Annotated in this window: 53 protein-coding genes and 1 tRNA gene (1 of these 54 running past the window's edge); 18 read left to right on the top strand and 36 right to left on the bottom strand. The window is 62.7% G+C overall.

The window, feature by feature from the left end:
* From dapF to HF854_RS03265, 5 genes are all read right to left on the bottom strand, one after another.
* Positions 1–256: the 5' end (the start) of a diaminopimelate epimerase gene (gene dapF, locus HF854_RS03285; protein ID WP_168934991.1), read on the bottom strand. 644 nt of this gene lie to the left of the window's left edge; the window shows 256 of its 900 coding nt (coding positions 1–256); its start codon is at positions 254–256; its stop codon lies off the left edge, out of view.
* Positions 249–4,829 (bottom strand): glutamate synthase large subunit, encoded by a 4,581-nt coding sequence (gltB, locus tag HF854_RS03280; protein WP_168934990.1) that lies wholly within the window; start codon positions 4,827–4,829, stop codon positions 249–251. Before gltB ends, dapF begins: the two co-directional genes overlap by 8 nt.
* Before the next feature lie 97 nt (positions 4,830–4,926).
* The gene (locus HF854_RS03275; RefSeq protein WP_205906016.1) at positions 4,927–7,083 is read right to left on the bottom strand and encodes a glutamine synthetase III family protein; all 2,157 of its coding nucleotides are present in this window, start codon (positions 7,081–7,083) and stop codon (positions 4,927–4,929) included.
* Positions 7,084–7,192: 109 nt separating this feature from the next.
* Positions 7,193–7,528 carry a P-II family nitrogen regulator gene (locus tag HF854_RS03270; protein ID WP_168934989.1) on the bottom strand — a complete coding sequence of 112 codons (336 nt, stop codon included), beginning with the start codon at positions 7,526–7,528 and terminating at the stop codon, positions 7,193–7,195.
* A gap of 46 nt (positions 7,529–7,574) precedes the next feature.
* Entirely contained in the window at positions 7,575–8,783 is a 1,209-nt protein-coding gene (locus HF854_RS03265) for an ammonium transporter (RefSeq protein ID WP_168934988.1), read from the bottom strand.
* A gap of 755 nt (positions 8,784–9,538) precedes the next feature.
* On the opposite strand from HF854_RS03265, the gene HF854_RS03260 reads away from it, so the two are divergent.
* The 3 genes from HF854_RS03260 to HF854_RS03250 all read left to right on the top strand — a co-directional run bounded on the left by HF854_RS03260 (position 9,539) and on the right by HF854_RS03250 (position 11,348).
* A complete protein-coding gene (locus HF854_RS03260; protein ID WP_168934987.1) occupies positions 9,539–10,102 on the top strand; it encodes an HPP family protein in 564 nt (187 codons plus the stop codon).
* Positions 10,103–10,267: 165 nt separating this feature from the next.
* A complete protein-coding gene (locus tag HF854_RS03255) occupies positions 10,268–10,963 on the top strand; it encodes a hypothetical protein (RefSeq protein ID WP_168934986.1) in 696 nt (231 codons plus the stop codon).
* 308 nt (positions 10,964–11,271) lie between these two features.
* Positions 11,272–11,348, top strand: a tRNA-Arg gene (locus HF854_RS03250).
* A 468-nt stretch (positions 11,349–11,816) separates the two neighbouring features.
* On the opposite strand, the gene groL is transcribed toward HF854_RS03250, so the two are convergent.
* From groL to greA, 7 genes are all read right to left on the bottom strand, one after another.
* A complete protein-coding gene (gene groL / locus HF854_RS03245) occupies positions 11,817–13,463 on the bottom strand; it encodes a chaperonin GroEL (RefSeq protein WP_006004682.1) in 1,647 nt (548 codons plus the stop codon).
* Positions 13,464–13,523: 60 nt separating this feature from the next.
* Positions 13,524–13,814: a co-chaperone GroES gene (groES, locus tag HF854_RS03240; RefSeq protein ID WP_006004684.1), complete on the bottom strand. Its 291-nt coding sequence runs from the start codon at positions 13,812–13,814 to the stop codon at positions 13,524–13,526.
* Positions 13,815–14,288: 474 nt separating this feature from the next.
* On the bottom strand, positions 14,289–14,726 hold the full coding sequence (locus HF854_RS03235) for an ACT domain-containing protein (RefSeq protein ID WP_168934985.1): 438 nt from the start codon (positions 14,724–14,726) through the stop codon (positions 14,289–14,291).
* Positions 14,727–14,737: 11 nt separating this feature from the next.
* Complete coding sequence (locus HF854_RS03230) at positions 14,738–14,944, bottom strand: twin-arginine translocase TatA/TatE family subunit (RefSeq protein ID WP_006004692.1); 207 nt, start codon at positions 14,942–14,944, stop codon at positions 14,738–14,740.
* Positions 14,945–15,030: 86 nt separating this feature from the next.
* The gene (locus tag HF854_RS03225) at positions 15,031–15,888 is read right to left on the bottom strand and encodes a D-alanyl-D-alanine carboxypeptidase family protein (protein ID WP_168934984.1); all 858 of its coding nucleotides are present in this window, start codon (positions 15,886–15,888) and stop codon (positions 15,031–15,033) included.
* A gap of 5 nt (positions 15,889–15,893) precedes the next feature.
* Positions 15,894–16,997, bottom strand: coding sequence for an AI-2E family transporter (locus HF854_RS03220; protein WP_168934983.1), 1,104 nt, complete (start codon positions 16,995–16,997; stop codon positions 15,894–15,896).
* Between the two features lie 161 nt (positions 16,998–17,158).
* On the bottom strand, positions 17,159–17,647 hold the full coding sequence (gene greA / locus HF854_RS03215; RefSeq protein WP_168935013.1) for a transcription elongation factor GreA: 489 nt from the start codon (positions 17,645–17,647) through the stop codon (positions 17,159–17,161).
* Positions 17,648–17,889: 242 nt separating this feature from the next.
* On the opposite strand from greA, the gene HF854_RS03210 reads away from it, so the two are divergent.
* The 3 genes from HF854_RS03210 to HF854_RS03200 all read left to right on the top strand — a co-directional run bounded on the left by HF854_RS03210 (position 17,890) and on the right by HF854_RS03200 (position 20,929).
* Complete coding sequence (locus HF854_RS03210; protein WP_168934982.1) at positions 17,890–19,470, top strand: putative bifunctional lysylphosphatidylglycerol flippase/synthetase; 1,581 nt, start codon at positions 17,890–17,892, stop codon at positions 19,468–19,470.
* A gap of 332 nt (positions 19,471–19,802) precedes the next feature.
* Positions 19,803–20,549: a Rossmann-like domain-containing protein gene (locus tag HF854_RS03205; RefSeq protein ID WP_240937644.1), complete on the top strand. Its 747-nt coding sequence runs from the start codon at positions 19,803–19,805 to the stop codon at positions 20,547–20,549.
* A 122-nt stretch (positions 20,550–20,671) separates the two neighbouring features.
* The gene (locus tag HF854_RS03200; RefSeq protein ID WP_168934981.1) at positions 20,672–20,929 is read left to right on the top strand and encodes a hypothetical protein; all 258 of its coding nucleotides are present in this window, start codon (positions 20,672–20,674) and stop codon (positions 20,927–20,929) included.
* A 39-nt stretch (positions 20,930–20,968) separates the two neighbouring features.
* On the opposite strand, the gene HF854_RS03195 is transcribed toward HF854_RS03200, so the two are convergent.
* The 24 genes from HF854_RS03195 to sctW all read right to left on the bottom strand — a co-directional run bounded on the left by HF854_RS03195 (position 20,969) and on the right by sctW (position 48,355).
* Positions 20,969–22,513: an outer membrane homotrimeric porin gene (locus tag HF854_RS03195; protein WP_168934980.1), complete on the bottom strand. Its 1,545-nt coding sequence runs from the start codon at positions 22,511–22,513 to the stop codon at positions 20,969–20,971.
* 25 nt (positions 22,514–22,538) lie between these two features.
* Positions 22,539–23,474, bottom strand: coding sequence for a LysR family transcriptional regulator (locus tag HF854_RS03190; protein ID WP_168934979.1), 936 nt, complete (start codon positions 23,472–23,474; stop codon positions 22,539–22,541).
* Positions 23,475–23,657: 183 nt separating this feature from the next.
* Entirely contained in the window at positions 23,658–24,593 is a 936-nt protein-coding gene (locus HF854_RS03185) for a M14 family metallopeptidase (protein WP_168934978.1), read from the bottom strand.
* Positions 24,594–24,616: 23 nt separating this feature from the next.
* Positions 24,617–25,975 (bottom strand): MATE family efflux transporter, encoded by a 1,359-nt coding sequence (locus HF854_RS03180; RefSeq protein WP_168934977.1) that lies wholly within the window; start codon positions 25,973–25,975, stop codon positions 24,617–24,619.
* Positions 25,976–25,988: 13 nt separating this feature from the next.
* The gene (locus HF854_RS03175; protein WP_168934976.1) at positions 25,989–26,843 is read right to left on the bottom strand and encodes an ABC transporter ATP-binding protein; all 855 of its coding nucleotides are present in this window, start codon (positions 26,841–26,843) and stop codon (positions 25,989–25,991) included.
* Complete coding sequence (locus HF854_RS03170) at positions 26,840–27,676, bottom strand: ABC transporter ATP-binding protein (protein ID WP_168934975.1); 837 nt, start codon at positions 27,674–27,676, stop codon at positions 26,840–26,842. The genes HF854_RS03175 and HF854_RS03170 overlap by 4 nt, the downstream gene beginning before the upstream one ends.
* The gene (gene opp1C, locus HF854_RS03165) at positions 27,673–28,497 is read right to left on the bottom strand and encodes a nickel/cobalt ABC transporter permease (RefSeq protein ID WP_006004722.1); all 825 of its coding nucleotides are present in this window, start codon (positions 28,495–28,497) and stop codon (positions 27,673–27,675) included. Before opp1C ends, HF854_RS03170 begins: the two co-directional genes overlap by 4 nt.
* Entirely contained in the window at positions 28,498–29,439 is a 942-nt protein-coding gene (gene opp1B, locus HF854_RS03160) for a nickel/cobalt ABC transporter permease (protein WP_168934974.1), read from the bottom strand. It abuts the gene before it with no gap.
* A gap of 78 nt (positions 29,440–29,517) precedes the next feature.
* A complete protein-coding gene (gene nikA, locus HF854_RS03155; protein ID WP_168934973.1) occupies positions 29,518–31,107 on the bottom strand; it encodes a nickel ABC transporter substrate-binding protein in 1,590 nt (529 codons plus the stop codon).
* 282 nt (positions 31,108–31,389) lie between these two features.
* On the bottom strand, positions 31,390–31,731 hold the full coding sequence (locus HF854_RS03150) for a WYL domain-containing protein (protein WP_168934972.1): 342 nt from the start codon (positions 31,729–31,731) through the stop codon (positions 31,390–31,392).
* Positions 31,732–32,227: 496 nt separating this feature from the next.
* The gene (locus tag HF854_RS03145) at positions 32,228–33,379 is read right to left on the bottom strand and encodes an ABC transporter substrate binding protein (RefSeq protein WP_205906014.1); all 1,152 of its coding nucleotides are present in this window, start codon (positions 33,377–33,379) and stop codon (positions 32,228–32,230) included.
* Positions 33,376–34,569: an alanine racemase gene (locus tag HF854_RS03140; protein WP_168934971.1), complete on the bottom strand. Its 1,194-nt coding sequence runs from the start codon at positions 34,567–34,569 to the stop codon at positions 33,376–33,378. Before HF854_RS03140 ends, HF854_RS03145 begins: the two co-directional genes overlap by 4 nt.
* On the bottom strand, positions 34,562–36,052 hold the full coding sequence (locus HF854_RS03135) for a hypothetical protein (RefSeq protein WP_168934970.1): 1,491 nt from the start codon (positions 36,050–36,052) through the stop codon (positions 34,562–34,564). Before HF854_RS03135 ends, HF854_RS03140 begins: the two co-directional genes overlap by 8 nt.
* A complete protein-coding gene (locus HF854_RS03130) occupies positions 36,049–38,385 on the bottom strand; it encodes an MFS transporter (protein WP_168934969.1) in 2,337 nt (778 codons plus the stop codon). The genes HF854_RS03135 and HF854_RS03130 overlap by 4 nt, the downstream gene beginning before the upstream one ends.
* Positions 38,382–40,451, bottom strand: a complete 2,070-nt coding sequence (locus HF854_RS03125) for a SpoIIE family protein phosphatase (RefSeq protein ID WP_168934968.1) — start codon at positions 40,449–40,451, stop codon at positions 38,382–38,384. The genes HF854_RS03130 and HF854_RS03125 overlap by 4 nt, the downstream gene beginning before the upstream one ends.
* Positions 40,448–41,743, bottom strand: coding sequence for a sigma-54 interaction domain-containing protein (locus HF854_RS03120; RefSeq protein WP_168934967.1), 1,296 nt, complete (start codon positions 41,741–41,743; stop codon positions 40,448–40,450). The genes HF854_RS03125 and HF854_RS03120 overlap by 4 nt, the downstream gene beginning before the upstream one ends.
* Positions 41,744–41,746: 3 nt before the next feature.
* A complete protein-coding gene (sctU, locus tag HF854_RS03115) occupies positions 41,747–42,790 on the bottom strand; it encodes a type III secretion system export apparatus subunit SctU (RefSeq protein ID WP_168934966.1) in 1,044 nt (347 codons plus the stop codon).
* 57 nt (positions 42,791–42,847) lie between these two features.
* Complete coding sequence (sctT, locus tag HF854_RS03110; RefSeq protein WP_168934965.1) at positions 42,848–43,684, bottom strand: type III secretion system export apparatus subunit SctT; 837 nt, start codon at positions 43,682–43,684, stop codon at positions 42,848–42,850.
* Positions 43,685–43,748: 64 nt separating this feature from the next.
* On the bottom strand, positions 43,749–44,006 hold the full coding sequence (gene sctS / locus HF854_RS03105; RefSeq protein ID WP_006004747.1) for a type III secretion system export apparatus subunit SctS: 258 nt from the start codon (positions 44,004–44,006) through the stop codon (positions 43,749–43,751).
* A gap of 9 nt (positions 44,007–44,015) precedes the next feature.
* Complete coding sequence (sctV, locus tag HF854_RS03100; RefSeq protein ID WP_168934964.1) at positions 44,016–46,109, bottom strand: type III secretion system export apparatus subunit SctV; 2,094 nt, start codon at positions 46,107–46,109, stop codon at positions 44,016–44,018.
* A complete protein-coding gene (gene sctY / locus HF854_RS03095) occupies positions 46,106–46,462 on the bottom strand; it encodes a type III secretion apparatus assembly chaperone SctY (RefSeq protein WP_168934963.1) in 357 nt (118 codons plus the stop codon). Before sctY ends, sctV begins: the two co-directional genes overlap by 4 nt.
* Before the next feature lies 1 nt (position 46,463).
* Entirely contained in the window at positions 46,464–46,832 is a 369-nt protein-coding gene (gene sctX / locus HF854_RS03090) for a type III secretion apparatus assembly protein SctX (RefSeq protein ID WP_168934962.1), read from the bottom strand.
* A 2-nt stretch (positions 46,833–46,834) separates the two neighbouring features.
* Positions 46,835–47,209 (bottom strand): type III secretion chaperone SycN, encoded by a 375-nt coding sequence (sycN, locus tag HF854_RS03085; protein WP_168934961.1) that lies wholly within the window; start codon positions 47,207–47,209, stop codon positions 46,835–46,837.
* A 30-nt stretch (positions 47,210–47,239) separates the two neighbouring features.
* Entirely contained in the window at positions 47,240–48,355 is a 1,116-nt protein-coding gene (gene sctW / locus HF854_RS03080) for a type III secretion system gatekeeper subunit SctW (RefSeq protein WP_168934960.1), read from the bottom strand.
* Positions 48,356–48,550: 195 nt separating this feature from the next.
* Between sctW and HF854_RS03075 the strand changes: the two genes are divergently transcribed.
* From HF854_RS03075 to HF854_RS03020, 12 genes are all read left to right on the top strand, one after another.
* Entirely contained in the window at positions 48,551–48,973 is a 423-nt protein-coding gene (locus HF854_RS03075; RefSeq protein WP_240937643.1) for a hypothetical protein, read from the top strand.
* Positions 48,974–49,058: 85 nt separating this feature from the next.
* Positions 49,059–49,625, top strand: coding sequence for a USH1C-binding protein 1 (locus HF854_RS03070; protein ID WP_168934959.1), 567 nt, complete (start codon positions 49,059–49,061; stop codon positions 49,623–49,625).
* A 25-nt stretch (positions 49,626–49,650) separates the two neighbouring features.
* On the top strand, positions 49,651–50,202 hold the full coding sequence (locus HF854_RS03065) for a USH1C-binding protein 1 (protein WP_168934958.1): 552 nt from the start codon (positions 49,651–49,653) through the stop codon (positions 50,200–50,202).
* A 40-nt stretch (positions 50,203–50,242) separates the two neighbouring features.
* Positions 50,243–50,779, top strand: coding sequence for a SycD/LcrH family type III secretion system chaperone (locus HF854_RS03060; RefSeq protein ID WP_168934957.1), 537 nt, complete (start codon positions 50,243–50,245; stop codon positions 50,777–50,779).
* Between the two features lie 4 nt (positions 50,780–50,783).
* Positions 50,784–51,890, top strand: coding sequence for a hypothetical protein (locus HF854_RS03055; RefSeq protein ID WP_168934956.1), 1,107 nt, complete (start codon positions 50,784–50,786; stop codon positions 51,888–51,890).
* Between the two features lie 20 nt (positions 51,891–51,910).
* A complete protein-coding gene (locus tag HF854_RS03050; RefSeq protein ID WP_168934955.1) occupies positions 51,911–52,690 on the top strand; it encodes a hypothetical protein in 780 nt (259 codons plus the stop codon).
* Between the two features lie 114 nt (positions 52,691–52,804).
* Positions 52,805–53,287, top strand: coding sequence for a type III secretion system chaperone (locus HF854_RS03045; protein ID WP_168934954.1), 483 nt, complete (start codon positions 52,805–52,807; stop codon positions 53,285–53,287).
* On the top strand, positions 53,284–55,239 hold the full coding sequence (sctC, locus tag HF854_RS03040; RefSeq protein ID WP_168934953.1) for a type III secretion system outer membrane ring subunit SctC: 1,956 nt from the start codon (positions 53,284–53,286) through the stop codon (positions 55,237–55,239). Before HF854_RS03045 ends, sctC begins: the two co-directional genes overlap by 4 nt.
* Complete coding sequence (sctD, locus tag HF854_RS03035) at positions 55,236–56,723, top strand: type III secretion system inner membrane ring subunit SctD (RefSeq protein ID WP_168934952.1); 1,488 nt, start codon at positions 55,236–55,238, stop codon at positions 56,721–56,723. Before sctC ends, sctD begins: the two co-directional genes overlap by 4 nt.
* Positions 56,720–56,941, top strand: a complete 222-nt coding sequence (locus HF854_RS03030) for a hypothetical protein (protein ID WP_168934951.1) — start codon at positions 56,720–56,722, stop codon at positions 56,939–56,941. The genes sctD and HF854_RS03030 overlap by 4 nt, the downstream gene beginning before the upstream one ends.
* A 141-nt stretch (positions 56,942–57,082) precedes the next feature.
* Positions 57,083–57,334, top strand: coding sequence for an EscF/YscF/HrpA family type III secretion system needle major subunit (locus HF854_RS03025; RefSeq protein WP_040369130.1), 252 nt, complete (start codon positions 57,083–57,085; stop codon positions 57,332–57,334).
* A gap of 122 nt (positions 57,335–57,456) precedes the next feature.
* On the top strand, positions 57,457–57,671 hold a 215-nt coding region (locus HF854_RS03020), incomplete at its 3' end, for a transposase (RefSeq protein ID WP_168934950.1).

The raw sequence follows: 57,671 nt of genomic DNA, 5'->3' as shown, positions 1-57,671 counted from the left end.
GGGAAGCGTTGCCGCACATCTCGGCTTCACTGCCGTCGGCATTGAACATGCGCATGCGCAGGTCGGCACTGTCCGGTGAGGTGGGCGGCAGGATGAGCACCAGCCCGTCGGAGCCCACACCGTAATGCCTGTCGCTGACGGCACGGGCCAGCGAGGGGATGTCCCCTTCCGCGAGCCGCAGATCTTCCGAAAATCCGTCAAGATAGACGTAATCGTTGCCGCAGCCTTCCATCTTGGTGAAGGCGATCTTACGCATGGTCGTTCTCTCCTCGTGCATGGAACACTTCTTCGGTGGCGGAGGCGGTCTCCGCGTCGTGGGCGGCTTCCGCCTGACGGCGGAGCACGTTCTTGTAATCCAGCGGCATGACCTTGACGAAGAGCGGCAGGGCGGCATCCCAGTTGGCCAGCAGGGACGCTGCCTTGGCGCTGCCGGTGCAGGCCACGTGCCGTTCCACCAGGCGGCGCAGCAGGTCCTGATCCTCTTCCTGCCAGACGGATTCCAGATCCACGCTTTCGATGTTGCAGCGGTTCTGGAAATGCTCGTCCAGATCGTAGACGAAGGCCGTGCCGCCGCTCATGCCTGCGGCGAAGTTGTAGCCGGTGCGTCCCAGGACGACGACGGTACCGCCGGTCATGTATTCGCAGCCGTGGTCGCCCACACCTTCCACCACGGCGCAGGCACCGGAGTTGCGCACGGCAAAACGTTCCCCGGCCTGGCCGCAGAAGTAGGCCTCCCCGGCGGTGGCGCCGTACAGGGCCACGTTGCCGGCCACGGCCTGTTCCGCCGCCACGAAGCGGGCCCCGGTATCGGGGTGGACCACGATGGTGCCGCCGGCAAGGCCCTTGCCCGCGTAGTCATTGACGCTGCCTTCCACCTCAAGGGTCACGCCGGGGGCCAGGAAGGCCCCGAGGCTTTGCCCGGCCTGACCGTGGAAGTGGAGGTGCAGGCTGTCCTGGGGCAGACCGGCGGCCCCTTGACGCAGGACGATGCTGCCGGAAAGGCGCGCGCCCACGGCACGGTCCACATTGCGGATGGTCCGCTCGATGCGCAGATGGTCGCACTGGCCCGCCAGTACGGGTTCGGCGGCCTGATCGAGGTCCTGTTCCAGGGCCGTGGGTTCACAGACACGGGGGAAGCCCCCGGCATGGTGTTCGCAGGCCGCGTCAGGCGTCCAGAGCAGGCGCGAGAGGTCGAGGGAGGCCGCCCGGCCCGTGATATCCGTACGCTGTGCCAGCAGATCGGCATGGCCGACGGCTTCGTTCAGGGAGCGGAAGCCCAGGGCGGCCAGTTCACGGCGCACGTCCCCGGCCAGCAGGCGCAGGAAACGTTCCACATGTTCGGGGCGGCCCTTGAAGCGGGCACGCAGCTTTTCGTCCTGGGTGGCGATGCCCGCCGGGCAGCGGCCCTTCATGCAGTTGCGGCACATGACGCAGCCCATGCTGACCATCAGCGCCGTCCCGAAGGCGAATTCCTCGGCGCCCAGCAGGGCAGCCACGAGCACGTCGCGCCCGGTGCGCAGCAGACCGTCGGTCTGGAGGGACACCCGCCGGCGCATGCCGCAGGTCACCAGCGCCTGATGCGCCTCGGCCAGACCGGATTCCCACGGCAGGCCCACATAGTGGATGGCGGAATGGGGGCTGGCACCGGTGCCGCCGTCATGGCCGGAGATGACCACGCAGTCCGCACCGGCCTTGGCCACACCCACCGCGATGGTCCCGACACCGCTTTCGGCCACCAGCTTGACGGAGATGCGGGCCGAAGGATTGAGGTGACGGAGGTCGTAGATGAGCTGCGCCAGATCCTCGATGGAGTAGATGTCGTGATGCGGCGGCGGGGAGACCAGGGAGACCCCGGGCATGGTGGCACGGACACGGGCGATGTCCACCGTGACCTTGTAGGCGGGCAACTGGCCGCCTTCACCGGGCTTGGCACCCTGGGCCGCCTTGATCTGGATCTCTTCCGCATGGGCAAGATATTCCGCCGTGACGCCAAAGCGGCCCGAAGCGATCTGGCGGATGCGGGAGCGCGCGTCATGACGACGGCCGTCCGCGTCCGTCCGGGGCGTGTTGCGGGCCGGATCCTCGCCGCCTTCACCGCAGTTGGAGGGCACGCCGCAGGCATTGCAGCCTTCGGCCAGGGTGCGGTGGGCTTCGTCACTGATGGCGCCATAGGAGATGGCCGCACCGACGAAGTGCCGCAGGATGGCCTCTTCCGGCTCAACATCGTCCAGAGGGACGGGGGCGCGGGCCGGGTCGGGCGCGATCTCCAGCAGGGAGCGCAGCGTGAAGCCCTGGGCTTCCTGTTCGTTGCAAAGGCTGGAGAAGGTCTGCCAGGCCGGGGAGGGAGCCTGTCCGTCCGTGTCTTCATTGACGGCCGTATGCAGGGCGCTCACGGTACGGGGGCTCCAGAGACGCGCCGCAGGGGCGGCAGCGGTGGTATCGGCATCGTCCCAGGCCTGCGCGTGACGCAGGGCGGCATCGCGGGCCAGGGTCTCCAGACCGATGCCGCTGATGGAGCAGGGCGTGCCCGTGAAATAACGGTCGATGACATCCTGTGACAGTCCTAGGGCCTCAAAGGGCTGCGAGCCGCGGAAAGATCGCAGGGTGGAGATGCCCAGACGGGCAAAGGCCTTGAGCAGGCCCTTCTTCAGGGCGTTGATATAGCGTTCCTGCGCGTCTTCTTCGTCAAGAGGCCCGGCGTCCGTGCTCAGGTGGCCTTCCCGGGCCATGCGGCGGACGGCATCCAGGGCCGCGTGCGGGCAGACGGCATTGACGCCGTAGCCGATGAGCTGCGCCATGTGGATGACCTCGCAGGCTTCGCCGCTTTCCGCGATGATGCCGCAGGCATGGCGAAGCCCGGCACGGATGAGATGATGGTGCAGGCCCGCGCAGGCCAGCAGGGCGGGGATGGGCGCCTTGTCCGCCGTCATGGCCGTATCGCTCACCACCAGGATGGTGGCCCCTTGGGCGATGGCAGCCTCGGCGTCAGCGAACAGGCGATCGAGGGCCGCGCGTAGAGCTTCTCCGTCGCCGTGGGCCGGGAAGGTGGCGTCAAGGGTGGCGGCCCGGACGGCGAGACGCCGCGAGGCCCGGATCCGGCGCATGTCGTCCGTGGTGAGGAAAGGATGGGGCAGGCGCAGGACAGCGCAGCTTTCGGGGCCCGGTTCCAGGATGTTGCCCGCACGTCCGGCATGGCCCATGAGCGACATGGACAACTGTTCCCGGTAGGGGTCGATGGGCGGGTTGGTCACCTGGGCGAAACGCTGCTTGAACCAGCGGAACAGGGATTGCGGCTCGTCGCTGAGGCAGGGCAGGGGCTTGTCCGTCCCCATGGAGCAGACGGGCTCCTGGGCGTTCTCGGCCATGGGCACGAGGACCTGACGCTGCCATGTGCTGTCGCAACCGGCCTGACGCAGACGGCGGTCCAGCGGCGGCAGGGCGTGCGCGGCATCGCATTCTTCGCCCATGCCGTTCAGGGTCTCAAGGCGCACGGCGTGCTTCTGGAGCCAGCGGCGCCAGGGCTGGGAGCGTATGACCTGCCCCTTGATCTCCGCATCAGGCGCGATGCGGTGGTGTTCCACGTCCGCCAGGATCATGCGCCGGGGCTGGAGCTGACCGCGCTGGATGATGTCCTCTTCAGGCACGTCCACAAGGCCGCTTTCCGAGCCGAGCACCATCAGGCCGTCCCGGGAGACGCTCCAGCGGCAGGGGCGCAGGCCGTTGCGGTCGAGCATGGCGCCCACGCGCCGCCAGCCGTCGGTGAAGACGAGGCAGGTGGGGCCGTCCCAAGGTTCCATGAGGGACGAGTGATATTCGTAGAAGGCTCGCTTGTTGTCGCCCATGACGAAGGTGGGCCCGAAGGGTTCGGGGACCATCATCATCAGGGCGTGGGGCAGGGTGTAGCCTGCGCGGACCAGCAGCTCCAGCACGTTGTCCAGGGTCCCGGAATCCGAGGTATCGGGATTGATGACCGGCAGGGCGTCCTTCAGATGTGCTCCCAGCAGGGGCGAGGCGAGCACGGCCTCGCGCACGCCCATGTGGGCCGCGTTGCCGCGCAGGGTGTTGATCTCGCCGTTATGGGCGGCCAGGCGGAAGGGCTGGGCCAGGGGCCACGAAGGCAGGGTGTTGGTGGAAAAACGTTCGTGGAACACGGCAAAAGGCGCGGCGCAGTCCTCGTCCGTCAGATCGGTATAGAATTCGCCCAGCCGGGAGCCGGGGAGCATGCCCTTGTAGACGATGCTCCGGCAGGAGCAGCTGGCCACATAGAACAGGCGGGTGTCCTGTCCCTGCCGGCGCAGCTCCTTCCAGATCAGGTTCTCGGCCATGTGCCGGGCAAGGAACAGGCGGCGTTCAAGGGCTTCGGGATCATGGAGCTCGGCGGCTTCGGGGGAGCTGGTATCCGGCAGGACGAGCAGCTGCAAAAAGCCGGGCATGGTCTGACGGGCGGCGGGAGCCAGCACGTCTTCGCGCACAGGGACGTCACGCTCGTCTTCCACGCGCAGACCGCAGGCCGTGAAGATCTCGCGGAAGCGCTGCAGGCACAGTGCCCGTAGCGCCGCATCCCGGGGCAGGAAAAGCTGGGCCACGGCCCAGGGGGCGGCGCAGACCGACAACGCGGGCCACTGGCGCAGGAAGAAATCGCGCGGCAGAGGGAAGAGGATACCGGCGCCGTCACCGTTCCTGCCGTCACCGCCGCCACGATGGGCCATGCGGGTCATGGCACCCAGGGCCATGTGCATCACGTCATGACGGCTCTGGCCGTCCAGATAGGCAACAAAACCCACACCGCAGGCATCATGCTCCCGGCGGGGATCGAAAAGACCGTTCATATGTCACTCCTGGGAAGGCTGGGGGAGTGGAGGGAAAACGCCCCCGGGCGGGGATGGTCATGCCCGGCCCGGGGAGACAAAGGGACCAGTTCGGGGATCAGTGCAGCCAGAGCATCTCCGCATAGGAGGGCAGCGGCCAGACGGCGGCATTGAGCATGCGCTCAAGGGCGTCGCAGTGTTCGCGGCAGGTCTGCATGGCAGGGACCACGCCGTCACGGGCGATACGGGCGGCCGTGTGGGCGTCCGCAGCGGCACGCAGCGCGGCAAGCTGCTGTTCTAGGGCGGAAAGGGCAGCGTTCAGGCCCACGGTATGGCCGCGCAGGCAGGTGAAGCGCTCTTCTTCCATGGCGGCCTCGGTGCTGACGGCCCGGGTCTTGAGCACCAGATCGGCGGCAGCGGCCTGCTCCTGCAGGGCGACGGGCAGGATCTGCGTGCGGGACATGTCCAGCATGAGCGAGGCTTCGATGGCGATGGTCTTGGCATAGGTGTCCAGCAGGATCTCCTGCCGGGCCAGCATCTCGCGTTCGGAAAGCACGTTCTGGCGCAGGAACACGTCCATGACTTCAGGCGTGTTGTAGCGTTCCAGGGCATCCACGGTGGTGGCCAGGTTGGGCAGGCCGCGACGGGCCGCCTCCACGGGCCATTCCTCCGAGTACCCGTTGCCGTTGAAGACCACGGCCTGATGTTCCCGGAACAGACGGGGCAGCAGCTCCTGCAGGGCGGCGTTGAGGCTCGTGCCGGAACCCACGGTGGCTTCCAGCTCGGTGGCGATGTCGTCCAGGGCGCAGGCCATGGCCGTATTCAGGGCGATGTTCACCGGCGCGATGGACTGGGAGGAACCCACGGCCCGGAATTCGAACTTGTTGCCGGTGAAGGCAAAGGGGCTGGTGCGGTTGCGGTCGGAAAGATCCACGGGCAGGGGCGGCAGGGAGGAAACGCCGATCTCCATGCTGGTGCGGCCGGGCTTGTGGGTCACACCGTTCATGATGGTGTCGATGACGTCGGTCAGCATGTCGCCCAGATAGACGGAGATGATGGCCGGCGGGGCTTCGTTGGCACCCAGACGGTGATCGTTGCCCGCACCCACCGTGCCCAGACGCAGGGCGGCGCTGTGCTTGTGCACGGCCCGCAGCACGGCGGCCAGGAAGACGAGGAACTGGGCATTGTCCAGCGGGGTCTTGCCGGGATCGAGCAGGTTGTTGCCCTCGGAATCGCTGATGGACCAGTTGTTGTGCTTGCCGCTGCCGTTGACGCCGGCAAAGGGCTTTTCGTGGAGCAGGCAGATGAAGTCATGCCGCGGCGCGATCTCGTGCAGCAGGTTCATGATGAGCATGTTGTGGTCGGTGGCGATATTGGCGTCCTCGTAGATGGGCGCGATCTCGAACTGACCGGGGGCCACTTCGTTATGCCGGGTCTTGGCCGGGATGCCGAGGCGGAACAGGGCGTCCTCCACATCCTGCATGAAGGCCATGACGCGCGCCGGGATGGAGCCGAAGTAGTGGTCCTCCATCTCCTGGCCCTTGGCGGGCGGGGTGCCCATCAGCGTGCGGCCCGCCAGCAGCAGGTCGGGGCGCAGGGCGGCCAGACGGCGGTCGACAAGGAAGTATTCCTGTTCCGGTCCCACGCTGGGGCGCACGAAGGTGGCCGTATCGTTGCCGAACAGGCGCAGGATGCGCAGGGCCTGGCGGGAAAGGGCGGAAATGGAACGCATGAGCGGGATCTTGCGGTCCAGGGCCTCGCCCGAATAGCTGTAGAACAGGGTGGGCACATGCAGGGTGCGGCCGATGATGAAGGCAGGGACCGTGGGATCCCAGGCCGTGTAGCCGCGGGCCTCGAAGGTGGAGCGCAGGCCACCGGACGGGAAGGAGGAGGCATCGGGCTCGCCGCAGATGAGCATCTTGCCCGAGAATTCGTTGATGACGCGGCCTTCGCCAGTGGGGGTCAGGAAGGCGTCGTGCTTTTCGGCCGTCAGGCCGGTCATGGGCTGGAACCAGTGGGTGTAGTGCGTGGCCCCCTTGCTGATGGCCCAGTCCTTCATGGCGCAGGCCACGGTATCCGCGATGTCCGGGTCAAGGCATTCACCGCGGGCGATGGTGGCCTTCAGCGTGCGGAACACGGGCTTGGGCAGACGCTTTTGCAGGATGTCGAGGGAGAAAACGTCACAACCGAAGATGGTGTCGATATCGGTGGCAGGGGGCTGGTGGTCCGGATGGCTCTGGGCGATCTGCCGGATGGCATCAGTTCGAGCATTCATGGGGAGACTCCTTGGATCTCTTTTTTCAGGCGCGCTGGAAAGGAGAGGGTGACACCTTTCACGGCGGCCTGATGGGGAGGAAAACGGAAAAACTTTGGGTAGCGGTTCCTTACAGGGCGTCAGGGCCGCGTTCACCGGTACGGATGCGGATGGCATCCAGCACGTCGTAGATGAAGATCTTGCCATCGCCGATCTCGCCGGTGCGGGCTACGGTAACAGCCTGCAGCACTTTTTCCAGTGCTTCGTCATGGACCACGATCTCGATCTTGATCTTGGGCAGGCAGTCCACGGCGTAGGTGGTGCCGCGATAGACTTCCGTATGCCCGTGCTGGCGGCCGAAGCCGCGCACTTCGCTGTAGTTCATGCCGTGGATGCCGATGGCGGTCAGCTGCTGCTTCACTTCTTCGAACTTGGACGGACGGATGATGATTTCGAGCTTTTTCATGATGGGCTCCAGATATTCCTAGTGACAGGTGGAGATGTCTCGGCAGTTACAGGGTGTAGCCGCGTTCGTTGTGCAGGCTGAGGTCCAGACCCCGGGTCTCGGAGGCGGGATCCACACGCAGGCCCACCAGGGCATCCGTCAGCTTCAGCAGGATGCGGCTGACCAGGTAAACAAAGCCCCAGGTGGCGACGATGGAGATGATCTGAACCACAAGCTGCCACGGATTGCCGTAGAACAGGCCGTTGACACCGTTGATGCTGGCGGAGGCGAACAGACCGGTGGCAAAGGCGCCCCAGGTACCGCCTACACCGTGGATGCCTACCACGTCGAGGGCGTCGTCATAGCCCAGGCGGTTCTTGAGCAGGATGCCACCGTAGCAGATCATGCCGCCGGCAAAGCCGATGGCCAAAGCAGGCATGACTCCCACGAAACCGGCTGCGGGCGTGATGGAGACGAGGCCCGCCAGCGCACCGGAGATGGCACCCAGGGTCGTGGCCTTGCCGAAGCGCAGGTATTCAAGGAGCATCCAGCCGAAGATGCCGCCGGCCGTGGCCAGATGGGTGGTGACCAGGGCGTGGCCCGCAAGGGCGTTGGCAGCCAGAGCACTGCCGGCATTGAAGCCGAACCAGCCGAACCAGAGCAGGCCGCCGCCAAAGAGCGTCATGGGCAGATTATTGGGGATCATGGGCGTCTTGCCGAGATCAGCGCGGGGCCCCACCGCATGGGCGCAGGCCAGGGCAGCTGCGGCGGAAGCCATATGCACTACGGCACCACCGGCAAAGTCCACGGCGCCCAGCTTGGCCATCCAGCCACCGCCCCAGACCCAGTGTGCCATGGGGCAATAGGCAAAGACCGTCCAGAGTGCGGAAAAGACCAGCATGGCCGAGAAACGGATGCGTTCGGCATAGGCACCGGAAATGAGCGCCACGGTAAGGGCTGCGAACATGCACTGGAAGGCCATGAAGACATTATGCGGCAGATTGGCTGCGGGGCCGTTGGCTTCGCCCCCCACGCCCATGAGGAACACATGGTCAAGGTTGCCGATAAGGCCGGAGATATCGCCGCTGAAGGCAAGGGAATAGCCGAACAGGGCCCAGATGATGGAAACCATCCCCAAGGAGGCATAGCTGTGCATGCATGTGGAGAGGATGTTCTTTGACCGGACGAGCCCGCCGTAGAATAAGGCCAGAGCCGGGGTCATGAGCATGACGAACGTGGCGCAAAGGATGATGAACGCGGTGTCTGCAGGATTCATGGAAAACCTTCCTGTGGTCTGGCGGTGCGACAGGTATCGGGCCTGTGCACTGCGGAAAATATGATTGCCGTTTTCTCAGACAGCGAGCAGCGGCAGACGGCACAGGACAAAGCAATCCTTGTGCCAGAAGCAGATATGAGGAAGGTTTGTTGATGTAATAAGCTAAAATTATTTATAAAAAATTTATATTTAACGAAAGCGCACCATAATGCAGAAGAAAAAGAGTCCTTGGGAAAGGTATATTTCTACCAAATGGTAGAAATGTGCTGAATGTACGAACATGCGCTTTACGGCACAAACGGGATTTGAGGTTGATAATCTTTATAAATCAACTAGATATGAAGATATTTTTATTTTTCTACCAGAATGTAGAAAGTTGATGCGCTATACATTGATTGAACACCCAATCACTGAAAATTGAAATATATCATATTGATATAATTATATTTTTTTAATTTTATACCAAAATGTGGACAAAGCGGAGCCGCAGGTCCGGACGGACAGACGCTATGTTACGAAGCGTTGTTTTGTGCCGGATAGTTCCCTGCGGACCAAGACAACAAGGGCGGAAAGATATGCCCTGGACAGGATCTGTGCAAAGGCGAAGTTGGCCTGCCTGCATGGTGAGGAATCCATCCTGCTTCTTGCCGGGAAAAGATGGTTTTCGTGCGCCCGCACACGGAATCCCGGGCGTGATGCGGGTATCTCCCTGTGGAACAAGAGGATGACCTTCAAACACAGACAAGGAGATCAGGATGCCCGGACAAGCATGGTTGGCAGGAAGGGGCGCAAGTGCTCTCAAGGTAGGGCGTGCCTGGCTGGGGAGCTGCTGCGGCCTGTTACTGGTGGCGGCTTTGGACAGACTGGCCGTAGGCGATTACGGCGTGCCCATGTTGATAGGTTCTTTTGGTGCCTCGGCGGTACTGCTGTTCGCAGCCCCGGACAGTCCGTTGTCCCGTCCACGCAATCTGCTGGGAGGGCACTTTTTTTCTGCTCTGGTCGGTGTGGCCTGCGCACAATGGCTGCCGCCCTTCTGGGCTGTATGCCTTTGCGTGCCCACAGCCATCGCCGTCATGCTGCTGAGCGGGACAGTGCATCCGCCGGGAGGGGCCACGGCCCTTATCGCCGTCACAGGCGGAGAGCAGATCCGGCAGCTGGGCTTCTGGTATGCTGTAGTCCCCTGCCTGGCGGGTGCTGCCCTCATGCTGGCTGTTGCCTGGTCCATGACGGCAGCGGCATATCTGTGGGCCCGCCTGTACGGTCGTGTGCGCGTGAAAGGGGGAGAGACGACGGGTCTCCATATCCTGTCAGGGAGGTAAAGTTCACGGGCAGTTGGGCAGGGCGCAGACTGCCGCATGACAGGATCGGCGGATCCGGAAGAGAAGGAGCTGTCTTGCCTGCGGAAAGGGAATAGGATACATTATAAAAGAAGTAACCGAAGCACTGTCCTTCAGTGGCTATTCCCTTTTTAAAGGAGATTGTCGATGATAAAAAAGGTCTTTACCGTGCTGCTGGGCCTTCTGGTGGCGGGCGCCATGATCTCTGTGGACTGTTCGGATGCGGCGGTCAAGCGTAACCGTGTCCGCCCGCGTACGGTCAGCAAACCGGTGACCCAGCCTGCCCCGACGGCCACGCAACAGACGACCGCTGCCCCGGCAGCGGCGGCTACGGCGACCGCTCCCAAGACGACGACTACGGCTCCTGCCGCTACGGCCACCCAGCCCACCACGGCCCAGGGCATGCCCTATGGTCAGACGATGGCCCCCGGCCAGACCATGGCCGCACCGCAGTCGCAGGGCAGCGGCATGGGCAGCGCCCTGCTGGGCGTGGGTGCCGGCCTTGCCGGCGGCTATCTGCTCAACAGCGCTCTGTCCGGCTCTGATGCCACCGCCGCTACCGCTGCTGCGCCTGCCGAAGGAGGGCAGTCCGCCGTGGCGGCTACCCCGGCTCCTGCGGCTGCTCCGGCCTCGCCTGTGGCGAACCTGCTGGGCTACGACACGGCCAACTACTGTACCCAGCTCTCGCAGGGCAATGCTGACGTCATGCAGCAGTGTACTGCCGCTGAGGCTGCAGCTACGGCGGCTTTCCGCCAGTGTGTGGCCATGTCCACTGGGTTGAACGGCATCGGCAGCTACGATGCCCTGCTGCGCTGCCTGCGCGGTACGCCCGCTGCCCAATAAGCTGGCTTCCTGTCAAGAGAATCGTCCCGTCTGATGTTTTCAGGCGGGGCGATATTGTTTTGCAGGGCATGGCGGGAGAAATGGTAAATGGAAAGACTCCTGGCTAGAAGGCCAGGCGGGACTCTGCCAGCATCCTGTCGATTCTGCATACTGGAAGGAATGCTTTTTCAGCGATCCTTCAAGGGCAGGGCGATCCCACAGGATAAGGCCCGGTGACCGCGCTCCGGGGTACGCTTCAAAAAAAATCGTTTTCTTTCCTCAAGAGCATTGACAGGCTGCCCGCTTTTCTATAAGAACACCCTCACGACGCGCTCGTAGCTCAGCTGGATAGAGCAACAGGCTACGAACCTGTAGGCCAGGAGTTCGAATCTCTTCGGGCGCACCACAACAAAAACAAGCGGTTAGCTGTAACAGGCTGACCGCTTGTTTTGTATCTTTTCTTCAGCAGGGCGTGCGGGCAAAGATGCCGCATGCTATCGCGCTGTCCCTGTCCGGAGTCTCCCCCTTTGCTTGAAGAGGATATGGTGAGCAATGTTTTCACGTCCAAGGCGAGGCGAGGAGAGGCTGACTATCGCTTTGTCCTGCTATCCTTCCTTCATTGATCTTGCTCATGGCGGACACCGGCCTCCCCGCTCTGGGGGGCGCCTTATTGTTTTGAACAGTGCAGCAGGGATGGGCTTCCCAATGTCCCAAGGGAGTCTGCCCAAGTAAGTTGGCTCCACCTCCGTTTCGCTGTTGTCGAAGTAAGTGTGCCCGGTCGTGATCGTATTACCGGGAAACCTCGGATACAAAAAAGGCCCCGCCGGAAGCGGGGCCTTTTTCATTCAGTCGGAAGCGGGGGCTTCGCGGCGGCTTAGTACATGCCGCCCATGCCGCCCATGCCACCCATGCCGTCAGGCATGGCAGGAGCGTCCTTCTTGGGTTCGGGCTTTTCGGAGATGGCGCATTCGGTGGTCAGCAGCAGGGAGGCCACGGAAGCGGCGTTCAGCAGGGCGGTACGGGTCACCTTCTTGGGGTCGATGACGCCGGCCTTGATGAGGTCTTCGTATTCGCCGGTAGCGGCGTTGAAGCCGAAGCCGTCCTTGCCCTGGCGGACCTTTTCCACAACGATGGAGCCTTCAAAGCCGGCGTTGTGGGCGATCTGGCGCAGAGGAGCTTCGATGGCGTTGCGGATGATGTTCACGCCGGCCAGTTCGTCGTCGTCAGCGGGCTTAATGCTGTCGAGCACCTTGGACACGCGGATCAGAGCGGTACCGCCGCCAGGCACGATGCCTTCTTCCACGGCAGCGCGGGTAGCGTTCAGGGCGTCTTCCACGCGGTCCTTCTTTTCCTTCATTTCCACTTCGGTAGCGGCACCCACATGGACCACGGCCACGCCGCCCACCAGCTTGGCCAGGCGTTCCTGCAGCTTTTCGCGGTCGTAATCGGAGGTGGATTCCTCCACCTGGGCGCGGATCTGCTTCACGCGGGCCTTGATTTCGTCGGCCTTGCCGGCGCCGTCAACGATGGTGGTGTCTTCCTTCTTGACCACCACGCGCTTGGCGGTACCCAGGTCGTTGAGGGTCATGTTTTCCAGCTTGGTGCCGGTGTCGTCAGAAGCCACCTGGCCGCCGGTCAGGATGGCGATATCCTGCAGCATGGCCTTGCGGCGGTCACCGAAGCCGGGGGCCTTGATGGCCACGACCTGCAGGGCGCCACGCAGCTTGTTGACCACCAGGGTAGCCAGGGCTTCGCCTTCCACGTCTTCGGCCAGGATCACCAGAGGACGATTGACCTTGGCGACCTGTTCGAGCACGGGCAGCATGTCCTTCATGCTGGAGATCTTCTTCTCAGTGCACAGGATGTAGGGGTTGTCCATCTCGCATTCCATCTTCTCCGCGTTGGTCACGAAGTAGGGAGAGAGATAGCCGCGGTCGAAGCGCATGCCTTCCACCACGTCCATGGTGGTTTCCAGGCCCTTGGCTTCTTCAACGGTGATCACGCCTTCCTTGCCCACCTTGGCCATGGCTTCGGCGATGATGTTGCCGATGGTGGCGTCGGAGTTGGCAGAGATGGTACCGATCTGGGCGATTTCCTTCTGGTCGCGGGTGGGCTTGGCCAGGTTGGCCAGTTCGCCGATCAGGGCTTCCACGCCCTTGTCGATGCCGCGCTTGATGGCCATGGGATTGCGGCCGGCAGCCACCAGCTTCACGCCTTCGTGGTAGATGGCCTGAGCCAGGATGGTGGCGGTGGTGGTACCGTCACCGGCGGCGTCGGAGGTCTTGGAGGCGACTTCCTTCACCAGCTGGGCGCCCATGTTCTCGAACTTGTCGTCCAGTTCGATTTCCTTGGCGACGGTCACGCCGTCCTTGGTGATGACGGGAGCGCCGAAGGACTTTTCGATGGCAACGTTACGACCCTTGGGGCCGAGGGTCACCTTCACGGCATTGGCCAGCTTATCAACACCACGCGCCAGTTTTTCGCGGGCTTTCACGTCGAAGAGAACTTCTTTAGCGGACATTATATTTTCCTCCTGGGAATAATCGAAAAGCGGAGAGTGTGTATGACCGGCGCGTATGCGTTAGTCGGTCAGGATGGCGAGGATGTCTTCTTCGCGCATCACCAGATGGTCGATGCCGTCCAGCTTGACTTCGGTGCCGGCGTACTTGTTGAAGAGCACCTGATCACCCTTCTTGACGGCCAGTTCAACGCGGGTGCCGTTTTCCAGGACCTTGCCGGGACCGGTAGCGATCACCTGACCCTTGCAGGGCTTTTCCTTGGCGGTGTCGGGGATGTACAGACCGCCGGCGGTCTTTTCTTCGGTTTCCAGGCGCTTGACCAGCACACGATCGTTCAGGGGCTGCAGTTTCATGGTGTCAGATCCTCCAAAAATTTTTATGGCCACGCTTGGGTGGCATGCACAGCGTCCGCGGGGCGGAGCTGAAATTATCGCGTCATGACCGCCGTAAACCATTGCTGCGGTCCCGCAACGGGATAGTAGATAAGACACTCTTTGCGCTTGAAAAGGGGCAAAAGGAATTTTTTTTGCAGAAAAGTTATTTTTTTAGCATAAAATAAATAAAATCAATATGTTATAAAAACAAAAAACTTTTCTTCCCAGCTGTTTTCCCGGGTACTGGGGAATGGCCGGGAAAAACGCGGCAGGAGCAGGATGAAAAGCGGAGGATGCGGCAGCAAGCGTGCAGCCAGCCTTGTGCCGGCACAGGCAATCCGGTGTGAGGGCGGGGATACCGGATGCATCAGAGCAGACGCTGGGCTGGTTGCGGGCCGAAAAAAGAAAGGCCCCGCATGGGCGGGGCCTGAAAACAGCTATCTGCAAGATAGACTAGTCTTTGTTGCCGAACAGCTGATCCGGCGGCAGGACAGTGAAGCCGTTGCTCTTGAGCAGATCCACGGCCTGGTCGGTCTTGTCGAAACGGAAGATCATGATGGCACAGTCAGCTTCACGGGTGATGAAGGCATACATGTATTCCACATTGATGCCATGCTGCGAGACGAACTGCAGCACGCTGTCCAGACCGCCGGGGGTATCGGGCACCTGCACGGCGACCACACTGGTGCGGCCCAGGGTGAAGCTGTGTTCCTTGAGAACGGATTTGGCTTTTTCCTGGTCATCAACGATGAGGCGCAGGATACCGAAATCGGAGGTATCAGCCAGGGAAAGAGCGCGGATGTTGACGCCGGCCTCAGCCAGCGTATGGGTCACTTCGGCCAGACGGCCGGCGCGGTTTTCCAGAAAAACGGAAAGTTGTTCAGCTTTCATGGCAGGATCCTCTACGCTTTGGGAGCATCGTCGCCCGAGGTGGGCTTTTTGTCCTTGCCGGGGGTGATGTCGATCTCGTCAGGCTCGGACGAGGCCCGGCGGAAATTTCGGATGGCCCGTCCCAGCCCGCCACCGATTTCCGGCAGTTTGTTGGCGCCGAAGATGAGCAGCACTACGATCAAAATAAGTAACAGTTCCTGCATGCCGATGCCGAACATGGGGGCCTCCCTTGAATGTTGAGCCTTTCAGGCCATTGATTTGAAAAACATACGACGTGAAGGTGCCGAGGTCAAGACGTGCTGCGCTAAAGGACACCTCGCATGCGCTTGCGTACCTGCTGGGGAGAGGCGGGTGCCTTGAATCCCGCCTCGATGAGGCTGTGGGCGACCATGTCGCGGGCAGCGCGGCTCCTGCCGCCCATGACCACCACCAGCAGGCGGGTCTTGCCACGGCGGGCCGTGACGATGATGTTGTAACCGGAGGCCACGGTCCAGCCCGTTTTCAGGCCATCGACACCGGGTATGCCCAGCATGGTGTTGGTGGCCCCCAGGGTGCGCCCGTTGAAGCGGAAGGAGCGCAGGCTGTGGTAGCGCATGGCCTGGGGATGGCTGCGCAGATAGGCGCGGGCCAGGGTGGCCATGTCGCGGGCCGTGGTGCGCTGGCCCGCTGCGGGCAGGCCCGTGGGGTTCTTGAAGACCGTCCGGGTCATGCCGAGCTGGCGTGCCTTGTGGTTCATGAGGTGGGTGAAGTTGCGGCTGTTGCCGCTGATATGCTGGGATATGGCCATGGCGGCGTCATTGCCCGAAGCTACGGCCATACCGGTAAGGAGCTGGTCCACGGTGACTCTCTGGCGGGGACGCAAACGCATGCTGGAACCGCCCACCCGGGCCGTAGGATGGACACGGATGCTGGTGTTGCGTTTCAGGCGGCCCATCTTGATGCGGTCCATGACCACATACATGGTCATGACCTTGGTCAGAGAGGCGGGCGGGATGGACAGATTGGGGTTGTGCTCGTACAGCACCTTGCCGTTGCTCAGGTTGATCATGACGGCAGCGCGGGCCCTGCGGGCCGCATCGGCACCGGCAGGCAGCGAGAGCATGGCAAGGACAAGCAGCAGGACGCACAGCCAGCGCCCCGGGATGGAGGGGGAGTGGAACATGAGCTTCAGGCCATATGGTGGTAGGTTTGATGGGCTTCTTCCACAGCCTGCATGGCGATGGCCAGCAGCACGGGGCCGATGATGAGCCCCATGGGACCAAAACTGCCAAGACCGCAGAGGATGGCGATGATCAGTACGAAGAAAGGAGCATTGATGCCCTGTTGCAGGAACAGGGGGCGCAGGATGTTGTCCACGCTGGTCACGGCCAGCGTGCCCCAGAGGGCCAGGCCCACGGCGGGCATGGTGGCGCCGGAGAACCAGAGGGAAAGACAGAGCGGGCCCCAGACGAGCGCCGTGCCCACAAAGGGGATGGGCGCCACGACCGTGGCCAGCAGCCCCCAGAAGGCAGGCTGCTTGATGCCCGCCACGGCAAAGCCGATACCGCACAGGACCCCCTGGGCGATGGCCACCAGGACGATGCCCAGCATGACGCCCTGCAGGGCCCGGCGGATGGCCAGGACGAAACGGCCCAGCATGGTGGCTGGTATGTGGAAGATGCGGGCCGTGATCAGGTTGATGCGGCTTGCGTAGGCGGCAAAGATGACCGTGAGCGTCACGAAGAGGAACAGGGTCCAGAGGACGGTCATGGTGCCGCCCAGCACGTCCACGCTGCGGTTGATGAGCAGGCCCATGGTATCGGCCAGCATGGCATCGAGGTTGCTGAGGAACTCCGAGATCATCTTGTCCACTTTGGGATAGTCCGCCAGGCTGTGGCGCAGCTCCTGGAAGCGCATGACCCATTCGGGCGGCAGCTGGAAGTTGTTTGCCTGGAGTTCCCGCAGCCTGGCCAGACCGCCGGCCACCTGGGGCGACACCAGCAGCACCAAGGTGCTGATGGGGATGACCACAGCCGAGAAGATCATGACGATATAGCCGTACAGCGGCAGGCGATGGGAGCAGGAGATCACGATGTGCCCCAGCCTGCCCGGATGGCGCAGGCGCAGACGCTTGCGCCAGTGCCGGATCGTGCAGCGCATACGCCGGTAGACGGGCAGCGTCAGGCAGGCGAAGCATCCGGCCATGACGATGGTGACGGGGTTGGGGCGGAGCAGCAGGAACCAGGCCAGTGCGGCAAGGATGTACAGGAGGCGCGGCAACATGTTGGGCATGCGGGGAACCTTTAAGCGGCAGAATGGGTCTGGGCGAGGATAGCACGCGGGGCCGGAGCTGCCAAGTTCCCTGTGGGAAGAGGGACGACCGCGGGGCAGAAGCCGAAAAAAAGCCCTGTGCAGGGATGCAGCAGGGCTTGATGGTGTTCCGGTGCCAACGGTTAGTCGAAGATGCTGGAGCCGCGGAAGGTGATGTCCACGATCTCGTAGGTGACGCGGCCGCGCGGGATGTCCACGCTCACTTCGTCGCCCACTTCCTTGCCCAGCAGGGCCTGGCCCACGGGCGAGAGGAAGGAGATGGAACCCTTGGCGGGCTCGGCTTCGTCGGGACCGAGGATGGTGTAGGTGCGGCTTTCTTCGGTATCCACGTCTTCCACTTCCACCGTGGAGCCGAAGATGACCTTGTCACCGCTCAGCTTGTCCAGGTCGACCACCTGGTAAAGAGCCATGCGGGACTCGATATACTTGATGCGCGCTTCCGCCATGCCCTGGCGTTCGCGGGCGGCATCATAACCGGCGTTTTCGCGCAGGTCGCCTTCTTCACGGGCCTCCTTGATGGCCTGGATGATGGCGGGGCGTTCGCTCTTCAGGCGGGCCAGCTCTTCTTCCAGACGCTTGTAGCCCTGCTTGGAAATGGGGATATTGGTCACGGCCATGATACACCTCTGTTCGTCAGATGAAAAAAAAGCGTCCGCTGCGCGGGCAGCGGAGCGCGTGAAAACTGTATTCGTTATTTGGACTATAGCCGTTGCCCCAATATTGGTCAAGCCCCGCAGACCATACGGATCACCCGTCTGCGGGGATGCCGCCGGGCATGTTGAGGCTTGCACCGGGAGGCAGCTGCGTATATGGTGAAGATAATTTGAACAACTTCTTACCTTGCCGGAACGCCATGAAAAAATACTTGCGTTACCTGGGGCCTGTACTCATAACGGCACTTTTCGTGCTGGCCATATATCTCCTGTATCACAAGCTCAAAGCTTACAGCATCGCCCAGATCAGAGAAAGCATCCAGCAGGTCTCCACGGGCAGTATCTGTTTCTCCATCGGCCTGATGATCGTCAACTACATCATCCTGGTGGGCTATGACTGGCTCGCCCTGAAGGCCATCCACAAATCCCTGCCCCTGCCGCGTGTGGGGCTCGTTTCCCTGGTAGGGCAGGCCGTCAGCTACAACTTCGGGGCACTGCTGGGCGGTACGAGCGTCCGCTACCGGTTCTATTCTGCCTGGGGCTTTTCCCTGGTCGAGATCGTCCGTCTCGTGCTCATGCTGGCCGTCACCTTCTGGGTCGGTGCCCTGGGACTGTGCGGCGTGGTCTTCCTGCTGGCGCCGCCCGTGATCCCTGACGAGCTGCTGGCCAAGATGCCCATCCATGACGTACGCTTCCTGGGGGGCATCCTGCTGGCCATTGCCCTTTCCTATCTGGTGCTGTGCTTCACCATCCGCAAACCGGTCCATATCTTCGGCAAGGAATTCGTCTTCCCCATCCCCCGCATCGCCGTGGCCCAGATGGTCGTGGCCGGGGTGGACCTGATCGCTGCCGCCGCCTGCATGTATGTGCTGCTGCCCGATGATCTGGGCATCGGCTTCATCGACTTCCTGCCCAGCTACCTCATGGCGCAGGTGGCCGTGGTGCTGACCCACGTGCCCGGTGGCGTGGGGGTCTTCGAGCTGGTCATCCTGCACCTGACGCATACCCCGCGCGAGCAGGCTGTTTTTGCAGCCGTGCTGCTGTTCCGCCTGATCTATTTCATCCTGCCGCTGCTGGCCGCCGCGGCCCTGCTGGCCGTGTACGAAGCCCGGCAAAGCCGCAATACCCTGCGGGAAGCGGGACGCTGGCTTTCGGTACTTTCCCATTCCATCGCGGCCTACACCACCTTCGTGGGCGGCTGCATCCTGCTGGTCTCCGCCATGCTGCCGACGCTGCCCGCCGTGGTGGCGCAGCTTGACGACTTCCTTCCCCGTACCCTGCTCATGGGCGGGCATCTGGTCTGTGCGCTTTCCGGGGCCTTGCTGCTCTTCGTGGCCTATGGGCTGGAGCGGCGCCAGAACCGTGCCTTCTGGATGGCGGTGATCCTGTTGCTGCTGGGCATCGCAGGGGCTTTGCTCAAGGGCCTCTCCTTCCTGGCCGCCGGTGCCGCCCTGGTGGTGCTTATAACGGTCTGGCTGTCCCGGCGCCGCTTCTATCGTTCTTCCTTCTTCTGGGAAGAAGCCATCCCGGCACACTGGCTGGTCCTCGCCTTTGCGGCTCTGGGCCTGGCCATGGGCCTGGGCTGGTTCATCTACCATCCGGCATGGGACAGGGCCACCCTGTGGGGCTTTGAGCAGCACTTCAACGCTTCGCGCGTGCTGCTGGCCGATGTGGGCATCGCGGTCGTGGTCCTGGTGTCGTGGCTCGTCCGGGTCAGCCTGCGGGCCCGCAAGCGCCTGCAGGAACGCAATCTGCAATCCGGGCGTGTCCCGCGCGTCTGAAGTCGAGATGTATCTGAGGGCTGTCCCGCATGGGGCAGCCTTTTTCGTTGGCGGGGCAGAGGATGGGCCGGAGTTCTTTTTGAGGCTGCGGGCAGACTGTCAGCCGCGGCAAGCATGACCGGGGCACGCGTTTTCTCCGGTCGGACCGGTAAAAAGGAGGCCGGAGGGCTTCCGCCGTCTGGCTGCAGGTGTCCGGGCCGGGACATGGCATGCGCCTGGCAACGTGGCGGATGACAGGGCAGCGAAAACGCCGGCTATTGCCGCTATACTGGTGTTTTTTGGGGGCGTCTTTCAGGCTGGAAGACGCCCGTTACCATTCGGAGGTATGGACCATGATGACGGAAGAAATCCTGTATGCCCGCCTCAAGGAGGCATTGCGTGATGCCATCGCACGGCATCATCTGGACGAGCGCAGTATCAGCCTGAAAAGCCGCGGCCTTACCCCGGAAGAAGCCATAGGGAGGACCGCGCGCACGGACTATCCCATTCTCAACGGCAGGGAAGTCATGCTCCAGGCCCGGTTCGGCGAGGCTCTTGGGCAGGCATTCACCAGTGCGCCGGTGGATTTCGAGGGCTCGCTGGCCGATGTGCTTGAACTGGACACGACACATGATCCCCAGGCAGCCGGGATGCTGGTGGCCACGCTCAATGCCGTTTTGCGGGCAGTGGGCGAAATCGGCAATACGGTCCACTGCCGCGATGACGGGCCGGAGCTGTGCGCGGAACGGTATGCCGCTCTTGTCCGGGAGCGCTTCGGTACGCCGCGCATCGCCCTGGTGGGGTTCCAGCCTGCGCTGCTGGCACGGCTGTCCAAAGAATTCAGCGTGCGGGTGCTGGATCTCAATCCCGAGATCGTGGGGACGGTCCGGTCCGGCGTGCTGGTGGAAGACGGCATGGCAGCCTATCAGGATGTGGTGCGGGACTGGGCCGAGCTGGTGCTGTGTACGGGCAGCACGCTTTGCAACGGTTCGTTCGTCAATTTTCTGGGTATCGGCAAGCCGGTGCTGTTCTTCGGTACCTCCTGTGCCGGGGCGGCGCATGTCCTGGGGGCGGAACGCTTCTGCCCCATGTCGGCCTGAGGCCTGCCCGGCGGGACTGGCCATGGCGTCCCCTTGCTTGGCTGTCGGGAGAATGTCGGTTGTCCGACATCATCCTGACAGGTAAGGGGATCCAGACTGTCGGCATATGCGGAGGTAAGCATATGACCGACAATGACAGGATACTTTGCCAGGTACTGGAACAGCAGCTTTCCCTGCGCCTGCGGGAAGGCTGCCGCGATGTGCTGCTGCATCTTCTGCCCGCGCCCCTGCGGGGGCTGCTGTATATCGCCCTGCGCAGCAGTGCTGCAGGCTATGCCCGGATGTGGGTGGGGACCCGCAAGATGGAAAGCCGCAGGCAACAGCCCCGAAAGGCAGGTCACCTGCGGCAGGAAGAGGTTTTGTGCGGCAGGCCGGCCTGATGACGGCGTCAAACATGTCCGGCCCGCATTTTACGAAACCTAGAATTTGTAGATGAAGCTCATGTTGACGTTCCAGGCGTCCTCGATGCTGTTGGCACGGTGCCAGCTGCCGTTTTTGCTGAAACCTCCCCAGACATCGGACGACTGATCCAGCCAGAGGGCTATATAGTTGGCTTCCACAAGCAGACGCAGGTTGTCATAGATCTGGTAGGAGCTCATGATGCCGAATTCCGCGGCATAGTCCCGCTGCGTCAGGTAGATGCCGCCATTGGTGTTGACGTTATTGAAGTCCGAGGCCGTGCCGTACAGGCTGCGGCCCGCATGGCCGGGAACGTCCAGTTCTCCCTTGATGTAGCGGGCCATCCTGGGGGCATTGGTCCCGTTATAGAAGTTGACACGGATGGTGTGGCTGAGTTTGTCGATGAAGCTCAGGTCCCGGATGCGCGCACCAAAGCCCCATGTACCGGCCAGGGTATAGCCCAGTACGGCATCGCGGCCGATGGTCCAGGTCCCGAGCGTCCCGAAGCCGGAAAAACCGCTGGTGCATTCGTTATTGTAATCAAAGGACGGCAGCCGCTCGGAACCGTTCGTCGGATCATCGTCATCACCGCTGCTGTACCAGGCATAGATGCCGGGCGTGCCCCAGTCCAGTTTGTATTCGGCCAGCAGTGAGGCATACCAGCCGCTGCGGTTCAGGGCTTCTTCACCGGAATCGAAGGTGCCGTAATTGACGCTCCAGGCCAGCCGGAAGGGATCGGCAGCCGTGATCTCGCCGGTCAGGCCTGCCCAGAATGCCGTTCCGTAGGCATTGGCCGAGGTGCCGTCAGCCTTGTGGGCGGGCAGGGCATACCACGAAGGGCCTATGCCCGAACCGTAGCCGCTGCCATAGTAGTCATTGCCGGAGCGGAAGGCATTGCTGCCCACCATGCCCAGCATGGCCCAGGGGGTCAGGCGTACGCCTTCGAAGGTCAGAGGCAGCAAAAGTCCGAATACGTCCACATTGTCCAGGTAGTGGGTCGTTCCGTCCGCCCCCCCGCTCCAGTTGTCATTGAATGGCCGTGCCCAGAATGCCGTCACGGCGGCGTGCTCGCCAAGAGGGGCGGACACGTTGATCCCCGCCACGTCGGCATCGAAGACCTGCGAAGCCTCGGAGGCGTAATCCGGCAGGAAGATACGCTGGATGCCCATGCGGGCCTTGACGGCCGTGCCGGGGACGACCCAGTCCAGATAGCTGTGCTTTATCTTGACGATATTCTTGTCAGCACCCAGAGCACCTCCTTTGGAAGCGCTGCCCCAGGTGGCGGCGCCGATCTCAAAATAGACGGTCCCCGAAAGGCTTTCCGAGGCGATGGCCTCCAGTTGCAGGCGGACACGTGTCTTGGCCTCGAACTCGTCCTCTCCCCAGCGTCCCCATCCGGTCACGTTATGGCCGTTGCGGTCATTTTTAACGAAATTTCCCCCGCCGCCGTACTCGAGCATATTGATCCATACGCCCTTGGCCTTGAAGTCCACGGCCTGGCCCTGCTGAGCTCCCCCCAGAAGCATGCCGGCCGCAAGAAAAAGGATGGCCAGGTGTTTCTTCATATCCGTTACTCCTTTGACAGTAGTTTTATGCTGTTGTTTTTTTGTTTTGGGGATCGCAAAGATATTTTTTTACAAGCTCAAGAAAGGTTTCATATTCCGTGGAAAGAGTCGTATTCCTCTTTTTTATGTAGCCAAAAGAAAGGCATTTTCCGCAGCCATCTATGGGAATATCCCGGATGGCATACTTTCTGAAGGAATCATTCATCAGACGTATGCCGAAACTGCAGATATCCGTATGCAGCAGCATCTCGATGATCTGATTGTCGCTGTTGGTGGAAAAGAGGCTTTTGAAATTTGCCGCTTTGGACATCCCCACACTGATCCTGTCCAGGTGATGCTCTATGGAAAAGAAGTCATTGACCGGCTGGATGAAGCTGTTGTCATCAAGGTCGGAGAAGCTGATGCTTTCCCGGTCATACAGGGGATTCTTGGGCCCTACGTAGATGCAGGGCTCATGCTGCGAGATCTCGATGAATTCGATGTCCTTGTGGGCAAGGACATGCGAGAAGCATTTATGCTGGTCTTTGGAAAAGTAGACGATGCCGATATCGGAAACGCCGGTATGGACATTGTCCACGATGTCCTCCACCGTCCCTTCCAGAAATGACATCTTGTATTCATCGTGGTTGATGGTGTTGTACAAAAAGCAGAACAGCCGCGAGATCATGGTGGACGGATAGCAGGAGATGTTTATTTTCTTGTATTTTTTTTGCCGTCCCATCTGCTTCATAAGGCGGACGTTCTGCAGGATGGCGTGGGCCTGGTCATAAAATTCCCTGCCTGCTTCTGTCAGGGAAACGCCGCGGTTGGAGCGGACGAACAGCGTGACCCCCAGCTCTTCTTCCAGCATGCTGATATTTTTGCTCACGCTGGATTGCGAGGTATACAGGGTCTCGGCAGCACGCCGGGTGCTGCCGAAATCGGCTGTAGTGACAAAGTGTTCAAGTTGGCGCAGTTCCATGATGATGCTTGCCGGAAGGCGTATTTTTTATGTGAAAAGGGCGCCTTGCGGGACGAGGCCCGTCAAGGATGCTTTTTCGCGCCCCGGACGAGGAGAGTGCCGGCATGTTGCAGATTTCCTGTATTTCCGGGGCGGAGGCTCCCCGGAGAGGCGGATCTGCACGCTGGCCGGCAGCCCTTGTGTCTAGCCGTAGGCCACCAGGGGCGTACCGGCCTTCACGGCAAGAGAGACCGTCATGTACAGGATGATGCCGTCCTTTTCGGCCCGGTAGCAGTCGATGGCACGGCCAAAGATGTCGCGGACGGTCCCCAGTACCGTGCCCCGGCTGACAGGCGCTCCGGGCGTGACTTCCGGGTACCAGCAGCCCTGGTCCTTCGACGTCAGATAGACGGCATCCCGGATCTCGCGCTGCTCCCGGCAGGGCAGCCCCGTGACGGGCGGCAAGAGCTGCAGATGGGCCAGCAGCGCCCGGATGTCCCGCTTGTAGGCATCCACTTCGGCCCGGGACCAGACGCCGTTGCCGCCCCGTTCGATGAGCAGGGACGGTACGCCGCGCAAGGCGGCGGAGTTGTAGGCTTCTGTCGTGGCCGAAGAAAGGACGCGCACGTCCACATCCAGGACCTTGGCGGCCTCTCTTGCCCTGTCCGTGATCCGTTTTTCGGCCACGCCGGGGATGAAGACGAGGGGGTGCATGCTTTCGTGCAGATCACCGCCGTGCATGTCCACATAAAAATCGGCATCATCCTGCAGACTGGTGATGAGATGGGCCAGACGTTCGGCCTGGCTGCCGTCATCCCTGCCCGGAAAGACCCGGTTCAGGTTCTTGCCGTCTTCCGCCACGATCTCGGACAGCCGTTCGCTGAATCCCGAAGCGTTGGCCAGGTGGACGATGGTCAGCCGTCCGGCCACGACGTCCTGGTCCAGTTCTGACGCCAGCTCTATGGCTGCCTGTATGCTGCAATATTCGCATCCGTGTATGCCGGCGGTAAGCAGCACGCGCGGCCCGGGTCTGTTGCCGTGTATGGTGGTCACGGGCAGGGAGAGGTCACGCTCACGGAGCAGGGCGATCGTTTTTTGCCCCGGGGCGGCTTCCGCCCGCGAAGTTTGATGAAAGTTCATGTACGTCTCTGTCAGGATAAGGTTCAGCAAAGGGCCGCGCCGCCATGCCTGAAGAAAGGCGCGTCACGCAGCCGGGGCCAGTAGCGCAGCAGGAAGAACGACCTGCCGGCATAAAAGATCAGGTATGCGCCCCACAGGCCGTGGTTGCCCCAGAAAGGGACAAAAGCCAGCCAGGCCAGACAAAAAGCCACGAGGGCCTGCAGGGTGGAGAGGAAGACCGGGCGGGTCAGGCTGCTGCCCGTGAACAGGCCATAGTAGGTCAGGCCCAGGGCCGCGCATGCCGGGAAGCATATCCCCCAGTCCGCATACCGTTCCGCAGCGGCCAGGACTTCCGGCAGATCGGTGAACAGGCGCAGCAAAGGCGTGTGCCCCGTGGCGTAGATCAGGGTCATGCCCAGCAGCGCCGCGAGGGACCAGTGCAGGGTAAGGCGCCGTGTCCTTTCCAGAATGGCGGCACAGCCCTGTCCGGCGGCCTTTCCGGCAAATACGCTCGATGTATTGGCGATCCCCTCGAAAACATAGGAGAAGATCAGCATGATCTGGAGGATGACGGCATTGGCCGAGATGGTCAGGGTCCCGAAAGATGCCGTGGTGATCATGAAGATGTTGGTCTGGGTCAGCAGGCAGACCGTACGCAGGAACAGATTGCCGTTGACCCGTGCCATGCGCAGCATTTCCCCCACGCGGACGAGACTGGGGAGCGGGGCAGGGAGGGGAGGCAGGGAATCCCGCATGGCGACCAGCCCGGTGATGGTGGCAAACAGGCAGGCCAGTACGGATGCTGCGGCCACTCCCGGTACCCCCCAGCCGAACAGGCTTACGAAAAGCAAGTCGAGCAGCATGTTGACCGCATTGCCGCCTATCTGCATGAGCAGGGAGGCCCTGATGCGGGCCTGCCCCATGAGCCAGCCCAGTATGGCGTAGTTCAGCAGCGTGAGGGGAGCCGTCCAGATCAGGATGTCGTAATAGATCCCGGCGACTTCTCTGGCAGCCGGATCAAGGCGCAACAGGAACATGGCACCGGAAAAGACGGCATCCCGGCACAACAGGATGAGCGTGCCCAGCAGCAGGGCCATGATGCCCGGCAAAAGGAATGCCTTCCAGGCGGCCTCCGCATCCCCTGTGGCCAAGGCCTGCGCGCTGAACCCTGTGGAGCCCACGCGCAGGAAACCCAGCAGCCAGTACAGGGTATTGAAGATGACGGCACCTACGGCCACTCCCGCGATATAGGAAGGGTCGGAAAGGCGTCCCATGACAGCCGTATCCACGGCGCCGATGAGCGGCTGCGTCACCGTGGAGAGGATGAAGGGCAGCAGCATGGCTGCATATTCCCTGCGGGAGGGGGCGGACAGGGCGGCCGCCTGGGGAGGAACCGGGGGCATGAATCTATCCTTCTCAGGCAATGGCCGCGTAACGATCCTGCCCGGTGCGGGCAGCCCCGCTGCCGTGCTCCACACCGATGCCCATGACGGATCCCAGCAGGTTGCGGGCATAATCGTTACGGATCATGGCGATGCGCCGGATATCGTCCACCTGTTCCACGATGGTGCCGGCGTCGATGAAAACGACCCGGTCACACAGGTAGGTGATGCTGGTCAGGTCGTGGGTGATGAACAGGTAGGAAAGCCCCAGATCCCGGCGCAGCTCGATGAGCAGGTCCATGATCTGCACCTGGGTGGAAGCGTCCAGCGAGCTGATGGCCTCGTCCAGAAGGATGATGCGCGGCCGGATGGCCAGGGCACGGGCGATGCATACACGCTGCAACTGACCGCCGCTCAGTTCATGCGGATAGCGGGAGATGAACGCGGCCGGCAGGCCCACCTGCTCCAGCAGCTCACAGATCCGGGCGCGGCGGTCCACACGCTGGCCCGTACTGCGTTCCAGGGCCCGCAAGGACTCCCCGATGATATGTTCCACCCTGAAACGGGGATTGGCCGAAGATGTATAGTCCTGAAAGACGACGGAAAGGCTGTGGTGCAGGGCGGCAGCCTCGCGGGCGGAGCGTCTGGCATACAGATCCAGCCCGTTGATGCGCACTGTGCCCCGCTCCGGTTTGAGCAGGCCGGAAAGCACACGCCCCAGCGTGCTCTTGCCGCTGCCGGACTCACCGATGATGCCCAGGCATTCCCCCTCGCGGAGGCTCAGGGAGATGCCGCGCAAGACCTGCTGCCGTTCCCGGCCGAACAGGCTTTTCTGGTTTTCCTTTTTGAATGAGACGTGGATGTCGTCTGCGTGGAGCAGTGTGTTCATGCGGGTATCCTTCCGGGGACAGGAGCATGCAGCGCATCCAGGAAGCGGTGCATGACGGCCCTGTGCTGTTTGATGTGGTGGCGGGTGTAGGTGTCCGTGGCGTTGTCGAAGATCTCCTGTGCCGTACCGCTTTCCACCGCCTTGCCGTCATGCATGACGATGAGCCTGTCAGCGATGAGCGACAGCACGCCGAGGTCATGCGAGATGAAGATCATGGAGACTTCCCCGCGCTGCTTGATGCGCAGGAATTCCTGCATGATGGCATACTGGCTGATGGAGTCGATGGCTGTCGTTGGCTCGTCGGCGATGATCAGCGAAGGCTGCATGCAGATGGCCAGCCCGATCATGACGCGCTGCAACATGCCGCCCGAGAGCTGGTGCGGGTACTTGCGCAGCACGTCCGCCGGGTCGTGGATGCGCATCAGGCGGAGGATGTCCTCCATCCTTTTTTGCAGGGGCCTGCCTTTCAGGGCGGTGTGCTCCTGCAGGGTCTCGGCCATCTGCTCCCCGATGCGGTACAGGGGATCGAAGCAGGACATGGGATTTTGCAGGACCATGCTGATCTTGCCGCCCCGCAGGCGGCGCAGCTGCTCCGGTGTCTGGCTCAGCAGGGGCCTGCCTTCAAAGCGGGAACTGCCGGTGACCTGGAAGTTGTCGTCCAGCAGGCCCAGCAGGGCCTTGCAGGTCATGCTCTTGCCGCTGCCCGATTCTCCCAGGATGCCCAGGCATTCTCCCCTGACCACGGAAAAGGAGACCCGGTCCACCAGCTGCACCAGACGCTTTCCCTGTCGGAAGTGGACGGACAGGTCCCTGACGGTGAGGATATCGTTCATTGGCGCACCGCCTTGGGATCGAGGGCGTCGCGCAGGCAGTCGCCCAGCATGTTGAAGGCCCCTACCAGCACCACCACGGCGATGCCGGGGACGATCATCTGCTCGGGGTTGGAGACCATGACGTTCTTGGCTTCATTGAGCATGGCGCCCCATTCGGGCACAGGGGCCTGGACGCCCAGCCCGAGGAAGGAAAGGGTAGAGATGTTGAGGATGGCCCATCCCGTATCCAGCGAGGCCAGTACGGCCAGTTCAGCGGCGATGCAGGGAAGCATGTGCCGGGTGAGGATGTAGAAGTTTCCGGAACCGATGCTGCGGGAGAAAAGCACGAAGTTCATGCCCGTATACTTGATGGTCGCAGTCCGGATCATGCGGGCGTACCAGGCCCATTTGATAAAGATGCTGGCAATGACCACATTGCGGATGTCCACCCCCAGCAGGGCGACCACGGCCAGGATGATGATCTGGCTGGGGAAGGAGAGCATGACGTCCACCACACGCATGATGACTTCATCTACCGTGCCGCGGAAGTAGCCTGCGGTGATGCCCATGATCACGCCCAGCCCGATGGTGCCCAGCATGGTCAGCAGAGAAAGGAAGAGCGTGGGCCGTATGCCGAAGAGCATGCGCGAGAACACGCAGCGCCCCAGATGGTCCGTGCCCAGGGGATATTGCCAGGAGGGGCTGTCGAATTTGTTGAGGATGTCGTTGGCATAGGGATCGTTGGGCGCCACCCACGGAGCAAAGATGCCCAGCAGGGCCGTGACCAGGACGATCCCCATGCACAGCAGGGCCATGGGATTCTTGAAAAGTTGTTGCAACATTTACGCTTTCCTTTCGCGCAGGCGCGGGTCGGCCACATACTGCAGGATGTCGAAGAACAGATTGAAGAAGACGAAAAGCACGCCTACCAGCAGCACATAGGCCTGGATGACCGGATAGTCGCGATTGAAGATGGAGGCGATGCACAGGCGCCCCACACCCGGCCAGGCGAACACGTTCTCCACCACGATGGTGCCGGCGATGAGCTGGGGGATGCTCATGCCGATGGCGGTCACGCAGGATTGCAGGGAGTTCTTCAGGATATGGCGCACGAGGATGCTGCTCTGCTTCAGGCCGCGGGCCTGGGCATAGAGCACATAATCCTCGCGCATGTTTTCCAGCATGTTGTTGCGGATCAGGCGGATATAGGTGGAGATGTAGCTCAGCGCCACGGTGAAGGCCGGCAGGATAAGGCTGGAAAAGCCCCCGTAGCCGCTGGTGGGCAGCAGGTCCAGCTTGATGCTGACGATCCAGATGAGCAGCAGGCCTACCCAGTAAACGGGCATGGCCGTGGTGGCAAAGACCACGCCGCGCATGATGCGGTCGAACCATGTGTCCTTGTAGACGGCGCTCAGGAAGCCGATGGGCAGGCTGAGCACGATGACGTAGACCAGCGAGAGCCCGGCCAGTTCCAGGGTGGCCGGCAGACAGCGGCCTATCTCGCCCAGCACCGTCCGGGCAGGATTGGTGTAGCTCACGCCCAGGTCGAAGTGCAGGCAATCCCAGAGCCAGTGGGCATAGCGCACCAGAAAGGGCTGATCCAGACCCAGTTCGGCACGGGTTTGGGCTATGAGTTCTTCCGTGATGATGGGGGTCTGGCGGATGCGCAGGGCCACCTCGGCAGGGTCGGAAGGGATAAGGTTGATAAAGACGAAGCACAGGAAGGATATGCCCAGCAGCAGGGGCACGGTGGCCAGCAGGCGCATGATGATGTAGTTTTTCATGAGGCGATCCGGGCGGGAAAGGCGGGGAAGGGCCGGCCTGTGGCGGGATAGCCCTTCCCTGCGGGGACTTCCGTCCCGCTATTTCCCTTCAAAGTACATTCTGGTGAACGGCACTTCGTACTGGGTCTGGTTGAAGCCCACCCCCTTGAGGCGCTTGGTGAAGAGCGCCTTGTTGGTCTCGTAGGTCAGAGGGATGTAGATGGCATCCTCATGCAGATGGGTCAGGGCAAAGGTGAAAAGCTCCTGCCTGCGGACCGGATCGGTGGAGGACATGATCTCCGTGATGGCCGCATCGATCTGGGCCTTGTCGGGCAGGGAAAGCTGGGCGGCATAGTCGCCGTAGACGCGCTGGCGCATGGCGGCCATGGAAGACTGCGGGTCGTAAGGCATGCCCCAGCAGATGTTGAAGATCATGTCGAACAGGCCGTTCTTCATGTTGTCGCGATAGGACTGTTCTTCCTCGCCGCGCAGGCTCACCTTGATGCCGAGCTTGCCGTATTCATGCTGCAGGTATTCGGCGATGGTCTTTTCCGTCACGCTGTTGCTGTTGTAGAGCAGCCCCAGCTCCATGCGCTTGCCGTCCTTCTGGCGAATGCCGTCGGAGCCCGGCTTCCAGCCGGCCTCGTCCAGGATCCTGGCGGCCTTGGCCATGTCATATTCGTAGGGTTTCAAATCGATGTCGCAATAGGGGACACTGCGGGCATACAGCGTATCCGCGGGAAGTTCGGTATTGTGGAACACCCCCTTGGCGATGGCGACACGGTTGGTGGCATGCTGCAGGGCCTTGCGGACATGGATGTCGGCAAGTACGGGATTCTGGCCGTTGAGGACGATGTGCCGGGTGGAGGTGGGGGCGGAAAGGGCAACGCCGAACCCTTTGCTGTCCTTGTATTTGTTCAGGGCATCGGCATCCAGCATGTTCTTGCCCCAGATCAGGTCGATCTCGCCTTTTTCCAGAGCCAGGATGCGGGTCTGGTTGTCGGGGATGACCTTGACCACGACACGCTTGATCTTGGGCTGTTCGCCCCAGTAGTTCTCGTTGGCCTCGAAAACGGCGTATTCGTCCGTGACGACCTTGGTCAGCTTGTAGGGCCCGGTTCCCACATAGGCCGTCACGCAGTTCTTGGTGGATCCGTTTTTCATGGCCTTGGGCGAGATGATGGCAAAGGGACGGGTCACGCCCAGTTCCGTAAGCATGGGCCAGTACGGAGCCTTCATGAAAATGCGGAAGGTCTGGGCATCAGGCGCGTCCACCTTTTCCAGCAGGTGCATCATCTCCAGCCAGGTATGGCGGGCACGGTTTTCCAGGATGGCATCGAAGTTGGCCTTGATGGCAAAAGCATCGCACGGGGTCCCGTCAGTGAACGTGACGCCCTTGCGGATATGGAAGGTGTAGACTTTGCCGTCGGCAGAAATATCCCAGCTTTCGGCCAGGCAGGGCTTGTAACCGTCGGCCGTGATGTCCACCAGGGTCTCGAAGATCATTTCCTGCGCGTACATCTCACCGGCATACAGGTGGGGGTTGAGATCACGGACATCCCGGTAGTTGACAAAATTCAGCGTATCGGTCGTGTCATTCGTGGCCCGGGCATCAAGGCCGGGAAAAAGGAATGTCCCTGCCAGGGCAAGAGAGAAGGCCAGCTTGCCGAAAGTGGAATGAATGGTCATGCAGTCCGTCCTTTGTTATGGAATAAAAATTCATTTTCATTTCCAATGGACTCTATGCCATAACCTTCTGATGCCGCAAAATACTTTTTTCCCATTACCCGTGATAGGAAAGGGGAATCACGGCAGGGCGGAGCATGGGTATCCCAGGGGCCCTTCAGGCGCTGGGGCAAAGGTAGAGTACGGACTGACTGGAACCTGCGTGGATGCGAACGGGGTGGGCCAAGACGAAGTACCTGATAGAGGAACATCCGGTAAGGATGCACACAGGTCCGGCATCGTGGGTTACTCCCGCAGCCGCAGGGAGCAGGCCGCGGCAGGCGAGCCGCCGCTTTCGGCCGTGTCTGCCGGTTTGCGCGGCGTGTGGCACAGGCGGGCCATGGCATAGACCGTTTTTTTGACCTCCCTGCGCAGCCAGTCCGGGGCCAGCGCCTGGGCCCTGTCAGCAAAGCCCAGCACCCAGGAAAGACACTCCGCTTCGTTATGCGCCCTGATAGGCAGCCTGACGGAACCGTCGTCATGCATTTCGCAACGCTGGTCCCGGCTCCAGCGGCGTTCGGCCGCATAGGTGGCGGCCTCCGGGGCAAAGCGCAGGCTGACTTCGAAAGGTTCTTCTTCCATTTCCATGATGCCAGCCCCTCGCCGGACGGTGCGGGGATGTCCGGCAGGGCGGCAGAGCTGCGTCCGGTGACGCGACTGGCCGTGATGCGATGCACGCCAGCAGGGGCGTATCGTCGAACAGACGCTCCACCGGACCGTCATCCGTGACCATATGGTCTTGCACGAAAAGGCTCTCGCGATAGGCCAGCAGGCGCAGCGGCGCATACTGCCAGGTCTTTTCCTGCCGGTGCAGGGCAGCACGGTAGCTCACGGTACAGACGTTGCGCGTCTGCATGGCCTGGGTCAGACAGTCCAGCGTGGCCGCAAAGGGCTCGTAGTCGATACGGCCCTTGCTCAGCCGACCGCCGATACCGCCGGGCGGCAGGCTCTCTGTGTCCGGCAGCAGGGCGGCCGCCAGATACGGGCTGTCACACATGACGCGGTGCATGTCGTCCGGCAGACAAAAAAGGCGTACCGGTATCCGGTACGCCTTTCGTGTTTCGTGCGTCCTAGGGGGCTGTGGCTACTTCATCTCCTGATAGAATTCGTCCACGGCGGCCAGCACTTCCAGCGGCGGGTTCCAGCCGATGAGCGTGGCCATGAAAAGGTTCAGAGCCATGCTGACGGGGCTTTCGAAGACCGGCGAGAGATCACGCGGGCGTGCGCCCTTGAGGATGGCCTCCACCAGACCGGCGCTGAAGCGGCCTTCTTCGGCCGTATTGGATTGCGCCACACTCAGCAGGGCCCCGTGGATCACGTCCGGTGCGCCCAGCTGGGAAAAGGTGGGGACATGCGCATCGGCCAGCGGCTGCAGCACCCTGCGCATGGCACCGGCCTGCAGACCGACATTATACGTGAGGTAAACAGCCTCGGCCCCTTGGTCCACCAGTTTTTTATGACAGGCCAGCAGACGCTCCGAGGCCAGGTCCGTGTCCTGGATGTCGAAGGTATCGGTACAGCGCAGCAGGGTGATCCCCAGTTCCCTGGCGGCATCCTCGATCTCGTTGAGGGCGATGCTGCCGCGGCCGGCCGGGGTATCTTCGTAGGCGATGCCGAGCTTTTTGAAGGCGAAGATGTCGTGGAAGAGCAGGACCTGGCGCTTGAAGCGGTCAGGCTCGATAGGGGCCACCAGATTGTCCCGCCCCGAATCTTCCACCGAGGGGATGATGCCCGCGTCCACCGCATTGGTCACGGACGAGACGATGACTGGAACAGGCAGATCCTGCGCGGCAAGATCCTGTCCGGCCCAGGTCCCGAAGGCCAGGACCATGTCCACGTCCTTCTTTTCCCGGATGCGGCGCAGGACCTCCTGGCGTACTTTTTCCCGTTGTTGGCCGTCCCAGTCCGCGGAGTAGAAACCGTCCGCCGGAAAGACAAGACGTTTGCCGCCTGCATGCTGGTGCAGCCATTCCCACATGCCGCGGGCTTCTTCGCTGTCCTTGGGCAGGGGCACATGCCCGTTCTCGATCAGTCCGCGTTCCTCCAGTCCCAGGGCCAGTCCCTGAAAGATGCGCTGGTAATCGGAAAAGGGGCCGCCTTCCACATAGATCACCCGCCATACCTTTTCCCCGTCGGGATCGGCCTGCGCAGGGGCGGCAAAGGCGCAGTCCCGGAGCAGCAGAGGCAAGAGCAGCAGGCAGGCAAGCACAGGGGCAACATATCGTGACGTCTTCATGAAACCTCCGAAAGGGGCGCCGTCTCCTGCTGGGGAGAGGCGGGCCGGGAGTCGGGAAGGGATGGTCCCGGCAGAGTATCGTGGATAAGGGTCTTGCGGATGTGGGGCATACGGCAGGTACGGGCCACGGCCCAATAGGACGGGATGAACCGGACATGTTCCCCCGGCACGGGAGCCTGTGGGCAGCCGCTCAAGTCCAGGATGGCGTAATTGCCGCTGAAATCGGATATCCGCCAGTCCGGGCGGGCCAGGGAAAGGCCCCGGACGTCCGTATGCAGGCTGCCGCAGTCCACCAGCGCCTGGAGCCGTTTTCCCAGATCAGGGCAGTCGGCGTGCAGCCCCCGTCCGTTGTGGACGCTCTGTCGGGGCGGACGGATGTCCCGTTCCGTCACTTCCAGCACCGTGGCCGACAGGCGGAAGATATCCTGCCGGAAGTCCCCGGCCAGCAGGGCTTCGTCCCGGTACATGTCCCGGCCAAGCAGCAGGGGATCCCCCATGCGGAATTCCATGATGCAGCCGGGCGGCAGATGCGGTCCATGCCCGTGACGGCGGGCGAACCAGTTCCAGAAGATGCTCCCGCCCAGGCTGACCCGGTGCAGGGCATGCCCCAGCAGGGTGCCTGCCCGGGCCGCCAGGGCTTCGAGCAGGGCCATGTTCTCGTCGTCCGGACAGGTCCCGTACAGGCAGCCGAGATTGACGCCGATGCCCGCCACATGGGCGCCCGGCCCATGGGCCGCACGCTGCGACGCGGTCGCCACGGCCCGCAGCAGGGCGGGGGCATCTTCCTGCGGGATCCCTTCGCGCATGTCGCCTATATCCACCATGAGCAGGGCCTCGTGATGCAGACCCGCGGCACGGGCAGCAGCATCCAGGGCCCGGAAGGTCGTCTCACAGGAAAAGGCGCTGCGTTCGAACAGGCGGACGACGTCGTCCGCCCTGTCCGGGGGGGCCAGATTGATCAGGACGCGCCCTGTGCGTGCAGGCGGCTCCTGTCCGTACAGAAGATGCTCCGTCATATCCGCGATGCCGTAGCGGGCATAGCCCTGCGTACGCAGGAAATCGACGACGTCCGGGTGGGAAGCCACCATCTTCAGCACCGGCAGGAAACGGAAGCCCCAGGCCTGTTCCTGGCGCCGCACAAGACGCAGATTATGGGCCAGGGCATCCAGATTTATCTCCAGTTCAGGCATGAGGCATCTCCAGGGGGAAAGGCGCAAGAAAGGGCAGGCTCCCGATGGGCGGGGCCTGTTGCAAAAGGCTGTCCAGCAGCGGCGGTCGCATCTCCTGAGCGGACAGGTCTTCATAATGATACGGCAGCGAGGCTGCCAGGGCATGATCGACCCGGCTGTGCCGCAGTGACTGCCACAGGGCGGGAGAGAGGCCGCCGGCCAGCCAGAGGTCCGCGGCGCCGGCTCCCCGGCCGGTCTGCCGCAACGGGCCGTCAGGGCAGGGCAGACGCAGGGGCAGCAGCCCCGTGCAGGGCGGACAGGGACGGAATGCCCCGGCGATGCGCGTGGCCGGCCCGTCGGCACCGCAGTGCCGCAGAGCCGTACAGATGCCCCGGATCATGCGCGGCAGGTACGAGGTCTGGAAGATGCCTCCGGCACAGCGCAGGCCCCTGGCCGCCGTCACGGTGGCGAAATAAAGGAAAAGCGAGGGGAGGATGCGCTCTTCCGCCAGGGCCCTGCCCAGGGTGCGGGCATCCAGCGGCAGGCGCCAGCCTGCATCCCGGACAGCCACCAGCGAGCGGAAATCGCGGGCAGGCCGCAGAGCCAGGGCCCGGCCTTTGCCGTCCACGCCCCAGAACAGGAAGGTGCCTCGCTGCAGGCCCTGCGCATCCCCGGTCCAGCAGGCCCGTTGCCCGTTGAGGGCATCCCAGATAGCAGCGGCCAGCGGCGGATGCAGGAGCAGGTGCCGGACAAGGCTGTCCGGTTGTTCCAGATCGGCCGTGATCAGGCGACCGCACAGCCATTGCATGTCCAGCGAGACCAGCGGCGGGAGGTCACAGCTTTTCGGGATGACCTGCTGCCACAGCAGGGCATTCATGAGGCTGGCCTGATCCCGGAATGTCTGCTGTTCCAGTACGCGGGGATGGCGGTAGACGGCCTGGACAAGACGGTCCAGAGCATGCGGCTCTTCCGGCTGGCCGAAAAGCTGCGAGGGCAGGATGACCTCGGCGGCGGTGAACGCCGGGCGCACGCTGATGAGCCCATGCCGGTCCCTTCCCGGCAGGATGGGCAGTTTGCGGCTGCGGAAACTCACCTCTTCCGGGGTGCCGCATCCCAGCAGGATGCCGCGAGGATACGCCACGTTGTTGGCCGGGACAGCGCCGCAGTTGAACAGGGGCACGGCGTGGCGGCAGCTCATGGCGAACAGCAAATCGCCCTGGAAGAATTCCGGGTGGAAATCCACACCGTGATGGTTGGCCGTAAGTGCATGGAGATCGCTCTCCAGTTCACGGCGCAGGGCCTGCCCCAGATCAGGCGAATACAGCCGGGCGCAGGTCGCGGCGGCCAGTTCCACAAGGTCGTCAGCGGCTTGCGGCGGCCTGGGCAGGGCGGCGTCCGCGCCAAAGCCTGCCGCATAGTCCGCCAGTGTCTGCGCTCCTGCCTGTTCGAAGGCCGCCAATGCCTCCGGGCAACGGCTGCGGATCCAGTCCCGGGCGGAGGTCATGCTCTGTCTCCCGAATGGCGGGTCGGGCGGACCAGTAACAGGAAAAGAAGGGAAATGGCCACCAGGATGATGCCTGCCCAGCGGGCGGCGTCATCCACGCTCATGATGGCCATGACAGCCCCCACGCAGACCGGGCCGATGACCTGCCCCACGCGTTGCAGGGCATCCAGCAGGCTCATGGCCTGATCCACACCGATGGCCCGGGCGATGTCCAGTTCCAGCAGGAATTCGCTCTGGGCCGGGATGTTGAGACCGGTGGCCAGTCCCAGCAGGATGGATCCCGCCACCGAAGCCGGCAGGGGAGGAAGGAAACAGAAACAGGCCACGGACAGGGCCGAGAGGATGCCGGCCCAGAAAAGGAGCGGGCCTTTGTGCAGGCTGTTGCCGACCAGACGGGCGAAAAGGGGACCGCTGTAGATGACGATGAGGCAGTTGAGCATGTAGATGCGTCCGATGTTGGACTGGGCCACATCGGCCTGCTTGAGGAAGACAGGCAAAAAGTAGTTGAGGAAACCCACGCAGAGCAGGGTCGAGGGCAGCAGAGCCAGCAGGATGAAAGCCAGGAAGTGGCGGTCCGCCAGCAGGCGGCGGATCTGCGGCAGCGTCAGTCTGGCGGCCGGGGCTTCTTCCCGGACGTCCTCCTGCTTTTCCTGTCCGCGCAGCAGACGCAGGGGCACCAGGGCCAGACAGGCCAGGATGACGGCGGAGATGGCGAAAACGGGACCGTAGCCCAGACGTTCGGCCAGCATGGCCCCCAGGGCGCTGCCGCACAGGGATCCGGCATAGACACCGGCAAACATGTCGGCCAGTTTGCCGTCTCGCACCGTGTAGGCCTGGGCAGTGAGCAGGGAAAGGCCGTAGCCCAGTCCCACCAGCGCCCGGGCGGCGATGAAAAGCCAGGGGGTCCAGGCCAGCATGGAGGCCAGATAGCCCAGGGCCATACAGATGATGCCCGTCATGAGGGGCGGCCGGGCCCCTTTGCGCTTCATCCATGTCCCGGCGATGAGCACGCTGAGGCCGGTCATACCCATTTCCGCGGAGATGGGCAGGCCCAGCAGTACGTCGCGCGGGAGTATGCTCGTGGTGGTGAGTTCGGCCATGCGCAGGGGGATGAAGGAAATGGTCATGTCCATGGCCAGGATGAAGACGAACATCAGCGGGCGGAACAGGGCGCTGCGGTGAGCGTGGGATTGCGTCGTTCCCTGCAGGCGGGCTTCCAGACTGCGGGAGAGCAGCAGGAACATCTCCACCATGAAGATGAGGGAGATGGCCACCAGGGCCAGGATGTCCAGCCCGTTGGCGATCAGGCGCTCCAGCCAGGGACCGCGCGCGAGGGTGGCCCGCAGTTTCCAGCCCTGCTCCGGCGAATCCCCGCTGACGGAAAAGGCCGAGGCCAGCTCCAGCAGGGGGAATTCCTCGCCGGGCGGCAAAAGTTCGGGAAGGGGGCCGGAAGCGTGGCTCGATGCGAATACTTTGCCGGAAGGCGCCAGGACCTCCAGGACAAGATCGTCACCGTGGGCGGTGGCGGCCCGGGTCAGATAGGCGGACAGGCGGCTGGTATCGTCCAGGGAGACACCCACCAGCAGCAGGCGGTTGAGGTCCTCGGTCAGGATGGCGCCGGTATGCGCGGCATCGTTCCTGAGCCCCTGCGTATATTGCCGGCTGACGGCATGCAGGGCCAGGGCCCCATTGCCCAGCATGAGCAGCAGGAAAATGGCGATGCACAGATTGCGGGGCATGCCTCCGGAACGGCGCAGGCCAAGGCAGAGGGACAAAAGCAGTATCCCTGCCAGTGCCAGCCAGCCCTGAAAGAGCAGCTGCTGCCGGAAAAGATCCCTGAGTGTGGCATCCAGATTGCGGGAAGGCATCCAGACCGCGATATGGCCCACGATGTGTTCGTCCCGGTCCGCGACGGGGGCCAGCAGCAGTTCCCCGTCCTTCAGGGAAAGGACAGCCTCTGTTCCCGTTTTCGGCAGGCGGTCGCTGATGTCCGGCAAAAGCGGGAAGCGCCCCCAGTGATGCAGGGCCATGCCCCGGGCATCCAGTACGGCCAGCGGCATATCGGCAGCCTGGCCCACACTGGCCAGCAGACGGTCGATATTGTGGTAGGTCTCCAGCTTTTTGCCAAAGCGGATCCCTATGGCCATACGGCTTTTCAGGGCCGTGGCCGCCACACTGGCCGATGCCTGCGTCCCTTCCCGTGTGGCCGTGCGCAAGGAGGAATAGAGCAGGGCATCGTACAGCAGCAGGCTGCACAGGAGGATGGCGATCCATCCGGCCAGGATGCGGCCCAAGGGCGCGCGCTGGTCCATCGAAGAGCAAGGCATGGTCATGAGGATGTCCGGGGAGAGGCAGGTTGGGCCACGCTCGCACTGTGCGTGCGGCAGAAGGCCAGCATGGTGATGTCGTCGGATTGGGGCTCTTCTCCCCGGAAGCGGACAAGCTCCGAGAAAATGAGCGTCAGCAGTTCCCTGGGCGAGGCCCCGCGATGGGCGGCCAGGAAATCCTGCAACCGGGCCTCACCGTACAGTTCCTTGTCGCCGTTCATGGCTTCGGTCACCCCGTCGGTAAAGAGCAGGCAGGTCTCCTGTTCCTTGAGGGTATCCGTGAACAGCGTGTATTCCATGTCCGGGATGACGCCCACCAGCGGGCCGCTTAGCTTGTCCAGCATGCGGGGCGGGGCGTCCGAGGCCGCATCGATGATGTAGGGCGGGCAATGCCCGCCGTTGGCGTAGCTCAGTTCACCGCTTTGGGGGTCATACAGGGCCAGGAAGAGGGTCACGAACATGTTGCCCGGGTTGTGGGCCTCGAGCATGGCGTTGACCTGCGACATGGCGGCCGCCGGATCGAGCCCGGAGACGAGGGCGTAGCGCACGAGCGTGACGGTCATGGACATGAACAGGGCCGCCGGGACACCTTTGCCGGACACGTCTCCCAGGACAAGGGCCCGCCGCCCGTCGCTGGTGACGAAAAAGTCGTACATGTCGCCGCCCACTTCCTTGGCGGGATCCAGAAAGGCCGAGGCCCGGAAACCGCACACTTCGGGAGCTCCGTCCGGGGGCGGGAGGATGCCCATCTGGATCTCGCGTGCGGCGGAGAGCTCGCCCTCCATGCGTTCCTTGCTGGCGGTGGCCTCCATCAGATTGCGGATGTTGGTGGTAAGGGCCCCGCCCAGATGGGCATAGGCCCGGGCCAGCTGGCCCAGCTCGTCGCGACGTTCCAGCGGCAGCCCCTGGCTGAGGAGGGGCTCGAGCCGGTCAAGGGCATCGGGGGCGGCAAAATCCACTTCGGCCAGCTGACGGGTCTTGCGGGTCAGCAGTTTCAGGGGACGCAGCGTCCTGATGAGCATGAGCAGGGCCGCCAGAGCCACCAGCAGCATGATGGGCAGGCTCACGGCCAGCAGGCTGGCCAGCAGGCTGTCGGAAGGCTCCCGTATCTCGTCCAGGGGGGCCGTCAGGGCCACATACCAGCCAAAGGCCCGGATGCTGCCCAGCAGGCAGAGCATATCGCCCTGTGCCGACGGCAGGATGACCTTGGCCATGCCCGTCTGGCGGGCTTCTGCCCGGGCCGCGTCGAGGCCGTCAGGAAGAAGACCGTCACCACTGGAGACCAGGATATGCCCGTCACCGTCCAGCAGCGCCACGAGCCCGCCGGGATAAAGGGACATCTCCCTGAATTTTTCCCGCGTGTCCTCCAGCAGTTGCGTCTGGGCCCGGACAGCCATCTTTTCCAGATCGTCCAGGGGGATCATGGAGACCAGGATCTCCCGTGACGGCCTGTGGCCGTCCAAAGGCAGGAAATAGGTCAGCACGGGGCGATAGGTGCCGGAGGGGACCATGCGGCCTTCGTTGGTGGCCACGAGGCGGGGCAGGTCAAAAACGGCAAAATCACCATCCCGGGACAACTGTTTGAGCAGGCGCTGCACGGGCCGCTGTTTGGCATCCCGCAGACTGGACGACAGGCCCAGAAGACTCGTCTGGCCGCTACGGAGTTTTTCCGTATCCAGGATCTCCATGCGGATACTGTCGACGTCATCCACCAGAGCGATGCTGGCGGCGTCCATGGCGGACAGCAGGGGTTGCAGGACGAGGTGGGCCTGCCCGCTGCCCGCGGGACGTTGCGGGGCCAGGGCCCGCAGCAGTGCCTGGACGCGGGCGGAGGTGTCCCGCAGCTGCGCTTTGCGCAGGAGCACGGAGCGCACCTTGGCCGCCAGATGGTTGAGGGTGGCCGTATTGAGCCGTTCCTCTTCCACCAGCAGCAGGGTGGCGAAATTTTTTTCTTCCATCCCGATCATGGTCTCCCCGACCCGCTGCCAGGTCAGGTAGAGGACCAGCGCGACGGTGAGGGCCACGGAACAGACCACCAGCAGGGCCAGCCGCAATCTCAGGCTTGCGTTCATGCCTCCTCCCCGTCATGGCCGTGGGCCGTCTTGTCGAGGCGCAGCAGCTTTTTGCGCAGGCCTTCCCGGGTGATGCCGAGCAGTTCCGCCGCCCGGCTCTTGTTGCCCTGGCAGGCGTCGAGGGCCCGCTGTACCAGCAGGCGCTCCGCCTGTTCCAGATTGAATGTCGTCCGGATGTCCGGCAGCGGTTCCCGGGGGGCGGTGGCGCTTGTCTTTATGCAGCCGTGGCGCGCCAGGGCGGCCAGCAGTTTGGGAGAAAGATCCGACGGACGGATGACCGTATCCACGGTAAGGGCCGCTGCCCGTTCCATCTCGTTGCTCAGTTCGCGCACATTGCCGGGCCAGTCGTAGGCCAGCAGGCACTGCTGGGTGGCCGGGGCCAGGGGCAGGGCAGCGCGTTCCATATTGTGCGCATGCTGGGCCAGCAGATGCCGGGCCAGCAGCAGGATGTCGTCGCCCCGTTCGCGCAGGGGAGGGAGCGTCAGCTCGGCCACATTGAGGCGGTAGTACAGGTCTTCCCGGAAGCGCCCCCGGGCCACGGCCTGCCGCAGGTCCACATTGGTGGCCGCGATGACCTTGATGTCCACGGGCACGGGCCGGGCGCTGCCCACGCGCAGGACTTCCCGTTCCTCGAGCACGCGCAGCAGTTTGGCCTGATTGGGCAGGGACATGTCCGCCAGTTCGTCAAGGAAGAGCGTCCCGCCCGAAGCTTCTTCCACCAGGCCGCGGCGGGCGCTGACGCCGGTGGCCACGCCCTTTTCGATGCCGAACATCTCGCTTTCGAACAGGGAGTCGGGGATGGCCGTACAGTTGACGGCCACGAAGGGGGCATCACGCCTGGGGGAGTGGTAATGGATGGTCTTGGCGAAGATCTCCTTGCCCGTGCCGGAAGGCCCCAGGATCAGAGTGTTGATGGGCCGCCGGGCGATGGCCAGGGCCTGGGCCACCACCTGGCGCATGGCCGGGCAGCGACCGATGATGCGGCGGACGTTGTACTCCTTTTGCAGGGTCTCCACCACCTGCCGGTTCTCCTCGTGCAGGCGCAGACGGCTTTTTCCCAGCTCCTGCGAAAGCTGTTCCACCTTTTCCAGCAGTTCCGCCCGGTGGAATTCACGGGCTTCCACCTTGACGATCATCATGCCGAAGGCCTCGGCCAGACGTTCCAGCTCCGGCGAGGAGCTGCCTTCCCGGGTCAGGGCGAACAGGGCATCCTCGTCCGCGGGACGACCCCAGGCAAGGTCGTCGCACAGGCGTATCAGCAGGGCAAGGGTTCGGGCGTTCTTTTCGTGCATGGCTTATCCTTGGCGCAGGGATTGCACCCAGCGCAGCACTTCCGCCACGGGGCCGATGAGGTCCTGGGGGATATAGGCGTTTTCCGTGCCTTGCTCGTACAGGCTGCGTGCCAGCGGCACGTTGCGCATGATGGGGATGCCCTCTTCCCGGGCGGTCTCGATCATGCGCTGGGCCAGCACGCCCTGGCCCTTGGCCAGGATGACGGGCAGGGGGGTCCTGTCTTTTTCATAGTCCAGAGCCACGGCAAAATGGGTGGGGTTGGTCACAAGCACCTTCGCTTTCCTGACGTTGGCGATCTGGTTCTGGGCGATCATCTCCTGGTGCAGCTGCTTGCGCTTGCCCTTGATGAGCGGATCGCCCTCGCTTTCCTTGAATTCCCGTTTGACTTCTTCCTTGCTCATCATGTGCTGCTTGTTGAACTGCCACTTCTGGAAGCACCAGTCCGCGGCGGCGATGACGCAGAACACGCCCGCCGAAACAAGGACAAGGTCACCGCAAACGGAACCGAGAAGGCGCCACATGTCGCCGATGTCACCCTGCGGGATGCGGAACAGCTGCGGCATGTAGTCGGAAAAAATGATGTACACATTGATGCCCAGGATCAGCACCTTGATGATGTTCTTGAGAAACTCCACCAGATTCTTGAGGGAAAAGACCTGCTTGAACCATTTGTTCATGCTCAGGTTTTCCAGTTTGGGCATGGCGGCCTGTACGGAAAACAGCACCCCCACCTGCATCATGTTGGCACAAAGGGCCACGACCATGACCATGCCGATGAGCGGCAGGGCCACACGCAGGGCGCAGAGCAGGGTGGACGTGACGGCCAGGGGCAGGGCCTCCTCGAACGGCCTGTCCATGAGCAGCATGGGGGCCTCGCCCATGGCCAGCAAGGTATTGAGCATGTCGGAAGACATGGCCAGCAGATAGACGGCCACCGCCATGACGGTCAGGGCCGAAGGCACGTCCTGGCTTTTGGCGACCTGCCCTTTTTCCCGGGACTCCCGCAGGCGTTTTGGGGTCGGTTGTTCTGTTTTTTCGCTGCTCATAGGCTCAAAGTCTCCCGCGCTCCGCATCTGCCGTCATGGCCTGCGGGCATGGCGGCATCATTCCCCTCCCGGCAGGAGATTATTCAGCTTGAGGATGGATTCCCGTGTAAAATCAAAAAGTTCCGGTGCATGCGACAGCAGCAGTCCAAAATAGAAGCACAGCAGGAAAGCCGCGATGCCGCACTTGATGGGCATGGCCAGCACATACACGTTGAGCTGGGACGCAAAACGGTTGATCAGGCCCAGGGCCACGTCGGTCAAAAGACAGGCTGCCGCGATGGGCCCGGCCAGCAGCAGCATGTGCCCCATGAGCCAGCCGACCTTTTCCGCAAAATACAGGGGCGCTCCCTGGGGCACATCCAGGGGCAGGAGCTGCGTCACCGGCCAGATGCCGTAACTGGCGTACACCAGCCCCACGAAGGCCAGGAACGCCCCGGAAGTATAAAAGATGTAGACCAGGCTCTGGAACAGCAGCTGGCCCAAAGGGCTGCTCTGGTCGCCGGAAAGGATGTCCGTTCCTTCAGCCATGCTGGCCCCGCGCTGGTTGTCCATGAAAAATCCGGCACTTTGCACGGTCCAGAAGACGATGCCCGCAAGAAAGCCGATCATCAGGCCGAGCACAGCCTCCTTGAGCAGGAGCAGGGCCAGCTTGCCGCCCACCGCCAGGGAGAGCGCTGCGGAAAGCGTGATCTCGTCGGTCAGGTGGCTGACGATGACGGGATGCAGGGGCAGGTACAGGGCCAGCACCAGCAGCAGACGTATCTGGCCCATCACCACCGCAGAGCCCAGGAAGGGCGCCACCGTGACCAGGGCGAAGAGCCGCGGCGTGCCCAGCAGCAAGGCCGTGAGGTGCCCGTAGACCCCGAGTTCCTGCAAAAATTGCGAAAAATCCATGCGTGTCCTGTCCGTGGCGTATCCTGGGGGCACCCCTTCCGTCAGCCGTATCCGGGCCTGCCGTTCAGAGCAGGTAGAAGCGGTTGAAGATGTCCTCGCTGTACCGCAATATCTCGCCGCTCAGCCATTTGCCCATAAGGAAGAGCGTCAGGCCCACGGCCAGCAGCTTGACGCCGAAGGCCAGGGTCTGTTCCTGCAGCTGGGTGATGGCCTGGATGAGGCTGAGCACGATGCCCACCACCGAAGCCACGATGATGGGCGGCAGGGACAGGATCATGACCAGGTACAGGGCCTTGACGGCGTAATCGATGGCAAGTTCCATGCCTAGCTCCTAGAGGCGGATCCGGTTCATGGGCTGGACGCTGATCTCGGGGGTGAGCTCCTGGTAGGAGACCACTGGCAGGCGGTAATGCTCCCCTTCGATAAGGCGGCGCACATAGCGCCGGATGTCCATGCTGGCCAGAAGGACGGGCATCTGGACATGCTTGCGGTAATCGCCCGCCGCTGCTCCCACGGCCGCGATGAAGCGGCGCGAGGTGTCGGGATCCAGCGCCAGGAAGGCCCCGGCCGATGTCTGGCGGATGGCCTTGCGGATGGTCTCTTCCACCGAGGGATCCATAAGGATGGCCGGCAGCATGTTCTGGCCCCGTGAATACATGTAGCTGATCTGGCGCTTGAGGGCCCCGCGCACGTATTCGGTCAGCATGACGGTATCTTTTTCCTTGGGGCTCCATTCGATGATGGCCTCGAGAATGTTCCGCAGGTCGCGGATGGAGACCTGTTCCTGGGCCAGACGCTGGAAGATCTCCGCGATGCGCTGCACGGGCAGCAGACGGGTGGCCTCGCGCACTAGGTCCGGGGCGCGTTCTTCCATGCGGTCCAGCAGGTATTTTGTCTCCTGCATGCCGATGAAGCTGGAGGCATGCCGTGCCAGGATCAGGGAAAGGTGATAGGCCAGGATGCGCGAGTGGGTCATACAGGAGAGTCCGGCCTGCTCCAGCAGGGCCTGTTTTTCCGCCGGGATCCACAGGCTTTCCACATCGGGCAGGAAGTTCTCTCCGCGCCGTACGTCCAGGCCGAGCATGCGCAGGGTGTCCTCGCTTTCGCGCGCCAGCACCATGCCCTGTTCCAGATGTCCGCGCGACATGGGGATCTCGTTGACCTGGAGCTCGTAGGTCAGGCCCGACAGGGACGAGGAAACGCGCAGGTTGATGCCCGGGAAGGGCACGCCAAGGTCGAAATACAGCGCACGGCGCAGTGCGGAGAGCTCGTCGTTGAGGTTGTCGTAGTCCAGGGATGCCGCCAGGCCCTCCGAAATGTCGAGGATGATGGGGACCGTGGGGGCAAAGTCGTCCTGGGGACCGGAGGGCCGCCCCTTGCGTTCCTTGCGGGTGGCGGACTTGAGGGACTGGTTGAGCTCCTTGCGGGCATCCCGGGGCGCGGGGGCGGAACGTATCCTGTCCAGGATGTAGCCGAGCCCGGCGATGGCGAAGGCCAGGGCGAACAGCTGCGGCTTGGGAAAACCGGGGATGAGGGCGAACAGGAAGATCAGCCCGCCCGCCATGAGCAGGGCCTTGGGCTGGGCGAAGAACTGGCCGCCGATCTGCGCGCCCACATCTTCCTGGGTATCGCCGGAACGGGTGATGAGGATACCGGCCGAGATGGCGATGATGAGCGAGGGGATCTGGGAGACGAGGCCGTCACCGATGGTCAGGATGCCGTAGATCTCCAGGGCTTCCCCGGCAGAGATGCCGTGCTGGGTGATGCCGATGACGGTACCGCCCACGATGTTCACCACGGCCACGATCATGCCGGCGATACTGTCGCCCTTGACGAACTTCATGGCGCCGTCCATGGCGCCGAACATCTTGCTTTCCTGGCTGATGACATCGCGGCGGCGCTGGGCCTCTTCCATGTCGATGACCCCGGCGCGCATGTCCGCGTCGATGGACATCTGTTTGCCGGGCATGGCGTCCAGGGTGAAGCGCGCGCCCACTTCGGCCACGCGTTCGGCACCCTTGGCGATGACCAAGAACTGCACGATGGTCAGGATCAGGAAGACCACGGCACCAACGACGAAATTACCGCCCAGGGCGAACTCGCCGAAGGTCTGGATGATCTCGCCGGCGTCGGCGTTGAGCAGGATCAGGCGGGTGGTGGTGATGTTCAGGCCCACGCGGAACAGCGTGGTGAACAGCAGCATGGTGGGGAAGGAGGAGAACTCCAGCGGTGTCCTGACATACATGGTCATCATCATGATGGCGAAGGACAGGGCTAGGTTGGCGCCGATGAGCGTGTCCACCAGGGCCGTGGGCAGGGGCATGATCATCAGGGCGATGACGGCCACCAGCAGGCCCACCAGGGCCAGGTCACTGTGGCGCGTGGTCAGGGAGACGATGTTGCGTGCGTCGGAGAACAGGCTCACAGGCGGCTTCCCCCTGCGGCAAGATAGGCATTGAGGGCATTGCGGGCCTCGTCGGGGCGCTGCGCCTGCCACAGGGCACGGGCCCTGAGCAGATGCAGCACGGCATCACGGGAGGCCAGCGGTCCGCCCGCCAGGACGAGGTCCAGCTGTTCCAGGGCGCGCTCGGGATCGCCCAGCTCCAGCCAGGCCACGGCAAGACAGCGCCGGGCCCAGAGGTCGGCGGGATCCAGGGCGAGCAGGGCCAGGGCCAGCTTGCGGGCACGCTGGAACTGCCCCATGCGCAGAAAAAGATGGCCCAGCACCTGCAGGGCACGGCCCTGGCCGGTGGTGAGCGGGGAGGTGGCCTCCGCCATGCTAGCCTCCTACCATCAGGCCGGTATAGGCCCGGAGCAATTCGGTGTTCTCCAGCAGCGGCGCCAGCTCGTCACGCACGAAAGCCCGCACGGCGGGCTTGTCGCTGTCCCTGAGGGCCGTCAGGGCGCCCTGCAGCTCCATATGGAAAAGTTCGGGCTGGAGGAGGGAGCCGTCGCCCACGGGCGGACAAAGGGCCGCCTCCAGCTGCTGGGCTGCCTTGCGGCTGTTGTACAGCTCATCCAGACCGGCTTCACGCATGGCGCTGGAGGCCAGCGGACGGGCATCAGGCAGGTGTCCCGCCGTCCCGGGGTCCATGATGTTCTGTATCCCCAGTCCGGGATCCAGCAGGTTGATGGAGGATGTTGCCATGATCAGGCTCCCTGTAGATGGTTCATGACGCGGGCCAGCTCCATGACGGCCTCTTCCAGCAGGGCGGCCGTGGTCTGCCGTTCGGGCAGACGGGTCAGGAGGATCAGGGTATCTCCTTTCATGCCGGCGGTCAGGGAAAAAGCGTGTGCATGCCGGTAATGGCACAGGGCCAGGGCCCGTTCGGGCAACGTGCTGTCATGCGGGGGGAAGGGGCGGGCCAGATAGACCAGCAGCTCTTCCTGGCCATGCCGTTGCTGCTTTTCGAAATACAGGCGCCCCATGCCGCTGACATCAAGAGCCACCAGCCCCTGCGGTGAAAAGGCCAGTCCGGGCAGGCCCATGCGCATGCCGAAAGCGTTCAGTTCGTGGTCCAGCATAAGATCTCCGCGTATGTCTTGGACAAAGGCTTATCCCTGTTCCGCCAGCCAGGCGTCTTCCTCGGCGATGGCGGCGTCCACGGCATCCTGGACGGCATCCAGCACCTTCATGCGGCCCTCGTTGCCGTCGAACAGGGACGGGGCGAAGGAACGCGTAGTGTTGAGCAGCTCCTGAAGGAAAAGCACCTTGTGCTCGATGTCCGGGGCACCGGCTTCCTCGGCCAGGCGGCTGATGCGGCTGCCGCTGATGTAGCGCTCCTTGCGCAGGTCCAGCACCTTGCCCAGCAGGGCCATATCGTCCAGAGGACAGTGCCGGATCCCGTGGATGCTGCTCCAGCGTTCCAGCAGGCGGGCGCACAGGCTGCGGGCGCTTTGCAGCTGCCGCAGCTCGCCCAGGCTGCCGTTGACGTGCTCCAGATGGCTGGTCTCCATACTGGGCACGTCGGCCGCAAGGTCGCTGGCCAGTGCCTTGTAGAGGAAGTCCAGCGCGGCTTCAAAATTATTGCCGTACGTCTTCTGGATATGGTCGTAGAGGCTGTTGACGTCTTCAAAATGACGGACGGTTTCCCGATAAAAGCTCCCCAGCGCGCCGGCATCGCCCAGTCCTTCAAATCCCCGGGCATTGAGCGCGCCGTTGATCCCGGCCCGTATGGCGGGGCCTTCCGTGCGTTCCAGCTCTTCCAGAGCTTCGTTCAGGACACGCAGAGTCTCCGGCGAGGTGTCGGGGGGGGCGGACAGCTCTTCCTGGATGTCCTTGAGGGCGGCCCATGCCTCGGAGGGGTCGGGAAAGAAACGGCGCAGCTGGCGCAGGGCTTCTTCCTTTTCGGTCCGGGAGTCCAGAAATCCCTTGAGATCCCTTGTCTTCTGGACCTCGCGGGCTTCACGCATCATCTCCTGGTACTTCTTGATGCGTTCCTCCATGGCCTCGTTGATCTCGTCCCGCTCCTTGCGTTCCTCCAGTTCGAGATCGTCCGTGGTATCCACTGCAAAGGTCAGTTCTTCGGCAGCCTCGGCCAGCAGGGAAAGGGGAGATTCCACCACGGTGGCCGTATTGCCGAACAGCGAGCCTGTGGCTGCGGAGGATGCCGTCGTATTGCGGGACGTGGGCTGCACCTGGGAGTGCTGAATGGAAAAATCGATGCTCATGACGAACTGCGCCTCCCGATCCCGTAAAAAAATGTTGGCAACACGATATGCGATATGCCAGAATCATGCCACATATTTCTGGTAGCACGAGCCTGTGGCAACAGCAAGGGTACTCCCTGCGGGATCTGGCGTCCTGTTCGTAAAAAAGTCCTGTCCGGGAGAGTGTTGCGGGAATTTTGTTGTTTATCGGAGAAAGTGAAGTATCAAAAAAGTTGGCAATCGGGCGCTTTGTTGGGCATTTTTGATGCGTTTTTAGCCAAATACAAGCATGGCACGCTTTATGCTTTGCCAATTGCAACCGCACTCAAAAGGAGATTTGTTATGTCGTTTACGGAACAGGATATGAAGAAGCAGATGGAAGATTTCGCCGCCCTCCGTGAAGAGTTTTCCCGTCTGGAAAGCCAGGAAAAAGCCATGCGCAAGCAGCTCGGCCTGCCGGAACAGGGAAAGACGGATCCGGCTTCCCTGACCCCCGAACTGCGTAAAATGGCCGAAGAAGCCGAGGCCGAAGCCCGTCGTGCCGGTGAAGCCCGTGCCGCCCAGGCCCGCACCGCTGCTAGGCCGGCCGCTGCCGGCGGCATCCCCGGAGGCGGCCGCCGGAATATCGTCCGCCTGTAGGCGGACGGGCAGCAGGCTTCACGCCGTCTGTGCCGAATGTTGATTTTCTTCTTTTCCAACAGGGTATCATAATTAAGGAGTATATATGAGTCAGGTCGATTTCAATAATGTCTCTGCCACCTCTTCCCTTGGCGAGCTGGGCCCCACCACGAGCCTGCAGCTGATGTTCGCCAAGCTGCAGCTGGAACTGGCCGAGACCGCCAAGACCCAGGCTATGGACAAGATGGACGCCATCGCCAAGGCGCAGGACGAGCAGAAGTTCGTTTCCCAGCTGCTCAACGAGGCCCGCCAGGCCAAGGCCGATGCCAACTCCGGTATCGCCGCAGGCACGCAGTCCGAGACCTATTCCAACGGGACGACGGAAAAGAACACCAAGAACTGTACCCTGATGTCCAAGGAAATGGTGGACTACATGGATGCGCACGGCCTGGCCTATGACAAGACCGGCGGCGACTACAATCACAGCTCTGATGAATGGGACGTGGCCATCACGGCCCTGGAAGGCCGTCTGGAAGAGCTGGGCACCAATACCCAGCAGGAGATGGTCTATATCCAGGATTACATGGGCCAGTACAACTCCTATCTGCAGGGCGCCAACACCCAGATCGCCAACTCCAACCAGACCCTCACCAGTCTGGCCCGTGGTCAATAGGCTGCGGCCGACATAAGGAACTGATATGAGCCAGGTCAATTTTTCCTCGACATCTTCTGTTTCGTTCGGTGAACTGGGCCCCACCACGAGCCTGCAGCTGATGTTCGCCAAGCTGCAGCTGGAACTGGCCGGGACCGCCAAGACCCAGGCCATGAACAAGATGGACGCCATCGCCAAGGCGCAGGACGAGCAGAAGCTGGTCTCCCAGCTGCTCAACGAGGCCCGGCAGGCCCAGGCCGACGGTAACAGCGGTACGGGAGTGGGCAAGACCAGCATCAACGGCGTCACGGTCACAGGCAAGGACTGCTATCCCATGTCCCAGGAAATGGTGGATTATATGGATGCCCACAAACTGGCATACCCCAACGGCGACGGGGACTATATCCTCGGCAAGGACGAGTGGGACGTGGTCATCACGTCGCTGGAAAGCCGTCTGGAAGAGCTGGGCACCGGCACCCAGCAGGAGATGGTCTACGTCCAGGACTACATGGGCCAGTACAACTCCTATCTGCAGGGCGCCAACACCCAGATCGCCAACTCCAACCAGACCCTCACCAGTCTGGCCCGTGGCCAGTAGCCGTCAGACAGGCAGACGGCATCCACCCCAAGGAGCGAGTATGAGTCAGATCACCGAACAGGAAAAAGACATCCAGTCCGCCCTGCTGGACATGGCCAGGGCGGCGGGGTTCACGGAAAAGGAATTCCACACCATCCAGGCCGCCCTGGAAAAGGGGGCCACCCTGGCCGATGTGTTCAACATCAGCAAGGATACTCTGGAATCCGGCTATGCCTATGCCTACAATCTGTACAAGGCGGGCAACTACAAGGATGCCGAAAGCATGTTCCGCGGCCTGTGCATGTATGATGGCGACGATCCCCGTTACTGGATGGGTCTGGCCGGTTGTCTGCAGGCCCGGGAAGCCTGGCAGCAGGCCATCGATACCTACGGCATGGCCGGTGTGGCCGGCGGCCTCAAGGATCCCGCGCCGTTCTACTATGGCGGCCTGTGCTATCTGAAGCTGGGGGATGGCGAGAACGCGGCGGCTTCCTTCCGCGCCGCTCTGGGCTTGGGCGATGCCTCCATCCCCGCGCACAAGGCCGTCCATGACCGTATCCGTGCCCTGCTTGCCACGCTGTCCCAGTCCAAGGAGTGATGCTATGAGTATGGTTCAGGGAACACAGTCCGGGACGCCCGCGGCCGATCTGAGCGCACTGCTGCAACTGGCGGCGACCCAGCAAGGTTCGACCAAGGCCCTGGATGTCAAGGATCTGGAAGAGAGCCTCAACGCACTGCGCTCCTTCCTGGCTGCAGGCGGTGATTCGCTGCTGCCGGATCTTGAAGAGCCGTCCTCGAAGAGCAGCACCACGGTCTCGCTGTCCGGCCTGACCATGAGCGGCCTTTCTCTGGAGACCCTGCTGGATGCTGTGGGCTTCGAGCAGCGCCGTACCGAGACCAAGGCCGGTATGGCCTCGCTGGAGGCCCGCGCCCAGGAACGCGCCATGGCCAACGACGAAAAACTCAAGTCCATCCAGGAGCAGCTGGAAAAGGCCAAGAGCCAGAGTTTTCTGGATGGCCTGCTCAAGGCGTTCAAGTATATCGGTATGGCACTGGCGGCCATCGGCTCCGTGGCCATGATCGCCGCCGGTGCGGTAGGCCTGGCGGCCGGAGGTTCCGGTGCGGCGCTCATCGCCGTCGGCGTCGCGAGCCTGGCGCTGCTGACCAGCTCCATCACGGAGGAGGCCTCGGGCGGCAAGGCCGGCTTCAGTCCGGCATTCATCATAGGCAAGATCATGGAGGCGTGCGGCGCCAGCGATACGGCGATCCAGTGGACGAAGTTCGCCGTGGATCTCGCCACCACCATCGTCCTGGCGGCGTGCACGTTCGGTGCCGGGGCGGCAGGCGCGGCCGGTAAGGCGGCCCAGACCGCCACCAAGGCGGTTTCGGACACGGCCCAGACCATCCAGAAGGCGGCCTCCTGGACGGCCCGTGTGGCCACCATGGCCGGTGGAGCGAACACCATCGCCCAGTCGGCCACTACCATCGCTTCCGCCTCCAACGAGAAGGATATCAGCTTCTTGCAGGCCCAGCAGAAGCGTCTCCAGGCCATCCTGGAGCGCATCGCCATGGCCAATGAACTGGACGTGGAGCACCTCAAGCAGATGATGCAGCGCTCCGAACAGACGCTCCAGACCGTGTCGGACATCGTCCAGGAAAGTGTGCAGGCCAATGTGGCCATCCTCAGCGGCAATCCGGCCATGGCCTGATGCCTGAAAAGGGAGATAGTATGGACACCATCATCACGAATGCAGCGGGATACAGCTCCGTCGAGTATAGCAGGCTGCTGGAGCAGGCCCAGGCGAAGGGTGTCAGCGCCGCCAAGGTCGATGAGGCCCTGATCAATGCCATCCAGGCCGGCAAGGACTTTACCGCGGCCGTCAAGGACGTGCGGAGCCAACTGCCCGACCTTGCGTCGCCCGGAGATAATTCGGGGGACCTGTCCGGTTGGGTGGCCCTGCCCAGCCCCGCTGCCATGTTCGCTTCCGTGATCCTTAAGGATGCGGCAGAGCAGCGGCGCACCAACCGCAGCATCATCCAGGCGCAGGGATTGCAGATCGTCGACCTGATGGAACAGCAGGCTGACAAGATCGAGACGGGGGCCATCCAGAAGTTCGCCTGCGCCGTGACCGGGGCCGTGGTGAACATGGCGGCCGGTGGAGCCAGCCTGGGGGTGGCTGCCGCCGGTGTGGGCAGATCCTCGAGCGGCGGACTGAACATGCGCGCCGGCAATGCCGCGGACGGACAGCTCACGGCCGCAGTTGCGCAGTCGTTCAATACCATGCTTTCTTCGGCCGGAAGCATGTTCACGGCGGGCGGGGAGTTCGGCCAGAGCATGCAGTCTGCCGAGGCCAAGCGTCTGGAAGCCCAGCAGGAGCAGATCCGCACTATGATGGAGCAGACCAAGCAGACCAACGAGGCGCTCAAGGACCTGGTCTCCAAGTCTCTGGACTTCATGAACTCCATGCAGGCCAACATGAACCAGACGCGCACCAAGATCCTGGGATGATCCGGCAGCGCCCGTAAGGGCGCGCCGGTCCGGAAGAAAAGGTTTGACGATGACGCTTGTTTTTGCGTACCGTTGAACTGTGTTTGGACATGAAAGACGTATGCAGGACTGCCTATGGTTTCGCTGGATGACAAGGTCCGTGCCCTTGCGGTGACGGCCGGTTGGAAGTCCCCCCGTCCGGGACAGGACGGTTCATACAGCTTTCGGCTGGAGGATGGCCTTGACCTGAAAGTCTTTTCTCCCGACGGGCGCTTGTGTTTCCTTCTGGCTGACCTGCACGCCCTGCCGGAGCCGGGACATGGACGGGACAGTCTGCTCCGCAAAGTGGCAGGCCAGCAGGCCGGCATCTGCCGCGAGCGCGCCTCGGTCGTGGCCCTTGAACGGCAGGAAGATGCGGCTGCCCGGGGCCTGGACGGGGAGCGCCTGATATTGCAATCCCGGGTGCCTGTGGACGTACCCCAGCAAGAGTTCGACGATGCTGTCCGGGATTTCCTCAATGACCTCGCCTGGTGGAAAAAAAGCCTGGGGGACTCGCCGCGTGAGGAGTTGCCTCCCATGTTCTCCATGTCGGGTACGTTTTTCGGAGGCGTCTATTGAAGCGCCTTGTAGCTGTCTGCCTGTGCTGGATCTTCTGCTGCCTTCTGGCGACAGAAGGTCTTTGCGCGTCTTCCCGCAGCGCCTTCCCGTTCCGGGCGGCGTTCTCTCATTATGCGGACAATGAAAATATCTGTACGGTCCTTTCCGCTTTTGCCCGCGCCGAGGGCTATGGCTCGGTATGTAGTCCTGCCCTCAAGGGGCAGATGAGCGGCCGTTTCGAGCAGGTGGACCCCCGTACGTTCCTCAACGGCATGCGCTCGGCCTTCGGGGTGCGCTGGTATACGCAGGGACGTACGGTGACGTTCTGGAACGACAGCGAAAAGGCGGAAGCCTTCCTGGCGCCGTCTACGGTCTCGGCCGCCGCCTTGCGGGACATGCTGCGCAGTGCGGGCATGATCTCGCCGCAGCTGCCCGTCAAGCTGCTGCACGCCCAGAATCTGCTTTCGGTCAGCGGTCCGCCCATCTATCTGGACCAGCTGCGCGGGGCCATGAAAGCCTTTGAGGATGCCCAGGGCAGCCGCAGCGTCATGCGCGTGTTCCCGCTCAAGTACGCCTGGGCGGAAGACATGAAAGTCAACAGCATGGATTCCACCGTGACCATCCCCGGTGTGGCCAGCATCCTGCAGGCCATGGCCAACGGGACCCCGCTGACCGGGTCACAGGTGACGGTGCAGCCGTCGGCGCAGGGAGGTCTGCGGGGCAAAGGGCTGATCGCCATGAACGCCTCGACGGATACGTCCCAGGCTTCGCCGGCAGTCCCCCAGAACGGGAAGGATCAGTCCGGGACGACTGCCGGGCCCAGCATCATCGCCGATCCCCGGGTCAATGCCGTTGTGGTGACCGATGCCGAATACCGCATGAGCTATTATGCCAAGGTCATCGCCGATCTGGACAAGCCTGTGGAGCTTGTGGAGATCCATGCAGCCATCGTGGATATCGACAGCGATTTCTCCCGTGATTTCGGCGTCAACTGGTCGGGTGCCGGTGCTTACGGCAAGCACTGGACAGGCGGCGGCAGTGCCGGGGGCACTTCGACCAGCGGCATCTTCCCCTCTGCCGGGGCTTCCAGTGCCGGGGGCCTTTCCTATTCCACCCTGTATTCCTACGGCTCGGACTACTTCCTGGCCCGCGTCACCGCTCTGGAAGAAGACGGCCAGGCCCGCGTGCTGGGCAAGCCTTCCGTGCTGACCATGGACAACGTGCAGGCCTCGCTGGAAAATACCAGCTCCTACTACGTTCCCGTATCGGGCAACGAATCTTCCGACCTGTTCAAGATCGACTCCGGGACCGTCCTGAAGGTGACGCCCCACATCATCCCCGGCTTGCCGGGGCAGGCGGACAGCATCAAGCTCATGGTCAGCGTGCAGGACGACCGGGACGACGGCTCCAGCCTTTTTTCCGTGGATCCCAACAACCTTTCGCCCATCAAGCAGACCAAGATCAATACCCAGGCCATAGTGGGAGAAGGGCAGAGCCTGCTCATCGGGGGACATTATTACGAGATCCAGAGCGATGCGGAGACCGGCATCCCCGGCCTCAAGAACATCCCCATCCTGGGCGGCCTGTTCGGTTCTACGGGCAAAAAGCATCAGCGCATGGAGCGTCTTATCCTGATCACGCCGCGCATCGTCCGCATGGATACGGCCTCCAATGTGCCGTCCCGCGTGGATGACCCCCGTTTCAGCCGGACGCCGACACAGGCCGACTATGAGGAACGCCGTCCCAAGGAGATGCCTGTGGGCGGTTGTGCCCGTCGCCGTGAACTGGCGCCGGACGTGCAGCCCGCACCTTCTGTGACGGTCACGCCCCAGCCGGCGCCTGTGCCCGCCACCAACAAGAGCATCCAGAATTCGACCATGCCGCAGCCCATACTGACTCCTGCCAGCACGGGGGCCCAGCCGGTGCCGGCCCCTGTCGGCAGCACGTCTGTTTCTGCCGGAGGACGGCAGTGACCTGCAGCCGGGGCAGTGCCATCTGCCTGTATGTCTTTTCCGGGCCGCATCTGGGGGCCTGCGTTGAACTGACGGAAGGAAGCTGGGTCGTCGGGTCTGATGATGCCTGCGACATCATCCTGACCGGTCTTGCTCCCCGTCATGCCGTTCTGGACATTTCGTCCGAAGAGAATGCCTTTCCCGTACTGGCCGTGACGCCCCTGGATGGTCCCCTTCGCCTGCAGGGAGAAGAGCCCGTGGAGCCCGCCGAGGCCGATGGTCCCTTGCGCCCCGCAGCCGGGAGCGCCTGGTATCTTGGCACGACCTGTTTTGCCTGGAACCGTCCCGGAGTCCCCCAGGAAAGCCTTGTACCGGAGCTGTCCCCGCACGCCCGTACCGTCGGGGCCGAAGAAGCGGCGTCCGCGGAGGCAGAGGCTGTCCCCGCTGTCACGGAGACAGCGGAGCTGTTGCCGACCGCCAATGATCTTGGCATGGACGCCGGGGCTTCGGAAACACTGTTGCCGGATGTCCCGGAATCTTCTCCCGCTCGCCGTGTCGGCTGGCGGGCCTTGCTGCTGGTACTGGTGGCGATTTTTCTGCTTGCGTTGTCGCTGATGGTCAGGCCTGCGGACTCTGATCCTGAACATTATCCTGAGATCATTAAAAAATATCTTGAAGATGCCGGCATACGCGGGCTGGCTGTAAGCCGCCGTGATCCCGGAGTGGAGATCCGCGGGACAGTGGCGGACGATGCTGCCATGATCCGTTTGCGTGACATGGCACGTGGCTTGCATATCCCTGTGTACCTGGAAGTTGCCGTACAGGAAGACATGCTGCGTGCTGTGCGCAGTTCGCTTGGTATCCGCGGTTTCCATCCTGATGTCGTCCTGTGGGAGAACAAGGGCAATCCGCGTTTGCAGGTCAGGGCCTATATGAAGGACGAGCTGCTGGAGGCAGCGGCTTTCACGGCCCTCAAGGCCGAAGTCCGGGGCCTGCTGGCGGTGGACCGGCACATCGTTTACGAAAAGGATCTGGCGCCGGTGCTGGATGCGGCCCTGCAGCGGGAAGGTCTGGGGAGCGTCCGGGTCATCTACCTACCGGGCAGGGTGGATTTTTCCGGTGATTTCCGGCCGGAGGACACCAGAAAACTGGACGCCATCCGTCAGGATGCCAGCGAGCTGTTCGGTGTTCGGTTGCACGGGACCTCGTCGGCGTCGGGCGCTCTGGCAGCTGCAGAGCGCTCCCTGACACCTTCCCGGGACGGTGAACCCGCCGCTGCCACACCGGCCCGGCCTTCGGGCGGTACCGGCGGGGATCCCCTGGGCGGGCTGCGCGTGACCGGTGTCACCATGTCGCCCATGCGTTTCGTGACTACCGCCGACGGCAGACGCCTGTTTGAAGGCGCCGTGCTCCCCAGCGGCTGGACCCTGGAGAGCATCGATACCAAAGTCCTTGTCCTGCGTAACGGCAGCCAGGTCGTCAGTCACAGATTGAGAGGTAAATGATGGAAATGGAATCAGCCTTTGACATGCTGGCGGAAGATCCTTCGGGCCGTGGCCTCAAGCAGCTTCGCGAGGAGCTGTTCGAGATGCGGACGGACGTCAAGCGCGCCATGGATGCCGGCATGACGTCAGACGAGATGGCTGTTGCCCGGCAGGTCATGGCCGCCGTGGATGCCGCGGAGAAAGTGGCGGAGCGTGTCTACGATACGCTGAACCGCTGATCCGGGGAAAGCCGCCGCAGACTGCGGATGGCCGGTGTGGCCGGTCCCCGCAGCTTAGGAGCGGCCCTTCCGGCCGCAGCGCCGGGCAGCAGAAAGCGTAAGAGCAAGATGACCGCATTGCGGATCAGTCAGGAGAATATCATGAATATAGGAAGTTCGGGCGGGATCGATATCGGCCAGCTGTTCCAGAATGCCACCAATGGGCTGAGCCAGGACGGGCAGGCCCTGCAGGCCAAGATGGACCAGATCAGCGCCTCCGGCGAGGTGGACCAGATGCAACTGCTGGAGCTGCAGTTCGCCATGGGGCAGTACAACGCCAAGCTGGAGACCATCTCCTCGGTGACCAAGAGCATCCAGGATATGCTCAAGTCGCTGGCCCAGCGGACGGGCTAGCCTCCGGGAACGGAGGCGTGCAGGCAAGAATGTTGTGACGGGGCCGTTTTCCGGCCCCTAGATAGTGTCGTCAAATTCAAAAGTATGTTATAATCTCTTCACTTACAATGAGGAGAGACCATATGGCGGCACATCGGAGGCATGATATTTCCGACAAGGTATGGGCAAATATTGAAAAACTTCTTCCAGGTTCCAAAGGCTCTGTCGGTCGTCCTTCCGCCGATAACCGATTGTTTATCAACGCCGTCTTCTGGATACTGAGAACCGGGGCTCCGTGGCGGGATTTACCCCCCGATCTTGGCGACTGGAAAAATACACATCGCCGCTTCTGCCGATG

It is taken from the genome of Desulfovibrio piger (assembly GCF_012843875.1).
In the GTDB taxonomy this organism is placed as follows: Bacteria; Desulfobacterota; Desulfovibrionia; order Desulfovibrionales; family Desulfovibrionaceae; genus Desulfovibrio.
Note: the sequence above shows the minus strand (reverse complement) of the source record. Positions and strands in the feature narration are given on the sequence as shown.

Coding starts and splice junctions, on each gene's coding strand:
- gltB (WP_168934990.1), bottom strand. CDS start 4,829: ATGAACGGTCTTTTCGATCCCCGCCGGGAGCATGATGCCTGCGGTGTG.
- HF854_RS03275 (WP_205906016.1), bottom strand. CDS start 7,083: ATGAATGCTCGAACTGATGCCATCCGGCAGATCGCCCAGAGCCATCCG.
- HF854_RS03270 (WP_168934989.1), bottom strand. CDS start 7,528: ATGAAAAAGCTCGAAATCATCATCCGTCCGTCCAAGTTCGAAGAAGTG.
- HF854_RS03265 (WP_168934988.1), bottom strand. CDS start 8,783: ATGAATCCTGCAGACACCGCGTTCATCATCCTTTGCGCCACGTTCGTC.
- HF854_RS03260 (WP_168934987.1), top strand. CDS start 9,539: ATGCCCGGACAAGCATGGTTGGCAGGAAGGGGCGCAAGTGCTCTCAAG.
- HF854_RS03255 (WP_168934986.1), top strand. CDS start 10,268: ATGATAAAAAAGGTCTTTACCGTGCTGCTGGGCCTTCTGGTGGCGGGC.
- groL (WP_006004682.1), bottom strand. CDS start 13,463: ATGTCCGCTAAAGAAGTTCTCTTCGACGTGAAAGCCCGCGAAAAACTG.
- groES (WP_006004684.1), bottom strand. CDS start 13,814: ATGAAACTGCAGCCCCTGAACGATCGTGTGCTGGTCAAGCGCCTGGAA.
- HF854_RS03235 (WP_168934985.1), bottom strand. CDS start 14,726: ATGAAAGCTGAACAACTTTCCGTTTTTCTGGAAAACCGCGCCGGCCGT.
- HF854_RS03230 (WP_006004692.1), bottom strand. CDS start 14,944: ATGTTCGGCATCGGCATGCAGGAACTGTTACTTATTTTGATCGTAGTG.
- HF854_RS03225 (WP_168934984.1), bottom strand. CDS start 15,888: ATGTTCCACTCCCCCTCCATCCCGGGGCGCTGGCTGTGCGTCCTGCTG.
- HF854_RS03220 (WP_168934983.1), bottom strand. CDS start 16,997: ATGCCCAACATGTTGCCGCGCCTCCTGTACATCCTTGCCGCACTGGCC.
- HF854_RS03210 (WP_168934982.1), top strand. CDS start 17,890: ATGAAAAAATACTTGCGTTACCTGGGGCCTGTACTCATAACGGCACTT.
- HF854_RS03205 (WP_240937644.1), top strand. CDS start 19,803: ATGATGACGGAAGAAATCCTGTATGCCCGCCTCAAGGAGGCATTGCGT.
- HF854_RS03200 (WP_168934981.1), top strand. CDS start 20,672: ATGACCGACAATGACAGGATACTTTGCCAGGTACTGGAACAGCAGCTT.
- HF854_RS03195 (WP_168934980.1), bottom strand. CDS start 22,513: ATGAAGAAACACCTGGCCATCCTTTTTCTTGCGGCCGGCATGCTTCTG.
- HF854_RS03190 (WP_168934979.1), bottom strand. CDS start 23,474: ATGGAACTGCGCCAACTTGAACACTTTGTCACTACAGCCGATTTCGGC.
- HF854_RS03185 (WP_168934978.1), bottom strand. CDS start 24,593: ATGAACTTTCATCAAACTTCGCGGGCGGAAGCCGCCCCGGGGCAAAAA.
- HF854_RS03180 (WP_168934977.1), bottom strand. CDS start 25,975: ATGCCCCCGGTTCCTCCCCAGGCGGCCGCCCTGTCCGCCCCCTCCCGC.
- HF854_RS03175 (WP_168934976.1), bottom strand. CDS start 26,843: ATGAACACACTGCTCCACGCAGACGACATCCACGTCTCATTCAAAAAG.
- HF854_RS03170 (WP_168934975.1), bottom strand. CDS start 27,676: ATGAACGATATCCTCACCGTCAGGGACCTGTCCGTCCACTTCCGACAG.
- opp1C (WP_006004722.1), bottom strand. CDS start 28,497: ATGTTGCAACAACTTTTCAAGAATCCCATGGCCCTGCTGTGCATGGGG.
- opp1B (WP_168934974.1), bottom strand. CDS start 29,439: ATGAAAAACTACATCATCATGCGCCTGCTGGCCACCGTGCCCCTGCTG.
- nikA (WP_168934973.1), bottom strand. CDS start 31,107: ATGACCATTCATTCCACTTTCGGCAAGCTGGCCTTCTCTCTTGCCCTG.
- HF854_RS03150 (WP_168934972.1), bottom strand. CDS start 31,731: ATGGAAATGGAAGAAGAACCTTTCGAAGTCAGCCTGCGCTTTGCCCCG.
- HF854_RS03145 (WP_205906014.1), bottom strand. CDS start 33,379: ATGAAGACGTCACGATATGTTGCCCCTGTGCTTGCCTGCCTGCTGCTC.
- HF854_RS03140 (WP_168934971.1), bottom strand. CDS start 34,569: ATGCCTGAACTGGAGATAAATCTGGATGCCCTGGCCCATAATCTGCGT.
- HF854_RS03135 (WP_168934970.1), bottom strand. CDS start 36,052: ATGACCTCCGCCCGGGACTGGATCCGCAGCCGTTGCCCGGAGGCATTG.
- HF854_RS03130 (WP_168934969.1), bottom strand. CDS start 38,385: ATGACCATGCCTTGCTCTTCGATGGACCAGCGCGCGCCCTTGGGCCGC.
- HF854_RS03125 (WP_168934968.1), bottom strand. CDS start 40,451: ATGAACGCAAGCCTGAGATTGCGGCTGGCCCTGCTGGTGGTCTGTTCC.
- HF854_RS03120 (WP_168934967.1), bottom strand. CDS start 41,743: ATGCACGAAAAGAACGCCCGAACCCTTGCCCTGCTGATACGCCTGTGC.
- sctU (WP_168934966.1), bottom strand. CDS start 42,790: ATGAGCAGCGAAAAAACAGAACAACCGACCCCAAAACGCCTGCGGGAG.
- sctT (WP_168934965.1), bottom strand. CDS start 43,684: ATGGATTTTTCGCAATTTTTGCAGGAACTCGGGGTCTACGGGCACCTC.
- sctS (WP_006004747.1), bottom strand. CDS start 44,006: ATGGAACTTGCCATCGATTACGCCGTCAAGGCCCTGTACCTGGTCATG.
- sctY (WP_168934963.1), bottom strand. CDS start 46,462: ATGGCGGAGGCCACCTCCCCGCTCACCACCGGCCAGGGCCGTGCCCTG.
- sctX (WP_168934962.1), bottom strand. CDS start 46,832: ATGGCAACATCCTCCATCAACCTGCTGGATCCCGGACTGGGGATACAG.
- sycN (WP_168934961.1), bottom strand. CDS start 47,209: ATGCTGGACCACGAACTGAACGCTTTCGGCATGCGCATGGGCCTGCCC.
- sctW (WP_168934960.1), bottom strand. CDS start 48,355: ATGAGCATCGATTTTTCCATTCAGCACTCCCAGGTGCAGCCCACGTCC.
- HF854_RS03070 (WP_168934959.1), top strand. CDS start 49,059: ATGAGTCAGGTCGATTTCAATAATGTCTCTGCCACCTCTTCCCTTGGC.
- HF854_RS03065 (WP_168934958.1), top strand. CDS start 49,651: ATGAGCCAGGTCAATTTTTCCTCGACATCTTCTGTTTCGTTCGGTGAA.
- HF854_RS03060 (WP_168934957.1), top strand. CDS start 50,243: ATGAGTCAGATCACCGAACAGGAAAAAGACATCCAGTCCGCCCTGCTG.
- HF854_RS03055 (WP_168934956.1), top strand. CDS start 50,784: ATGAGTATGGTTCAGGGAACACAGTCCGGGACGCCCGCGGCCGATCTG.
- HF854_RS03050 (WP_168934955.1), top strand. CDS start 51,911: ATGGACACCATCATCACGAATGCAGCGGGATACAGCTCCGTCGAGTAT.
- HF854_RS03045 (WP_168934954.1), top strand. CDS start 52,805: ATGGTTTCGCTGGATGACAAGGTCCGTGCCCTTGCGGTGACGGCCGGT.
- HF854_RS03030 (WP_168934951.1), top strand. CDS start 56,720: ATGATGGAAATGGAATCAGCCTTTGACATGCTGGCGGAAGATCCTTCG.
- HF854_RS03025 (WP_040369130.1), top strand. CDS start 57,083: ATGAATATAGGAAGTTCGGGCGGGATCGATATCGGCCAGCTGTTCCAG.